This is a genomic window from Mesorhizobium sp. GW821-FHT07A06, assembly GCF_059419085.1.
Map to the genome: position 1 here is coordinate 411,348 of NZ_JBWKRC010000004.1, position 57,671 is coordinate 469,018.

Below are 57,671 nucleotides of genomic sequence, written 5' to 3' on the forward strand. Positions count from 1 at the left end.
TTTCGGCGAGCCGATGGCGCCGGACGAAACGATCACCTCGCGATCGGCGCGCAGGATTTTCTTCTCACCCCCGGGGCGGTCGACGACCTCTACACCGATGGCGCGGCCCTTCTCGACGACGATACGGGTCACCAGCACGTCGGTTCGCACGGTGAGGTTCTTGCGTGCGCGGATCGGCTTGAGATAGGCGACCGAAGCGGATGAACGCCGGGCGTCCTTCTGCGTCAGTTGGTAATAGCCGACGCCTTGCTGGCTGGCGCCGTTGAAATCCGGATTGAAGGGAATACCCATCTCCTGGCCGGCGCGGAAATAGGCCTCGCAGATCGGCAGCGGCGAGATCGGATTCGATACGCCCAGCGGCCCCTGATCGCCATGGAAATCGTTGGCGTAGCGCTGGTTGTTCTCTGCGCGTTTGAAGTAGGGCAGCACATCACGATAGCCCCAGCCGGCGAGGCCCTCTTCCTTCTCCCAGGCGTCGTAGTCGCGGGCGTTGCCGCGCGTGTAGATCTGGGCGTTGATGGAGGAGCCGCCGCCGACCACCTTGGCCTGCGTGTACCAGAAGACGCGGTCCTTCATGTTCTTCTGCGGCACGGTCGACCAGCCCCAGGACGCGATGCCCTTGGTCATCTTGGCGAAGCCCGCCGGCATATGGATGTAGGGATGCCAGTCCTTGCCGCCGGCTTCGAGCAGCAGCACCGAATTCGCCGGATCCTCGCTCAGCCGGTTGGCCAGAACGCAGCCGGCCGGGCCGGCGCCTACGATGATGTAATCGGTCATGTCGCTTCCACTTACAATCGCGGCACGGAGAGCGCGCCGTCGACATTGATGATCGAGCCGGTCGAAAAGCCGAGCTTGCCGGCGGCAAGCGTCGCCACCACCGCGCCGATGTCGGTTGCTTCGCCCCAGCGCTTGGCCGGCACCAGCCCGGCCTCGATCAAGGCATCGTATTTGGCGGTCACGCCTGCCGTCATGTCGGTGCGGATGATGCCCGGCCGCAGCTCGAACACGCCGATGTTCTCCGGGGCAAGCCTGAGCGCCAGGTTCTTCACCCACATGGAAAGGCCGGCCTTGGAGATGCAGTAGTCGGAGCGTTCCGGCGAAGCCATGTCAGCGCTGACCGAGGTGATGGTGATGATCGATCTTTTGTGATCGCCCGGTGCGGCCAGCATCGCCTTGGCGACCGCCTGGCTGAGAAACACGGTGCCGCGCAGATTGATGCCGAGCGTACGGTCGAAATTCTCCGGTTTCAGCTCCAGCAGGTCGCCGCGTACCACGGCACCGACGCCGGCATTGTTGACAAGGCAATCTATGCGGCCGAAGGCGCGCATGGCGGCATCGACCAACACAGGGTGATCGTTGAGGTTTGCGATGTCGCATTTGATGTAGGCGAACTTCCCACCACGCCCGGCGATGTCGGCGGCAAGCCTGTCCGGCGCTTGTTCAGCGAGGTCAGCGACCAGAATGTCGAAACCTGAATCCGCCAGCGCCTCGACGCAGGCTAGCCCGATGCCGCGCGCACCGCCCGTGACGATGGCCGACGGGCGGGTCATGCCACGAGGTCCGACTTGCGGATATGGTCGGCCACGCGCAGCGCCTGAGCTGCGATCGACAGCGCCGGGTTCACGGCAGCCGAGTTGGGCAGGAAACTGGCGTCGACGACGAACAGGTTCTGGTGGTCGAACGACCGGCAGAACGGATCGAGCGGTGAAGTCGCCGGATCGTCGCCCATCTTGACCGTGCCGCACTGGTGCGAGGGGGTGCGTTTGTCGAAGGGGCGCGAGAGCACGATGGGATAACCGCAGGCGCGGAAGTTTTCGCGCATCACCCTGGTCAGGCCGTCAAGCGACTGCATGTTGGAGCGCCGCCATTGCATGACGATGTCGTTGCCGTCGACCATGATGCGGCTTTCGGGATCCGGCAGGTCCTCGCACATCAGGTACCAGTCGACAGCGTGGCCGGCCATGTAATCGAGCGCGAATCTCGGCATCGTCTTCACATTGGCCTTCAGCATGTTGCCGTCGATCTTGCCGAGCAACTGGACATTGCCCAGTGGTTTGCCGCCCTTGCCGTCCGAGAGATAGTAGTCGTTCAGCATCAGCGTCTTCTGGTAGACGGCATCGTTTCTGCGGCGCGGGTCGATGGCCAGCATGGCGCTGGAATTGTGGTTCATGAAATTGCGGCCGATCTGGTCGGAGCGGTTGGCAAGGCCCTTGCCGCTGTTGGCTGACGGCGAACGCAGCAGGATGACGGCGGAATTGACCGCGCCGGCGGACAGGATGACCAGTTTTGGCGTGACTTTCTTCGCCTCGCCATTCTGCCGGTAATGAATGGCGGCGATGTTTTTAGCATCGGGCGCCGCTTCAAGATATTCGACATAGCAGCCGGTCTCGAGCCGGATGTTGCTGTCCTTCAACGCTGCCGCGAGCGGTGCCGTCTGGGCGTCCATCTTGCCCTGACCGGTGTTTGGGAAAGCGTCCCAGCCGGTTCTGCCTTCTTTCAGCCAGGTGTCGATGTCGACGCCGAGCGGCAGCGAGGCCGGATGCAGGCCCAGCCCCTTGAGTTCGGCGCGGGCGCGGGCGATCGGCGCTTCGTCGGGCACCGGCTTGTAGGCGTAGGGGATCGAGTGGAACGGCTCGGTCGGGTCTTCCCCCAGCGTGCCGCGCACGCGAAAGAGCTGCTCTGCCTTCGAATACCAGGGCTCGAACTCGTCATAGGAAAACGGCCATGCCGGAGAGACTCCGCCGAAATGCTCCATGGCGGAGAAATCTTCCTTGCGGTAGCGGATCAGCACCGCCCCGTAGAATTTCGAATTGCCGCCGACATAATAGTAATTGCCAGGATTGAAGGCGGCTCCGCCGGCTTCGCGCCACATCTCCTTCGGCCGGTAGTGGCCGTCGACGAAGATGGAGCGCGTGTCGCGCGCATGCGGCGTTGCGGGCAGGGGCTCGCCGCGCTCCAGCATCAGGATCGAGGCGCCGCTGCCGGCCAGACCGGAGGCGATCGTGGCGCCGCCGATGCCGGAGCCGATGATGACGATGTCTGGATTTGTCATGGCCTAAATCGCGTCCCGACGCGCTTTAGGTTTTTGTTTTGATGCATGTCGTTGCCCCAAAACCGGATCCACTTTTGGGCGACATACATCAGCGTATGCGGTTCTCGGTCGCCGGATCGAAGAACACCGCCTTGGTCAGGTTGAAGGCAAGTGGCGTGTTGGTGCCCGGCTGGATGTTGGCGTCGGCGCGCAGCCGCGCCACCACGCCCTTGCCGCCGAGATTGGTGACGGCGAAGGTGTCGGAGCCGGCCGGTTCGACGACTTCGATGTGCAGGTCGGCGGTGGCGATGTTGGAGGCATTGCGCTCGGCGCCTTCCGGATCGGTCAGCGCTTCCGGCCGCACGCCGAAGATGATCGGCTTGCCCTGGAATGCCGAGAGACCGGCCGGCGCATTGGCCATCGGCAGCGTGATCGGCTCGCGCGCCTCGCGCTGCAGCACGACGGACAGCGCATTCCCCGAGGTGGCGATGGTCGCCGGGATCAGGTTCATGGCCGGCGAACCCATGAAGTCGGCAACGAACAGGTTGCTCGGGTTGTTGTAGATTTCGGCCGGCGTGCCGAATTGCTGCACCTCGCCGTCGCGCATCACGGCGATCTTGGTGGCCAGCGTCATCGCCTCGATCTGGTCGTGGGTGACGTAGACGATGGTTGTGCCTGTCGTGGCGTGGAGGCGCTTGATCTCGATGCGCATGTCGACGCGCAGCTTGGCGTCGAGGTTGGACAGCGGCTCGTCGAACAGGAACAGTTTGGGGTCGCGCACCAGCGCCCGGCCCATGGCGACGCGCTGGCGCTGGCCGCCCGAAAGCTGGCTTGGCTTGCGCTGCAGGAGATGGCCGATCTGCAGCACCTTGGCCACCTTGTCGATCGCCTTCTGGCGCTCGTCGGCGGGCACGCCGCGCATTTCCATGCCGAAGGAGATGTTCCCGGCCACCGTCATGTTCGGGTAGAGCGCATAGCTCTGGAACACCATGGCGATGTCGCGCTTGGACGGGTGCAGATCGTTGATGGCGCGGCCGTCGACACGGATCTCGCCCTCCGTGATCTGCTCCAGGCCGGCGATGGTGTTGAGCAAAGTGGACTTGCCGCAGCCTGACGGGCCGACCAGCACCAGGAAGCCGCCCTTTTCGAGTTCGACATTGATGCCCTTCAGGATCTCAACATTCCCGAAGCGCTTCTTCAGCCCATCAATTTCCAGAAAAGCCATGATCGTTCCTTCTGAATGTGGTCAGCCTTTGACCGCGCCCGCCATCAGCCCGCGCACGAAATAGCGGCCGGCGACGACATAGACGATCAGGGTGGGCAGAGCCGCGATCATCGCGGCCGCCATGTTGACGTTGTATTCGACGACGCCGGTCGAGGTGTTGACGACGTTGTTGAGCGCCACCGTCATCGGCATCGCGTCGCCGGTGCCGGCGTAGGCGGAAGCGAACAGGAAGTCGTTCCAGATGTTGGTGAACTGGTAGATGACGGTGACGACGAAGATCGGCATCGAGTTCGGCAGCATGATGCGGCGGAAGATCTGGAAGAAGGAGGCGCCGTCGACCTGTGCGGCCTTGATCAATTCGGTCGGGAAGGCCTCATAATAGTTGCGGAAGAACAAAGTGGTGAAGCCGATGCCGTAGACGACATGGACGAAGACCAGGTTGACCGTCGGATTGCCGAGGCCGAAGCTGGTGCCGACCGAGTTCTGCAGCGAGACGCCGAAGCGGCCGAGGCTGCCCAGGATCGTCGCCATCGGCAGCAGCACCGACTGGAACGGGATGAAGCAGGCGAACAGCATCAGCCCGAACACCAGTGTCGCGCCGCGAAAACGCCATTTGGTCAGCACGTAGCCATTGAGCGCCCCGAGCATGGTCGAGATCAGCACGGCCGGAACCACCATCTTGATGGAGTTCCAGAAATAACCCTTGATGCCGGCGCAGGTGAGGCCGACGCAGGTCTCGCCCCAGGCCTTCAGCCACGGATCGAAGGTCGGGGCCTTGGGCAGCGCCAGCATGTTGCCGTTCTGGATCTCGTCCATGGTCTTGAATGAGGTGACCAGCATGACGAACAGCGGCATCAGGTAGAACAGCGCAAACAGCGCCAGCAGCCCGTAGATGACGACACGGTTGAGGGTCTTGGTGCTCATGCCGCTGGAGGCCTGGCGGGCAGGGGTGGCGACAGCGCTCATCGCGGCTTCTCCCGCAGTTCCGAATAGAGATAGGGCACGATGATGGCGACGATGGTCATCAGCATGATCACGGCACTGGCCGAGCCGACAGCCATTTCGTTGCGCTTGAAAGTGTACTCGTACATGAAATTGGACGGCAGCCAGGCCGAGCCGCCGGGGCCGCCTGAGGTCAGCGCAACGACAAGGTCATAGGACTTGATGGCAAGGTGGGCGAGCACGATGAAGGCCGACAGGAAGATTGGCCTGAGCAGCGGAATGACGATGCGGCGGTAGAGCTGGAAGGTGGTGGCGCCGTCGATCTGCGCCGCCTTCATGATCTCGCCGTCAATGCCGCGCAGGCCGGCCAGGAACATCGCCATGATGAAGCCGGAGGCCTGCCAGACACCGGCGATGACCACCGTGTAGATGACGAAATCCTTGTTCTTGATCCAGTCGAAGTGGAAGCTCGTCCAGCCCCATTGATGCAAGGTCTGCTCGAGGCCGAGTCCTGGATCGAGGAACCATTTCCAGGCGACGCCGGTGACGATGAAGGACAGCGCCATGGGATAGAGGTAGATCGGCCGCAGCACGCCTTCGCCGCGAATCTTCTGGTCGAGCAGGATGGCCAGGAACAGGCCGAGCGCCAGGCAGATCAGGATGTAGAGAAAGCCGAAAATGCCCATGTTGGTGATCGACGTATACCAGCTCGACGGCGGGTCGGTGTCGAAGGTCCAGCCCCACAGCCGCTGATAGGCGCGCGAGCCGGTGATGACATAGGACGGGAAGGTCTTGGAATTGGTGAAGGACAAATAGATCGTCCACAGGATGAAGCCGTAGACGAAGACGATCGTTATGGCGAAGCTTGGCGCCAGCACGATCTTCGGCAGGGCGTCCTGCAGGCGCGAGCGCACAGTGGCGCGGGGCCGTGCATGCTCCGGCGTCAGCTTGATCTGGCTTGTTGCTAGCGTGCTCATGAGCTCCTCCCGTTTTCGGATCGTCCCTGCGCTGCTGGCAGGCGGCAAGGCGGCCCGTGCGGACGGGTCCTTGGTCGGCATGGTGTCGAGCCGGCCAATCGTGGGATGAAACCTTCCCCGCCGAAGCGGGGAAGGTGTTTTCGCGGCCGGCGCTTACTTGGCGTCGTCGATCGCCTTGACCAGCTCGGTCACGGCTTCGTCCGAGGTCTTGATCTGGCCATGGACGAACTTCGAAACGACGTCCTTGTAGGCATTGGCGACCGCCGGAGGCGCGCCATAGCCCTGGGCCAGCGAGCCGAACAGCGTGCCGCCATCATTGGCTGCCTTCAGGTCGGCGATGCCCTTCTTGCCGCAAGCGTCGAAGTCGGTGTCGGGAACGTCGGTACGGGCCGGAACCGAACCCTTGACGACGTTGAAGGCCGACTGGAAGCTCTTCGACAAGGTGGCGGTGGCCAGTGCGACCTGGGCGGCCTTGCGGTCGTCCGGAACGTTGAACATGCCGAACATGTCGGAGTTGTAGATCACGGAGCCGTCAGTGCCCGGAAAGCGATAGCACAGGAAGTCCGTGCCCGGGGTCTTTTTGGCGGCGTGGAACTCGCCCTTGGCCCAGTCGCCCATGACCTGCACCAGCGCATCGCCCTTGATCACCATGGCGGTGGCAAGGTTCCAGTCGCGGCCCGAGAAGTTCGGGTCGACGTAGGTGACGAGCTTGGCCAGGTTGTCGAACGACTTCTTCATCGTGTCGGACTTGAGCGAAGCGTCGTCGAGGTCGTTGAAGGCCTTCTTGTAGAACTCGGGTCCGCCGGTCGACAGCACGACCGAGTCGAACATGGTGGCTTCCTGCCAGTTCTGGCCGCCGAGAGCGAGCGGGATCACGCCCGCCGCCTTGGCCTTGTCGAGCAGGGCAACGAAGTCGTCGAAGGTCTTCGGCTCGGTGCCGCCGATCTTGTCCATGACAGCCTTGTTGATCCACAGCCAGTTGACCGAGTGGACGTTGACCGGGGCCGCGACCCACTTGCCTTCATAGACGGAGAACTTCTGCAGGGCGGCCGGAACCGACTTGTCCCAGCCTTCCTTCTTCGCCGTCTCGGTCAGGTCGCCCATGACGCCGGCCGCCGCATAGTCGAGCACGGTGTAGCCGAGCATCTGGGAGGCGGTCGGATAGTTGCCGGCAGCGACCATCGCCTTCAGCGCGGTCATGGCGGCGTCGCCGCCACCGCCGGCCACAGGCACGTCCTTCCAGGCATAGCCTTCCTTGGCGAGATCGCCCTTCAAGACGTTGAGGGCAGCCGCTTCGCCGCCCGACGTCCACCAATGCAGCATCTGCACTTCCTTGACGTCCGCGGCATGCGCCGAGAACGCAAAGCTCGTCGCGAGAGCCGTTCCGATAAGCAGTTTGCGCAACATGTACTTCCTCCCTTGTTGCATTGCACGACCGGTGGAAGCCCACCGGGTTCTTCCAAACTCAGCCGACCCACCATCCTGTGCGCTGGCCGCGATGAAACTGGATTGTCTTTTCCTCGGTATAGTCCTCGACGGCGCGTTTGCCGAGTTCGCGTCCGAGACCGGACTGCTTGTAGCCTCCGAAAGGCAGCTCGGGATAACCTTCCATGAATGTGTTCACCCAAACCGTCCCCGAACGCACCCCACGCGCCACCGACATGCACGTGTCGATGCTGGCGCTCCACACGCCTGCAGACAGACCATAGGGCGTGTTGTTGGCGATGTGCAACGCCTTTTCAATCGTTTCAAAAGTCAGCACGGAGAGCACCGGGCCGAACACTTCCTCGCGCGCGATGGCCATGTCCTCGGTGACGCCACGGATGATGGTCGGGTCGAGATATTGGCCGGCATTGGAGACCAGCTGCCGGCCGCCGTTGTAAACATTGCCGCCGCCGCTTGCAGCCGCCGTAACGTAACCGGTCACCTTGGCCAGATGGTCGGACGAGATCATCGCGCCGACCTTGGTTCGATCGTCCAGTGGATCTCCCACCGTTACTCTCGACGTAAGTGCCTTTACGGCGGCAAGAAAGTCGTCGGCGATCGCCTCGTGCACGATCAGCCGGCTGCCGGCGTTGCAGCACTCGCCGGCATTGAAGAAGCCACCGAACACCGCCGCGTCGGCGGCAGCTTCGAGATCGGCATCGGGGAAGACGATCTGGCCGTTCTTGCCGCCGAGCTCCATCGAGACCTTCTTGAGCGACTGCGCGGCGGACGCCATCGTCATCTTGCCGACGCGGGTCGAGCCGGTGAACGACACCATCTCGACCAGCGGATGGCTGACCATCGGCGCGCCGACATCGCCGCCCAGGCCGGCAAGGATGTTGACGACGCCGGCGGGCAAGCCGGCCTCAAGCAGGATATCGCCGAGCACGAAAGTCGAGGCCGAGGTCATCTCGCTCGGCTTGACCACGGCCGTGCAGCCGGCGGCAAGCGCGAAGGGCAGTTTCTGGCTGACGATCAGGAACGGGAAATTCCACGGCGTGATGATCGAGACGACGCCGATCGGTTCGCGCACGACCACGCCCAGCATGGCGTCGCCGAGATTGGCGTAGCTCTCGCCGTGCAGCGTGCGGGCGAGCGAGGCGGCATAGCGCCAGATGTCGACGGCGCCGCCGATCTCGCCGCGCGCCTGGGCGATCGGCTTGCCCGATTCCAGCGCATCGAGCCGGGCGATGTCTTCCAGCCGCGTCTCGATCAGGTCGGCCGCCTTGAACAGGATCGCTGCGCGTTCGGAGGCCTTCATGCGCGGCCACGGGCCGGTCTCGAACGCCCTGTGCGCGGCCTGCATCGCCGCTTCCACCTCGGCCTCGCCGGCCTGCGCATAGCGCGAAACGGTGAAGCCATGGCCGGGGCTCTTGCGTTCCAGCGTGCGGCCATCCCCGGCGTCGACATGCTTGCCGTCAATCAGCAGCCGATAGTTTCTTGGCGCCGCTGACGCTTCGGCGGGCATGGCGATGTTGAGGGGGGCGTTCATCAGGATTTTTTCTCTAGCTTCTTGAAAATGCTGGTTTCTGCTTGGTCTTGAAAGCGCTTACACCAGCCTTGAGGTCGCCGGAGAGCGCGATGAAACCGCTGGCCAGCGCTTCCGTTGCCGCCGCACTTTCCTCGCCTTCGGCCACAGCGATCATCAACTTGGCGGCTTCGGTCGCCAACGGCCCGCGCTCGGCGATCGTCTGCGCCCAGGCGCTGGCCTGGGCCAGCCCGTTGCCGGTTTCAACCACCCTGTCGACCACGCCAAGGGCCAGCGCTTCGGGGGCGAGAAGTATCTCGCCACCCAAGGCCAAGCGGCGCACGGTCTGGGCGCCGAAGCGGCGCACGGCGCGCTGCGTGCCGGACCAGCCGGGCACGACGCCGATCGAGGTTTCGGGGAAACCCAGTTTCACATGCGCCTCGGCGACGCGGAAATCGCAGGCGGCGGCAAGCTCCAGCCCCCCGCCCAGCGCATGGCCCGACAGCACGGCAATCGTCGGTTGCCGCAGCCTTGCCAGCCGGTCGAACACCCGGTGGCCGTAGCGCACCCATTGCACCTGGAAGTCGGCCGCGTTCATCTGCGCCCACGCCTCGACATCGCCGCCGGAGCAAAAGCCCTTGCCTTCGCCGCGCAACAGCACGACGCGCACGCCTTCAGCCGCCTCGGCCGTTTCGAGCGCCGTTTCCAGCGCCCGCAGCATCGGAATATCCAGCGCGTTGAACTTTTCCGGCCGCCGCAAGGTGACGATGCCGATGGCGCCGTCCCGCTCGAAGGTGACAAGGAGCTCAGCCATGCACGCCTCCGAGCGAAGCGCCGCCATCGAGCGACAGGCCGATAGGCCGATCCTGATAGAGCGCGGCCGGAGTTACCTTGAGGTCGTTGGCGACGCCAAGCGGTGTTTCGGACTGCGCCAGTACATCGCGCTCGAGATCGATGCCGGGCGCCAGTTCCGTCACCATCAGCCCGTCAGGCGTCAGCTTCATCACGCAGCGCTCCGTGACATAGGTGATGTCCTGGCCCTGGGCGACCGCGCGCCTGCCCGAAAACGAGATGTGCTCGACCTCGTTGACGATCTTCTTGACCTTGCCCTCCTGGTCTATGCGGATGCCGCCATCGGCCAATGAGAGTTTCGCGCCGGCATTGAAGAAGCCGGAGAAAACGATCTTCCTGGCCCGCGCGGTGATGTCGACAAAGCCGCCGGCGCCGGCGGTGACATGCGGCCGGGCCGACAGTTTCGAGACGTTGACCGAGCCGTGGCGGTCGATCTGCAGGAAGGAGAGCAGCGAGGCGTCGAAGCCACCGGCCTGGAAATAGATGAACTGGTGCGGCGAGGGCATGATCGCCTCGGCGTTGGAGGCACAGCCGAACTTGAAGTCGAGCAGCGGCACGCCGCCGACCGCGCCCTGTTCGATCACCCAGGTGACCTTGCCGTGCTGGCCTTCTTCCAGAAGGATGCGCGGCACATTGGCCGAGATACCGAAGCCGATGTTGACGGCCATGCCATCGCGCAATTCCATGGCGACGCGGCGGGCGATCACCTTCTGGACGTTCATCTCGGCGTTGCGAAAGGTCGACAGCGGCCGGAAGATCTCGCCCGAAATCGCCGGGTCGTAAGGCGTCAGCGTCGTCTGCAACTGGTCGGGCGCCACCACGATATGGTCGACCAGCACGCCGGGCACGCGCACGTCATGCGGCTTCAGCGTGCCGTTCTCCACCACGCGCTTGACCTGCGCGATGACGACGCCGCCATTGTTGCGGGCGGCGAGCGCCTGCTCCAGGCCGCCAAGATAGGCGCCTTCATGCTCATAGGTGAGGTTGCCGCGCTCATCGGCCGTGGTGGCGCGGATGATCGACACCTGCGGCACGATCGAGCGGAAATAGAGCCATTCCTCGCCGTCGAATTGCTGCACCGAAACGATCGGCTCGCTTGCCGCCGCGTTCATGGCGCAACCCTGATGGCGCGGATCGGCAAATGTGTCGAGACCGACCTTGGTCAGCACGCCCGGCCGCTTGGCGGCGGCTTCGCGGTGCATGTCGAACAGGATGCCGGAGGGCACATTGTAGGCGGCGACCGAATTGTCGCCGATCATCTTCCAGATCTGCGGCGGCTCGGCGGAGGAGGGGCCGGATGGATAGGAGCCGCACAGGGTGCGCTTAAGCAAGCCGGGCTTGGCAAGGTGATCGATGCCCTTGATGCCATACATGTCGCCGGCGGCGATCGGGTGCAGCGTGGTGATGTTCTTCGGGTGACCTTCCGCGTCGAAACGTTCCCCGATGGCGGCCAGCACCGCGTCCGGACAGCCAAGGCCGCTCGACGACGACACGGAAACAACAATGCCGTCCTTGATCAGGCTGGCTGCGTGCGTTGCGGAAACGACCTTGCTCACTTCATGCTCCCGAGTTTCGGGTCGATCTTGACGGCCTTGCCGGAGCTAGCCGATTGCAGTGCCGCCTCGGCCGAGGCCAGCGACCAGATACCGTCCTCGCCGGTGGCGGAGGGCTGGCCGTCGCCGCGGATCGCGGCATGGAACCGACGCACGGACCTGACGTAGAGATCCTCGCGGTCGAAGCTCAATTGCTCCTCACCCTTGGCCGTGCGCAACAGCACCGAGCCGTCCGGCTTCTGGGTCATGACATTGCCGGCGATCAGCGAGCCTTCCGAACCATGCACCTCAAAGCCGGTACCTGCGAAGCGGGTGGTGAAGCCTTCATGCGACTGGGCGATGAGGCCCGATTTGAAGCGCCAGATGCACATGGCGCCGTCCTCCAGCCCGCTGCCGGCCATGCCGGCGGCTTGCGTGAAGGCCGAGACCTCGACCGGATCGTCGCCGAGCACGAAGCGCAGCGTGTCGGCATCGTGCACGGTGATGTCGAGCACCACGCCGCCGCCCGCTTGGGGCTTGGTGATGCGCCAGCCTTGCAGGTTTTCCGGCAGATAGACGGAATGGAAAACGCGTGCGGCGATCGGTTTGCCGATGCGGCCGGCGGCGATCGCTTCACGCATGGCGCGATGCGCACCGGCGTTGCGCAAATGATGGTTGGTGCCGAGCACGATGCCGGCAGCGCTGGCGGCCGCGACCATCTTGCGTGCGTCGGCGCTGGTCAGCGCCAGCGGCTTCTCGCACAACACATGCTTTCCAGCCTTGATGGCGGCAAGCGCCTGCTCGAGATGCAACTCGTTGGTGGTCGAGATGTAGACGGCGTCGATGCCGGATCCAAGCAAGGCATCGAGGCTCGACACGGCGGCCGGAATGCCATTTTCCCGCGCGTAGCCCGTGGCGCGTTCCGGGCTGGAACTCATCACCGTCGCGATCTCGCCACCCTCTTGCGCACGAATGGCATCGATCATGAATTGCCTGGCGATCGTGCTGGCGCCGATCAGTCCCCACCTGACGCTCATGCCGCGCCCCCCGTTCCTGCAGGCCTGTTTCGTGTGCGGCGATCCGGGCCGCAACTTTCCCTGACCACGAGATTGACCGCGCCGATATGGTCTTCGGCACGCGTGGTGCGCGACTGGATCATCTTGAGCATGACGTGTGCGGCGCGTTCGCCGAGACCGGCTGTGTCAACCGCGACGCTGGTGAGCGCCGGCATGTAGTGTTCGGCCTCGACCACGTCGTCAAAGCCGACGACAGCGAAATCCGGTCCCGGCTCAAGCCGGCGCTTGCGCAATGCCAGCATCACGCCGAAGGCGACGGCATCGTTGAAGCAAAGCGCCGATGTCGGCGGCTCGGCCATTGCGAGTGCGGTTTCCAGGCAGGCAATGCCACCCTTGCGGCTGGTCTCGCCCTCGATGACGAGCACGTCGCGAGCGGCGATGCCCAGCGTCTCGCAGGCTTCGCGAAAGCCGCCCAGCCGTTCCTGATAGACCACAAGGTCCGATGTGCCGCCGAAGAAGGCCAGCCGGCGATGGCCTTTGCCGATAAGATGAGCAGCGGCAAGATAGGCGCCGCGATGATTGTCGGGCGCGATCACCGGGATGCGGCTTTCAGGCAGGCGGCGCATGGCGAAGACAACCGGCACGCCAGCCATTTCCAGCCGCCGGAAAGCGCCTGGCGTGGTGCCGCGCGCCGGAGACACGATGAGGCCGGCGACGCCTTGCTCCATCAGCGACTTCAGTACCTCTTCCTGGCGCACCGGATTCTCCGCCGTGTTGGCGATGAAGGGCACGATGCCGGCGGACTGGAAGACGCGCTCCATGCCAACCGCCAGTTCGGCGAAGAACGGATTGGTGAGATCGTTGATGACCATGCCGATGACGTTGGAATGGGCCTTGCGCAGATTGGCGGCGCCGCGATTGTAGACATAGCCGACATCCTCGATCGCCTTGCGCACCTTGACCGCCGTCTCGGGCCGGATGAGCCCGCTGCCCTGGAGCACGAGCGACACCGTCGATTTGGACACGCCTGCCTCGCGGGCAATGTCGAAGATCGTCGCCTTGGCCCGGCTGGCCATCCCGATAGCTCCTCCCGGTTTCGGTCCCAAATTATTGGAACGTTCTAATCACTGCTCCAATCGAGAGTCAATCGAGATTTTTCTCTCACCTGGAGAATCGATAATCTGGTGTCACAGGCCATGTCTTGTAACGAGTACCGTGCTGCGATGCAGCATTTCCAAGAAGGCCGCTCCCGAATCTTAAAGGTTCTTGATTTATTGGAACGTTCCATTTATAGGCGCGGTAAAGGGAGAGCTCGATGGATATTTCCTTGCCTGGTGAGGGTGGCCATAGCAGCCGCTACGCGCTTGTCGGACAGCCGGTGCGGCCGGTAATCGGCGCGCGGTTTTCGCGCGTCGCCTATGCCGCCGCGCATGTCGTTGCCGATCCCCTCACAATGACCGATCCATGGTCGCGGCCCGTGGTCGACTGGGACAGGACGATGGCGTTCCGCCACCATCTGTGGCGGCTCGGCTTCCGCATCGCCGAGGCGATGGATACTTCTCAGCGCGGCATGGGTTTCGACTGGCCAAGCGCACGGGACTTGATCCGCAGGTCGATCGCCGAATCCCGCACCGTCGATGGCGCGGATCTTGCCTCGGGCGCGGGGACCGACCATCTGGCGCCGGCGTCGGCCAGGACACTTGACGATGTGATCGCCGCCTATGAGGAGCAGTTCGCTTTCATCGAAGGAGAAGGCGGCAAGGCGATCATGATGGCCAGCCGCGCATTGGCGGCGGTGGCGAAGGGAGCGGACGACTACGCCGCCGTCTACGACCGGATTCTCAGCCAAGCTTCCGGCAAGGTCATCCTGCACTGGCTTGGTGACATGTTCGACCCGGCCTTGAAGGGCTATTGGGGCAGCGACGATTTCGAGACCGCGCTCGATACGGTGGTCGCCATCATCGAACGTCACGCAAACAAGGTCGAAGGCATAAAGATATCGCTGCTCGATGCCGGCAAGGAGGTTGCGCTGCGCGATCGGCTGCCGCACGGCGTCGTGATGTTCACCGGCGACGATTTCAACTATCCCGAATTGATCGCCGGAGACGGCCGTGGGCATTCGCATGCCTTGCTCGGCATTTTCGACGCCATCGCGCCGGTCGCCAATGCCGCCCTGGCAAGGCTCGCCGAGGGCGACCGGGCCGGCTATGACGCGCTTATGACGCCGACGGTGCCGCTGTCACGAAAGATCTTTGAGGCGCCGACCGAATATTACAAGGCCGGCATCGTCTTCATGGCCTGGCTGAACGGCCACCAGGATCATTTCACGATGGTCGGCGGCATGCAGTCGGCACGCGGCATCCGCCACTATGCGGAGGTCTTCCGCCTTGCCGACCAGGCAGGCCTGCTGGCCGATCCCGACCTTGCCATAGCGCGGATGAAGAGCCTGTGCGCCGTCGCGGGCGTCTGAGCCGAATGAAATTTGGCTAGAAGTATCCCCCGCTCGGGAGATTTGCGATATTGATCTCAGCCCGTATTGAGGGGAGCGCGGATCAGTGGACCAGTAGCCGATGGCGGACAAAGTGGCCCTCATAACCGGGGTAACCGGCCAGGACGGGGCCTATCTCGCGCGGTTGCTGTTGCGGAAGGGCTATATCGTCCATGGCGTCAAGCGCCGTTCGTCCTCGTTCAACACCGAGCGTATCGACGATATCTATGTCGACCCGCATGAACGCGATATCAGCTTTTTCCTGCACCATGGCGATCTTACCGACGCCACGAACCTGATCCGGCTGGTGCAAGAGACGCGGCCCAGCGAAATCTACAATCTGGGCGCCCAGAGCCATGTCCAGGTCAGTTTCGAGACACCTGAATACACGGCCAATGCCGATGCCCTGGGAACGCTCAGGCTGCTTGAGGCAATCCGCATCCTGCGCCTGGAAAAGACCGTGCGCTTCTACCAGGCCTCGACTTCGGAACTTTACGGCAAGACCCTCAAGGTGCCGCAGCGCGAGACGACGCCCTTCCGTCCCTGCTCACCCTATGCGGCCGCCAAGCTCTATGCCTACTGGGCGACGGTAAACTATCGCGAGGCCTACGGCATGTTCGCGGCCAACGGCATCCTGTTCAACCATGAGAGCCCGGTTCGCGGCGAAACCTTCGTGACCCGCAAGATCACGCGAGCAGTTGCCTCGATCCACCATGGCCGCCAGGAAACGCTCTATCTCGGCAACATCGATGTCAGGCGCGACTGGGGTCATGCACGCGACTATGTCGAGGGCATTTGGCGTATCCTGCAGCACGACGAGGCCGACGATTTCGTGCTGGCGACCGGCGAGGCGCACTCAGTGCGCGAATTCGCCGAACTGGCCTTTGCCGAGACCGGAAGGACCATTCTCTGGCAGGGGCACGGTGTGGACGAGATTGGCATCGACGCAGGCTCAGGCGCCGTTCTGGTGCGTATCGATCCGCGCTATTTCAGGCCGGCGGAAGTCGACCTGCTTGTCGGCGACCCGTCCAAGGCCAGGACCAGGCTCGGCTGGTCGCATGTGACCGGGTTCAAGGACCTGGTGGCGGAGATGGTGCGGTCGGATCTGGCACGCGCCGACAACAGGCCCAGTGGCCGTTCCTGACGGAGGCAATGCGATGAACGAGACCTTCGATCTCAAAGGCAAGCGGGTTTTCGTGGCCGGACATCGTGGCATGGTCGGGTCCGCCGTCCTGCGCAGGCTGGCGGTCGAAGACTGCGAGATCCTGACCGCGACGCGCCCCGAACTCGATCTCCTGGATCAGGCCGGTGTGCGACGCTGGATGGCCGACCGTCGGCCGGATGCCGTGGTGATGGCCGCGGCCAAGGTCGGCGGCATCCTTGCGAATGACCGGTTTCCGGCCGATTTCCTCTATGACAATGTCGCGGTGCAGACCAATCTCATCGAGGGCGCCTTCCGCAGCGAAGTGGGCAAATTGCTGTTCCTCGGTTCATCCTGCATCTACCCAAAACTGGCGCCGCAGCCGATCCCCGAGGACGCCTTGCTGACCGGCCCGCTCGAACCCACCAATGAATGGTATGCGATCGCCAAGATCGCCGGGTTGAAACTCTGCCAAGCCTACCGGCGTCAATACGGTGTCAACTACATCTCGGCGATGCCAACCAATCTCTATGGTCCAGGGGACAATTTCCACCTTGAATCCAGTCACGTCATACCTGCGTTGATGCGCAAGGCACATGAAGCGAAGCAGGCCGGTCACAAGACCCTGCAGGTGTGGGGATCGGGCACGCCGATGCGTGAGTTCCTGCATGTCGACGATGCCGCCGATGCCCTGGTCTCCCTCCTGAAAACCTACAGCGGGGAAAGCCATGTCAATGTCGGCTCGGGTCAGGACATCACCATCGCCGAATTGGCCAGGACGGTCGCCTCGATCGTCGGCGGCGACGTGGAGATTACGTTCGATGCGACCAAGCCGGATGGTACACCGCGCAAGTTGCTGGACGTTTCGCGGCTGTTTGCCATGGGATGGCGCCCCCGGTACTCGCTGCACAGCGGGCTGGAGCAGACATATGCATGGTTCCTCCGGCATATCGAAGCCGGCCAGGTCCGGCTGACAGCACCCGAAAGTTGATGCCGCTTGAGCGATTTCTCGATGAAGACATTGGCTGCGACCAGGGCGGATGGCCTTGGAGGGCGCCTGCTTGCCATGGTCAATGCAAAATGTCTCGCCGACAAAATGGGATGCCGTTTCGGCTTCACCTGGAACCGCCGGTCCATCGACGACATGCAATTCCATATTGTCGATTCCGTCGACAAGGTTTTTGCCGCCGATTTCATCGAAAGACACTGGCTTGGCGAGAAGATCGACACGGCCCGGTTCGGCGTCCTCGATGGAACCCGGTTCACCCGGTCCAGCCTGGCGGCCGACGCCCGTCAAAACGGCCTCCAGGGGTGGATCTGCGATGATTTCCGCATCCTGAGATCGTTCCGGCAGGACTGGTTCAGGGCTATGCTGCCCGCCAACAGGTCGGCCCGCTCGAGGCATCGGACGTTTGGCACGTTTGGCTTTTCCGAATCCGTGAGAGCAACGATCGCCGCCGCCGGCAAGCCTCGGTTTTCCCGGCCGATGGCCGCGCTGCATCTGCGCAGCGGCGACATCATCCACGGGAATTATCGCTCGGAGCTGGAGTTTTGCGACAAGGTCATTCCCGCGCCGCTAGCCAAGGCGATCGTATCGAAACTGGCGTCAAAAGGCCTGGCGACGCTGGTAATCGGCCAGGACCGGACAACGCTCGACTATCTGAAATCGGCGGCCGGGGCCTTTCTCGCCGACGATTTCGGCGCGAGCCAGTTTGAAGACGAGACACTCAAGGCGTTTTTCGAAATGGCATTGATGGCTCGGTGTCGACAGATCCATGCGGGAAGCAGCGTGTTCGCGACAATCTCGTCGGTGATGGGCGGCATCCGGGTCATCAGGCCAAAAGCCTTGTTCGGCAATCGCGGGACAGCCGAGGTCATCCTGGACGAATTGAAGGCTCGGCAATCCGATTACCATCCGCTGGAGGCCGCCTTTGGTTATCAGTCGGCCTTCGTGCTGACGGAACACAGGACCAGCCCGGCGCAGGCGAGGGAGATTCTCGAAAAGGCGGCCGCGCTCGATCCACAAAACCCCGCCTATGCGTTAAAGATGGCGGCCGGCTATTTTCGAGAACGGAATTATCAAGGCGGCGAGGCGGTTCTGAAAGCGTTCATGCTCAAGGAAGTTGACGCCCGCGCCGAAAATCCGATGCGGATTCTGCGGGTTCTGACCCGCCCCTCGGCGCGTGGCCACATCATGGCAGGAGACTTTGAACTCTACTTTGCCGCCGCCAAGGCCGGACACCCCTACGCCGCGGCATGCTCGGCCCAGATCCTTCACACGGCCCTGGGCAGAACCGAGGCCGCCTTGACGATGGCCACGCTGTCCCTCAAGGCGGAACCCGCCAATCGGCTTTTTCGGGAAATCGAATTGGCGATCCGGGCAAGCGCGACGGCAAGTGACAGCTCGTCCTCGCGGCAGCTGGCCGGCGGTTGACGCGGTCGAACCTCGCGGTGGATTGGAACAGACATATGCATGGTTTCTCCTCCACATTGAAAAGGGCGATGTCCGACTCGGTGCCGCGTGACGGAGGATCGATGCTGATTGTCGTCAACAGGGAAGATGGGCTGGGCGGCCGACTGCTGGCGATGGCCAATGCGAAATCCCTCGCCGACAGGCTCGGCTACCGTTTCGGCTTCACCTGGAGCAGCCGGGATATCATCGACCAGCAATCGCATACCGTCGACGTGGTCGGGAAGATCTTCTCCGCGGACTTCATCGACAAGCACTGGCTGGGCGAGACGATCAAGGTTGCCGACTTCGGTGTCCTTGGCGGCGCGGCCTTCGCACCGTCGGACCTTGAAGCAGCTGCAAGAGAGGGGAGGCAGCGCGGCTGGATCTGTGACGACTTCGATGTTCTGGATTTCTTCCGTGGCCAGGGTGTTCAACCGGATCGGTCCGAAGCGCTGCGGGCCTTCGGGTTCGCGCCGGGCGTGCGGCGGGCCCTGGATGCCGCCGGCAAATGCCGCTTTCCCGGCCCGATGGCCGCCTTGCATCTTCGCAGTGGCGACATCGTCCATGGCCACCATCGCAGAAGGCTGGTTTTCGCCGACAAGGTCATCCCTTCGACCCTGGCCAAGGCTGTTGTGTCGGAGCTCTCGTCGAAGGGCCTGACGACGCTCCTTGTCGGCCAGGATCGCGCGACGCTCGACTATGTCAGCGCGCAAACCGGGGCACTGCGGACCGACGATTTCGGCGCCGCCGACTTCAAGGGAGAGGAGGCGCTCAGCGCATTCTTCGAGATGGCGCTGATGGCAAGGTGCCAGCGGATCCATGCCGGCAACAGCATCTACGCGGTGGTTGCGTCCGTCATGGGCGAGGTCCCGTGCCTGGACATAAGCACGCTGTTCAGCAAACCGCGCGCGGCGGAAATCATCATGCAGGAATTGCAGGCGCATCAAGCCGACTATCATCCCCTTGAAGCCGCCTTTGGCTACCAATGGTCGTTCCTGTCGCTGGAAGACAAGATCGACCCGGCGCGGGCGAGGGAGTTGCTGGAAAAAGCCCAGGTGCTGGATCCGGAAAACGACGCCTATGACCTGAAGCTGGCGGCGGCGCATTTTCGCGAAGGCAACTATCCGGCCGGCGAGGCCATGCTGAAATCGCTGATGATCAGCCAATCCCGGCGGCGCTCCAAAATTCCGTTGCCGATGATGGACATCCTGACCGACCGGATTGGCGGCTTCCTGACGATGGCCAGGGATTTCGAGGTGTTTTTCGCGGCGGCAAGGGCCGGCTATCCCTACGCCATGGCGTGCTCGGCCTATGTCCTGCTCGAAGTGCTGGAGGACAGAAAGTCGGCGGTGGAGATGGCGGCAAGGTTGGTGAAGATCGAGCCTGGGAATGCGATCTTCAGAAGAATCAGGCGGCGGGTCGAGCTTGGCAAGAAGCCGAAATCCGGTCGGCTGGCGAAGGCACGGTGGCGGCTCGGCCGCCTGAAGACGTTCTGGATCTGACGCCTCACGGTGTGACTGCCGCGCGCCGCATCGGAGACCCGATCTGCGACAGGCGATGGAGTGCACCACCCGCTGGCCCACTGGCGTGATCTGGTGTCCGCGATCAAGCCCGCCAAGCTCATTGCGATGTACCCGCCATCAGGGGCCCTCAGCCTTCGCTGACGCCACATCCGGCAGCAATCTTTTCGCGTCAGGCTCGAGGTAGTCCAGTGACAGATCTATCGAATTCCAGTGCATGGAGTCGGAGAACAACCCAAAGATGTCACCGCTGGTGAATTGCGGAGGGCGGGACGTCGCCGCGAAGAGCGACTCGTCGTATTCGGACGCGATGTCGGCGGGGCTATAGCCCATCAGCTCCAGCACGGTGGGAACGATCTGGAAATGGCTCGCCTTGTCGCGATTGGCCGCGGCGCCGGCCGCGAAACGCGCCTTCAGCGCCGGATCGGCGGTATAGGCCATCAGTGGAACAAGACCCACACGCGGATCAGGATCATAGATGGTGCAGTGGGTTGCTTGGCCGATTTTTATCGCCTGTCCGTGGTCGGACGTATAGATCATCGCGGTCTTCGAAAGATCGGCGCTCTCGAACAGCTTTTTCATGAACCGGTCGACCGACCAGCGGACCGCATTGCGGTACGACGCCAAGCGTGTCACGACCGTGTCCTTGCCGGCCGACGTGACTGTCGGTCCGTAGACGGCCTCCGATGCGGGATAGGACCAGTCATAGGGAAAATGCGCGCCGTTCTTATTGGCGTAAATGAAGACTGGCTGGCTGCCGGCCAACTCGCCGCGTAGGATGTCGATCAACCGGAAATCGGCGCGGTCCATCTGCACGTCGTCCATGAAATAGGTCTTGTCGATGTCGCGCTTTTCCCGCGCCGTCATGAAGTTCGTGCTCCCCAGGAGGACGACTGCCTTGGCGGTCGACTGCGCATCGATATATACCGTCCGGTATCCGGCCTTCTTCGCGTACTGCCAGATCGTCGGGTTGGTATTGACGGAATTGGCGAGATCGCGGCGCGACGCCGTGAGGCGCAGTATGGCGTTCGAATAAATACTGCAGTCGCCGCCAGACACGGCGGGACCGAAATCGACGAATCTGTCGGCGAGGGCGGCGATGTTTGGTGTGTACGAATTGCGAGGCGAGAGGTCGACGAAATCGGCGCGAACGCTTTCGTCGATCATCATGATGATGTTGCGAGGCCTGACCTGTGCCGTGGCGTTCCATGTGACAGCGCGGCGCTCCGGGGCGCCTTGGGTCAGGATCCGCTCCGCGGCCATTGCGGACAGAGCCAGCGGAGCAAACTGCTTCGGCAGGCCGGAGGAACCGCCTCCGTCCTTGGCATAAACCACGGCCGCAATAATCAGGATCGGCAGCAATGGAAGCCACACCATGCGCCCTATCCATCTCGAGAGCCAGGCGCCTGTCACTCCCGGCGGAATTGAAAGCGACGTCACGCCAAGGGCCATGATCGCGAGGGCAGGCCAGATCAGCCGATCATAGAAACCGGCGGCCTCGCCGACGGAATTACGGCTGGCCCAAAGCGAAAGAATATCGAAGACCGACAGATCGGCGTGACTTGCCTGGAAATAGACCCAGGCTGCCCCGCTCGACAGTGCAAGCGGCACGGCCCATAACAGGCGTGTCACGAGCCGGGGCTGGAACGACGCAGACAACAACGCCACCATGGCCAGTCCCCAGATTGCGAGGAATGGAGCCAGGGTGGTGAAGCGCCCGTTGGCGAACAGATTTCCGACGCGATCCCAGAAGTCGAAATTGGTGATTGCCACGAAAATGGCGATCATGGTCAATTTGACACATATGGCTATAACGCCCCAGCGATTGCGATGATGGGCCGGAGCCTGATCAATGCGTTCACCCTCGCCAGGCATGACGACCCCCCGTATTTTGTAGAGTTTTGGCGACAAGGCCGCGGTGATCTTTGCGTTGAACGTGCACCGGTCTCGGAGACGATTCCGAACTGCGGAGAACCCACTCGACCGCCCCTGGACGACCGCCGTTCAGACAGCGTTCCAAGAAGCTGCCGCCGCGCATCGGGCCTTTGTTCGGTGACCGGCGGTCAGCGAAGCGTTTGCTGGTACAGCTTGGTTCGTGCGTCGACCAGCGACGGAGCCATTGGCCAAACGCTCGCATGCGCCGCGGTTCTTCGAACCCCAGCCGCGATATTCCTCGCCACGTTGAACCGATCTCCTGACGTAGCATCTGCGTTTCAAGAGCGCTGCCATTGCGCTTGATCAGTTGGCGAGGTTGGTCTCCCGTTGTGCTCGGTGCTCCACCAGTCAATCATCGTCTGCAGCCACCTGCCATGCATATGCGGTTGTCCGGCGGCCACGCTATGGCGGGTGGGCCTTGAGCAGCCTAACCAACCTGATGCCTCATGGGCCTTCAGTTCCATCAATATGTGCTGATCTGAAAACCGTAGCTTCATTCATATGAAGGAGGCCGGTGTGCGATTCCCCGACTGCTACAAGCGTCGACCGCCGGTACGTCCGGGAAGGCGAATCAGCGCACATTCGCGCCGATGGAAGAGCTTCGACAACTCGCGCGTGACGAAGCCGCCGGCCAGGCCGTTGAACCCGTATCGATCTATCTGAATGTCGTGAGCCACATGGCGCGCGGCATGGCGATAAGGTCCACGGTCACCACCACGTTGATTTTCAGAAAAACGCGGCCGAGTTTGGCCCGGGGTTCCGTGCCAAGCGGCACAAAGCCTTCTAAGTATCTGAAAGGATGGTGGGCGTGACAGGGATTGAACCTGTGACCCCTGCAATGTCAATGCAGTGCTCTCCCGCTGAGCTACACGCCCATCCGAAGCCGCGCATACACCACTTTTGGTCCGGCGCGTCAATAGCAGGAAAAAGGAAAGAAGGCGTCGTCTCGCCGCAGCGGCGATGCCCTTGTGGAAAGCGGCTCAGGCCGCCTGCAGCATCTTCTCGACCTCATTGACGAGATCGCGCAGGTGGAAGGGCTTCGACAGCACCTTGGCGTCTTTCGGCGCCTTGGAATCCGGGTTCAGCGCAACGGCGGCGAAACCGGTGATGAACATGACCTTGAGGTCGGGATCGATCTCGGTGGCGCGTCGTGCCAACTCGATGCCGTCCATCTCCGGCATGACGATGTCGGTCAACAGCAGCGAGAACGGTTCTTCGCGCAGCCGCTCATAGGCGCTGGCGCCGTTGTCGAAATCGCTGACCTGGTAGCCGGCGCGTTCCAGCGCCTTGACGAGGAACCGACGCATATCGTCGTCGTCTTCCGCCAGAAGAATGCGTGCCATGATATCCCGTCCGAATCACCCGCCCGAGACTGCCGCCCGGGCAGCCCGTTAACCATCCTGTATATGAGGAGGTGACGGTAAACATCAAGTGAACGTGGCGAAGCATTATCAGCATTCGGCAAGGCGATGCGGATGGCGAAAAGCTGGACATGCGGCCAGCAAGGTGGCACTTTCATGCGATGATGCATTGGTGTTTTCGGGTTCGTGCAAATTGAAGACGGCAGCCGAGGATTTTTCGGTCGTTCAACCCTTCGAAATCCGATCGGGCGCAGAGCAGCGCGTTCCCTTCCTGTTCAACTCACCGCATAGCGGCCGCTACTATCCCGAGCGTTTCCTTGCCATGGCGAGGCTCGACCGCAACGCCATCCGGCGCTCGGAGGATTGCTACGTCGATGAGCTGTTCGGCGGCGCCGTGGCGCTGGGCGCACCGCTGCTGGCGGCGAATTTCCCGCGCGCCTATCTCGACGTCAATCGCGAGCCATGGGAACTCGACCCGCGCATGTTCGCCGAACCGGTGCCATCCTTCTGCAACATCCGCTCGGCGCGGGTAGCGGGCGGGCTTGGCACGGTGCCGAAGCTGGTCGGCGAGGGGCTCGACATCTATTCCGGCCGCTTGCCGCTGGCAGAAGCCGTTGCCCGCATCGAGGCCGTCTACAAACCCTATCACGAAACGCTGAAGCGGCTTTTGACCAGGACCCATGCCCGCTTCGGCTTTGCCGTGCTGATCGACTGCCACTCGATGCCGGCGAGCATCCGCGTCGGCGACAGCGGACTGCGGCCCGATTTCATCATCGGCGACCGTTTCGGCATTTCGGCCACCGCTGCCCTGACCGAGACCGCGATCGGCCTGCTGACCGCCATGGGCTATACCGTCGCCCACAACAAGCCTTATGCGGGCGGCTTCATCACCGAGCACTATGGTCGCCCGGCGCGCCATCTGCATGCGCTGCAGATCGAGGTCAATCGCGGGCTCTACATGAATGAGCGGACGTTTGAGAAGGCCGCCGGTTTCGACGCGCTGGCCGATGACCTGACGCGATTTTCAGCGGATCTGATGGCAATGCCGGACCATCATTTCATCGACCTGCCGCTGGCCGCTGAGTGAAATCGGGTCATGCGTGTCGTTGTCCCGAAGCAGACACTCACCGCCAGGCACCCTTGAGCGACGTGCCATTGAAACCGCAGCGTAAAAAAAGACCGCATCGTTTGCACGATACGGTCGAAGTCTAGGGAGGAAACGCCCAAGGAGGGCATGGACAGGAAAACCTGTCCGAGGCCGAGGGTATTGTGCGGTGCACAAATGTCAAGCGACCTTCAGGCTTTTTTAATTCAGAGTGATGTGGAAACTGCGTTTCGATGGCGCTGATGTGACATTCTGGCAACGTCTGTCGCGGCGAATAAATCGATAAACAGGCTTGTTTTGGCGGGAAAGTGTCGGCAGAGCCCGGTTGGGCACTCTGCAATGCGGGAGAATCAGTTGGACGTCAGCATCGATTTCATGCGCCGCATCGCGCAGGCGGCAGCGGCGGAAACCCTGCCGCGCTTTCGCGCCCAGGGTGCCGTGGCCAACAAGGAAAAAGGCAGTTTCGACCCGGTCACGGAAGCCGATCGCGAGACCGAACGCGCCATCAGGGCGCTGATATCGGCGCAGTATCCCGACCATGGCATTCTCGGCGAGGAGCACGGGAGCGAGAACATCTCCAGCCGGCATGTCTGGGTGATCGACCCGATCGACGGCACGCGGGCCTTCATCTCCGGCCTGCCGGTGTGGGGGACGCTGGTCGGGCTGACGGTCGACGGCGACGCGGTTGCCGGCATGATGGCGCAGCCCTTCACCGGCGAACTGTTCTACGCCAACGCCTCCGGCTCGCACTATGAAGGGCCGGGCGGACCGCGCCAACTTTCCACCCGCAAGACGACAAAACTCGACGAGGCAACGCTGTTCACCACCACGCCGGCGCTGTTCAAGGGCGAGGCGCGCACGCGCTACGACGCGTTCGAGAAGCAGGTCCAGCTCGCCCGCTACGGCGCCGATTGCTATGCCTTCGCCATGATCGCCTCGGGAAGCGTCGACATCGTCGCCGACCCCGGCCTGAAGCCCTACGACATCGTGGCGCTGATCCCGATCATCGAGAAGGCGGGTGGTGTCGTCACCACTTTCGACGGCGGACCGGCGGAAAAGGGTGGCGATGTGCTGGCTGCGGCGACACCGGAGCTTCACGCGGCCGCCATGGCTGCCCTGCGCGGCTGATCGGCTTCAGCGCGATCTGATCGAGCGCTGGAATTCCGCCGGCGTACGGCCATAAACCTGCTTGAACGAGGCGCTGAAATGGCTGTGGCTGGAAAAGCCGAGGTCCATGCCCAGCGTGGTCAGATTGTCGTAGCGGCCGAGCAGGTCGAGCCCGCGCGCCAGGCGCAGGCGCAGATGATAGCGATAGAGCGGCATGGCCTCGACCTGCTGGAACACCTGGGTCAGATAGACCGGCGACACGCCAACCTCGGCGGCAATCCCGGCCAGCGTCCAGCGGCGTGACAGGTCCGACGACAGCACAAGCTTGGCCCGGTCGACCAGCTTCTGCCGACCGGGGCTGGCACCCGCCACATGCGAGGTGCGCTCGCCGAGCGAGCGCCGCACAAGGGTCAGGGCAAGCGTCTCGGCTTCCAGCGTTTCGGCGATATTGCGGCTCAGGCTGTGGCGCAGCATTGCCACCAGCGCCTGAGCGCGCGGGTCGATGCGCCGGCGCTGGCGCCGAAACGCCAGGCGGTCGCCAGCGCGCAACTGCTCCTTCCGCGCCAGTTCGCGCAACTGGCCTTCCTCCATGACGAGGTCGAGGCAGGCATCGCCGCCCTCGACGGGGTGGCTGACCTGATAGGGCTCGGCCTCATTGAAGAACAGCAGCTGGTTGGCTTCCGCGACAGCGTCGTTGCGGCCGACATGGCGCACGAAGACGCCGCGATAGGGAAACACCAAATGCGTGGCCGCCGTGCATTCCTCATCGCTCCTGTGACGGCATTCGCCGCCGCAGACGACGTCCCGCACCTTGACTATGCCGGTATCTAGAAGCGGCTGAACCGCGAATTGCGACATGGCCGTTGCGCTTTCCTCTCGCCGAAAAATCACTCCGGCATCGCGGTGGCATTTTACGCGAACGGCCTGTCTATTCCTGTCAGGAGACTTCTGGAAAACGCGCCTCAGTCCCGCAATCGGCGCTTGAATTCCGAATAGACCTGGCCGCGTGACAGGCCGATGTCCTTGAGTTGTTCGTCGCTCATTTCGAGCAAGGCAAGGCGGCTTCGGCGTTTCTCCATCTGACGGCCAAGCCATCTGGCCCCCGCGACGCATTGGGCGAGCACGGTCGGCCGGAGGGTTTCGGTGCGGATTGCCGGCGCCGGGCCTCGGCCAGCCAGGCGTTGCGCCGCTGCATGATCGGGGCGCATGGCTCAATCCTCGCTCACGCCAGACGCCGAGGCGCCGGCTTCGTTCAGCGCCTTCGCGCATTCCTCGCAGCAGACCTCGACGGTCTTGCCGCCGACCTTGACGCGGATCGCGTTGGCGTCCAGCTGGCAATCGCAGGCGGCGCAGGTTTTCTCGGTCATGATCTCATCTCCATGGCGTTCAATTCAACGCATGCAAATGAGCATTCCCAGGTGGGCCGGGCTGTCAGAATCTTTAGCACTTTGCGTGCTGCTCGGCTGGCCGAAGCCCCGTTCCTGACAACGGTGTGTCAGCTATGCCCGCCCGTGGAGCACAGCGCCATGGGTCAGGCCGTCGGGTCGTCGGAGCCGGGAATGAAGGCGTCGAAGGCGGCCAGGAATTGCTCGCGGTAGAGGTCGACTTCCTGCAGGATTTCATGCTTGGAACCGTCGATCATCAGCAAGGAACCGAGCCGCAGACTTCTGGCATAGGTTTCGACCGCCTTGGTCGAGACGACCTGGTCGGCACCGGCGGCGATGATCAGCAACGGCACCTGGATCCGGGCCATGAAGTCGGGGTCGCTGATCGCTTCCGATGCCTTCGCCGCTGCCTGCAGCCAGCGGATCGTCGGGCCGCCAAGCGCCAATTGCGGATGCTCCTCATAGATGCGCGTGTTGCGGCGATAGCGCAGCGGATCCGTCGTGACCTTGTTGGCCTCGAAAGGCAGTGTTTGTCTCGGCCGTGGACCCCACGCGGCGTAGAGCCGGCCGAGCCCCAATGCACAGAAAAACGAACAGACACGGCGGACCGTCCTGATCGAGACCGGCAGGTCGGGCAAGGTCAGGAAGGGCGCGATCAGCACCATGCGGCGCACACGGTTCACCATGGATGGCGCGGCAAGCAGCGTGATCACGGCACCCGCCGAATGGGCCAGGATATAGTACGGCCCGCGGCAGTCGGGCAGCACGATCTCCTCGAAGAACTGCTCGAGATCCGCGGTATAATCGCGGAAGGACCTGACATAGCCGCGCTGGCGGTCGCGGATCAGCCGGTCGGAATCGCCCTGGCCGCGCCAGTCAAGCGTGGCGACGCCGAAGCCTCGGGCGGCAAGGTCGCGGATGGTCTCGAAATATTTCTCGATGCACTCGTTGCGGCCGGACAGCAGCACCACCGTGCCGCGCATCGGCCGCGCCACCGCCGCGAACAGGCCATAGCGGATCCTCTTGCGATCGCGCGTGACGAAGAAGCCGCCGGTGGCGTTTTCCGGTAGCGGATTGCCCTCGGTTTCGTGGAAAAGCGGCGTCTCGTGGAGAAGGTCCGTCATTCGGCGCTTTGTGCTCGGCGTCTCACCAGCCCGTCGCGGCTGGCCTCGTCAAGGTGATAGACGCCAATGCGTCAAAAGCAAAGGAATTCCGGGCGAGGGAAGATCGGCAACGGGAAAGCCGGAAGCCGCTTGAGAGCGCACTTCCGGCCCCTGTCGATCCGGGAGGAAGGGACGTTAACACCCGGTTCGGCCTCGTTGCGGCACCTTTGCAAAATCCAGCACCGCCAATCCTTGATCTTGAGGTCACTCTAGCGGCACCCGTCTGAACGCGCGCCGAAGGTCCGGTTCATCTGCCGTTCATCAGGGGGCAGGCGGCGTGGTTTTTTGCCATCCGGCGAAACTTGAAATGCATTCGGGCGCTCCCCAAATGTGGAATGCGGTCGCCAATGTCGGGGCCGCTGGTCCTCCCGAAACGCCGCTCAAGGGTTTCGCACCGACCATACGCAAACCATGTTGCTCAACAGGAGAACACCTCATGCGTCACGTTGATTTTTCCCCGCTTTACCGTTCGACCGTCGGCTTCGACCGTCTCTTCACCATGCTGGATTCGCTTGCGCAGCCGGATGGCGCGCAGACCTATCCGCCCTACAACATCGAGCGTACCGGTGAGGATTCCTATCGGATCTCGATGGCGGTCGCCGGCTTCTCGGACGAAGAGATCTCGATCGAAGCCCACCGCAACGTGCTGACCGTCAAGGGTGAGCGCAAGGATGAGGGCACCGGCGAAGGCTCCGAGCTGCTCTATCGCGGCATTGCCTCCAGGGCCTTCGAGCGCCGCTTCCAGCTTGCCGACCACGTTGAAGTCGTCGGCGCCGCGCTGAAGAACGGCCTGCTCTTCGTCGATCTCAAGCGCAACATTCCCGAGGAACTGAAGCCGCGCAAGATCGCGATCACCTCGGCTCCGGCCAAGGCCAAGCAGATCGAGGCCAAGACCGCTGCCTAACGTTTAAGTCTCCTCCCGAGACGGAAGCGGCGCCGAAAGGCGCCGCTTTTTTGTTATCCGCAAGGTCGCCTATCCAGCGATCAGCTGGCCAAAGCGGTCGACCTCCTCGGCTGACGTCGCAAAGCTGGTGACGAAGCGATAGAGCAACTCGTCCTCGCCGATATGGCCGTCAAATCCATGCGGCTTGTGCCAGTCGTAAAAGGCGGCACCGGCGGCCTGCAGCCTGTCGGCCTCGGCTTTCTTGATCACCGCGAACACCTCGTTGGCCTGCGGCAGCCAGGCCAGCTTCGCATGGGCCGAATCCTCGATCGCCGCCCCGAGGCGTGCGGCCATGGCGTTGGCGTGGCGTGCCGTATCGAGCCACTGGTCGTCCCTAAAATAGGCTTCGAACTGCGCCGCGACGAAGCGCGACTTGGAAAACAGCTGGGCGGCGCGCTTGCGCAGGAAGGCCAACTCCCTGGCGCGGTCGAGGTCGAACAGCACGATCGCCTCGGCGCACCAGCAGCCATTCTTGGTGCCGCCGAAGGACAGGATGTCGACACCGCGTTTCCAGGTCATTTCGGCCGGCGTCGTGTCGAGCGCGACCAGCGCATTGGCAAAGCGGGCGCCATCCATGTGCAAGGGCACGGAATGCTGTTTGGCGATGGCCGAAATCGTCTCGATCTCGTTCAGGCCATAGATGGTGCCAACCTCGGTCGACTGGGTGATCGAAACCGCCATTGGCCGTCCCCAATGGACGATTTCGGGCGCGAAGCGGCCAATGGTTCGCTCCAGATTGTGCGGGTCGATCTTGCCGAGCGCGCCGTCGACGGCATGCAGCCGCGCGCCGCCGGAAAAATATTCCGGCGCACCGCACTCGTCTTCGATGACGTGCGATTCGCGGTGGGCGAAGGAAATGCCGCCGGGCTTGTTGAAGGTGGTCAACGACAGCGAATTGGCGGCGGTGCCAGTCGCCACGAAGAAGACCGCGACCTCGCGTTCGAAAATTTCGTTGAAGCGCTGGTAGACTGCCTGGTCGAGCGCGCTGTCGCCATAGGCGGTGGCGAAGCCGGCGGACGCGGCCGACAGGCCGGCAACGATATTGGGATGGGCGCCTGCCCAATTGTCGGAAGCGAAGAACATGCATCTGCCTGTGTTGGGGAAATCGACGCGGAGTTGACCGGTTTCATGTTCCAACCGCAAGAGCCAGATGCTGGAAAACCGTTAAAGCCAGCCGTGGCGCAGGCGGGAAACGGCGACTGAAGCTTACGTTTTCTCTCAACTTCACGTAATTTTATGTCGCGGAAGCCTCAAGTTTTTTGTGAATCGGTCTTGTGTGCGCCAGGGAATTCTGCCATAAAAATTTAGGACAGTAGTGCTGTCTTATTTTGTCGCACAAAACAGGCTGGATTGGCGTAACATATTGGCCTCTCCGGCTGTTGCCGCGAGCGACAGGTGGACGGCCAGACGCTGGCCTGTACGATACCAGATGCGAACCATGCGGAAAGCCGCCTGGTTCGGCAAGGATTTCGCAAGACGTGCCGCAAGGATCAGGGTGAGCCAAGCGCTTGCCGAGGCAAATTAGCGACCGACGAATGGCCAGCGCCTGAAGGGCTGGAATGGAGGACAGGACAATGACGGATATGACGCTCTCTGCGACGAACGGCCAGGCCGCGCAGACGAAAGCGGCTGCCGTCAAAAATACGCCTCGAACCGACATCGGCCGAACCGGTTTTGCCGCTCGGGGCCTCTACGATCCGCGCAACGAGCATGACGCCTGCGGCGTCGGCTTCATCGTCAACATGAAGGGCGTGAAGTCGCATCAGATCGTCAAGGACGGGCTTGCCGTGCTCGAAAACCTGACGCATCGCGGCGCTGTCGGCGCCGACCCGCTGGTCGGCGATGGCGCTGGTGTGCTGGTGCAGCTTCCCGACCAGTTCTTCCGCGAGGAAATGGCGGCCAACGGCATCGAACTGCCGCCGGCTGGCCAGTATGGCGTCGGGCACTGGTTCATGCCGCAGGACGCGGCGCTGCGCGCCCATATCGAGGACATCATCGCCGAATCGGCGCAGTCCGAGGGGCTGCCGCTGCTCGGATTCCGCGACGTGCCCGTCGACAATTCGTCGCTGTCGAAGGCGCCCGACATCGCGGCATCCGAGCCGTTCCATCGCCAGGTGTTCATCGGCCGCACGGCGGACATTCCCGATGATGAGGAGTACGAGGCCCGGCTCTACCTGCTGCGAAAGGTCATTTCGGGCCGCATCTATGCCGAGAACGACAACAAGGATATCGGCGCCTATTGCGTGTCGCTGTCGGCGCGCACCATCGTCTACAAGGGCATGTTCCTGGCCTATCAGGTCGGCGCCTATTACAAGGATCTCAAGGACCCTCGGTTCGAGACGGCGCTGATCCTGGTGCATCAGCGTTTCTCGACCAACACCTTCCCGTCGTGGAAGCTGGCGCATCCCTACCGCATGGTCGCGCACAATGGCGAGATCAACACGGTGCGCGGCAACAACAACTGGATGGCTGCGCGCCAGGCGTCCGTCGATTCCGAGCTGTTCGGCAACAACATCTCGAAGCTGTGGCCGATCTCCTATGATGGCCAGTCCGACACGGCGTGCTTCGACAATGCGCTCGAGTTCCTGTTCCAGGGCGGCTACAGCCTCAGCCACGCCATGATGATGCTGATCCCGGAAGCCTGGGCCGGCAACAAGCTCATGGATGCCGACCGCAAGGCTTTCTATGAATACCATGCGGCGCTGATGGAGCCGTGGGACGGGCCGGCCGCGGTTGCTTTCACCGATGGCCGCCAGATCGGCGCCACGCTCGACCGCAACGGACTGCGTCCGGCACGCTACATCGTCACCGACGATGACCGCGTCATCATGGCTTCGGAGGCCGGCGTGCTGCCGGTGCCGGAGGAGAAGATCGTCCAGAAGTGGCGGCTGCAGCCCGGCCGCATGCTCTTGATCGACCTTGCCAAGGGCCGCATCGTGCCTGACGAGGAGATCAAGTCGGAGATCGCCACCAAGCACCCCTACAAGACCTGGCTCGCCAACACGCAGCTCATCCTGGAAGATCTGAAGCCGGTCGAGCCACGCGCGCTGCGCAAGGATGTCAGCCTGCTCGATCGCCAGCAGGCATTCGGCTACACCCAGGAAGACACCAAGCTGTTGATGTCGCCGATGGCGACCACCGGCCAGGAAGCCGTCGGCTCGATGGGCACCGACACGCCGATCTCGGCGATGTCGGACAAGTCGAAGCTGCTCTACACCTATTTCAAGCAGAATTTCGCCCAGGTCACCAATCCGCCCATCGATCCGATCCGCGAGGAGCTGGTGATGAGCTTGGTGTCCTTCATCGGGCCGCGGCCGAACATTTTCGATCTTGTGGGTAGTTCGCGCCGCAAGCGGCTCGAAGTTCGCCAGCCCATCCTGACCAATGGCGATCTCGAAAAGATCCGCTCCATCGGCCACACAGAGGACCGTTTCGACACCAAGACGATCGACATCACCTATGGCTCGAACGAGGGCGCCGCAGGCATGCAGGGCGCCATCGACCGGCTCTGCGAACGCGCGGAGGCGGCGGTTGCCGGCGGCTACAACATCATCATCCTGTCCGACCGCCAGGTCGGGCCGGACCGGATCGCGATTCCCGCCCTGCTGGCGACGGCCGCTGTGCATCATCACCTGATCCGCAAGGGGCTGCGCACCTCCGTGGGCCTGGTCGTGGAATCCGGCGAGCCGCGCGAAGTGCATCATTTCTGCTGTCTCGCCGGCTACGGCGCCGAAGCGATCAACCCTTACCTTGCCTTCGACACGCTGCTCGACATGCACAAGCGCGGCGAACTGCCGGAAGAGGTCGACGCCTACGAGGTCGTGTCGCGCTACATCAAGTCGATCGGCAAGGGCATCCTCAAGGTGATGTCCAAGATGGGCATCTCGACCTATCAGTCCTACTGCGGCGCGCAGATTTTCGACGCCATCGGGCTGAAGACCGATTTCGTCGAGAAGTATTTCACCGGCACCGCGACGCTGATCGAAGGCGTCGGGCTGGATGAGGTCGCGGGCGAGACGGTCAGCCGCCATACGGATGGTTTCGGCAGCGATCCGGTGTTGCGCAACAGCCTGGACGTCGGTGGCGAATACCTCTTCCGCATGCGCGGCGAGGCGCATATGTGGTCGCCCGACGCGGTCGCCACCTTGCAGCACGCCGTGCGTCAGGGCTCGTGGGAGACGTTCAAGGACTATTCCGCGCAGATCGACAGCGAGACGGCCCGCGCGCAGACCATCCGTGGCCTGTTCAAGATCAGGCTGGCGGACGACACCGGGCGCAAGAAGGTCGCGCTCGACGACGTCATGCCGGCGACCGACATCGTCAAGCGTTTCTCGACCGGGGCGATGTCGTTCGGTTCGATCTCGCGCGAGGCGCACACCACGCTGGCGCGCGCCATGAACCAGATCGGCGGCAAGTCGAACACCGGCGAGGGCGGCGAAGAGGCCGACCGTTATCTGCCGCTGCCTGGCGGCGGCAAGAACCCGGAACGCTCGGCGATCAAGCAGGTCGCCTCGGGCCGCTTCGGCGTGACGGCCGAATACCTCGTCAATTCCGATGTCATGCAAATCAAGGTCGCGCAGGGCGCCAAGCCCGGCGAGGGCGGCCAGTTGCCCGGCCACAAGGTCGACGCGACCATTGCCAAGGTCCGGCACTCGACGCCCGGCGTCGGCCTGATCTCGCCGCCGCCGCATCACGACATCTATTCGATCGAGGATCTGGCGCAGCTGATCTACGATCTGAAGAACGTCAACCCGGCGGCCGATGTGTCGGTCAAGCTGGTCTCGGAAGTCGGTGTCGGCACGGTCGCGGCGGGTGTCGCCAAGGCGCGCGCCGACCACATCACCATCTCGGGCTATGATGGCGGCACGGGTGCCTCGCCGCTGACCTCGCTCAAGCATGCCGGCTCCCCGTGGGAAATGGGCCTGGCCGAAACGCACCAGACTCTTGTGCTCAACGGCTTGCGCAGCAGGGTCGCGCTGCAGGTCGATGGTGGGTTGCGCACCGGGCGCGACGTCATCATCGGCGCGCTGCTCGGCGCCGACGAGTTCGGCTTCTCGACCGCTCCGCTGATCGCGGCCGGCTGCATCATGATGCGCAAGTGCCATCTCAACACCTGCCCGGTTGGCGTCGCCACCCAGGACCCGGTGCTGCGCAAGCGCTTCAAGGGCACGCCCGAGCATGTCATCAACTTCTTCTTCTACGTGGCGGAAGAGGTGAGGGCGCTGCTGGCCGAAATGGGCTTCACCCATATCGACCAGATCATCGGCGACGCCGACCTTCTAGAGAAGCGCGACGTGATCCGGCACTGGAAGGCGCAGGGCCTCGACTTCTCCAGGATGTTCTACAAGCCCGATGTGCCGCATGAAGCGGCGCACTGGACCGAACGCCAGAAGCATCCGATCGACGACGTGCTCGACCGCAAGCTGATCGAACTGGCCAGGCCCGCGCTGGAGGCCAAGCAGCCGGTCAAGATCGAGGTCGACATCCGCAATGTCGACCGTTCGACGGGCGCCATGCTGTCGGGCGAAGTGGCCAAGCGCTTCAAGCACAAGGGGCTTCGCGAGGACACGATCCAGGTCAAGCTGACCGGCACCGCCGGCCAGTCCTTCGGCGCCTTCCTGGCGCGCGGCATCTCGTTCGAACTCGTCGGCGCCGGCAACGACTATGTCGGCAAGGGCCTGTCGGGCGGACGCCTCGTCATCCGGCCACCGGAAGAGGCCAGGATCGTCGCGGCCGACTCCATCATCGTCGGCAATACGGTGCTCTATGGCGCGACCGAGGGCGAAGCCTATTTCGCCGGCGTCGCCGGCGAGCGTTTCGCGGTGCGCAATTCGGGCGTCGCTGCCGTCGTCGAAGGCGTCGGCGACCATGGCTGCGAATACATGACCGGCGGTGTCGTGGTCGTCATCGGCAAGACCGGCCGCAACTTCGCCGCCGGCATGTCGGGCGGTGTCGCCTATGTGCTGGACGAGGCGGGTGATTTCGCCGAGCGCTGCAACATGGCGATGGTCGAGCTGGAGCCGGTTCCGGAAGAAGACGATTTGATGGAAAAGCTGCTGCACCATGGCGGCGACCTCGACCACAAGGGCCGTGTCGACGTCTCGGGCGACATGACCAGCCATGACGAGGAGCGGCTCTACCAGCTGATCTCGAACCACGTGCACTACACGGGTTCGGTGCGCGGCCGCGAGATCCTTGATGACTGGACGACGTTCCGGCCGAAATTCCGCAAGATCATGCCGGTCGAATATCGCCGCGCGCTGATCGAGATGGAGCGCATGCGCATGGGCGTCGCGGCCGAATAAACCTATGAGAACTGCCGGGGAGCCCAGGCTTCCCGGCCCACCTTCATCGACAGTTTGACCTCCGGGACAAGGTTGCCATGGCTGCCTCAAGAGGTTAACCGGTGCGGCGAGAACCGCACCATCTGGACAGCAGGAACTGGACTATGGGCAAGGTAACAGGCTTTCTCGAAATCGACCGGCAGGTGCACAAGTACCAGCCGGCCTCCGACCGCATCCGGCATTTCCGCGAGTTCACGCTGCCGATGTCGGACAAGGAAGTCGAGAAACAGGCCGCGCGCTGCATGGATTGCGGCATTCCGTTCTGCCACGGGCCGACAGGCTGCCCTATCCACAACCAGATCCCGGACTGGAACGACCTCGTCTACAACAGGGACTGGGACAACGCGATCCGCAACCTGCACTCGACCAACAATTTCCCGGAGTTCACCGGCCGCATCTGTCCCGCGCCCTGCGAGGAAGCCTGCACGCTGAACCTCGAGGACATTCCGGTCGCCATCAAGACGGTGGAACAGGCGATCGCCGACAAGGCCTATGAGACCGGTCATATCAGGCCCTATCCGCCGGAGAAGAAGACCGGCAAGCGGGTCGCCATCATCGGCTCCGGCCCGGCCGGCATGGCGGCTGCCCAGCAGCTCGGCCGTGCAGGGCACGACGTCCATGTCTATGAGCGCGAGAGTCGCCCGGGCGGGCTGATGCGCTACGGCATTCCCGACTTCAAGATCGAGAAGCACTATATCGACCGGCGCATCGAGCAGATGCAGGGCGAGGGCGTGACCTTCCATTGCGGCGTCAATGTCGGCGTCGACAAGCCCGTCGCCGAACTGCTGGCCGAACATGATGCGGTGCTCTATTGCGGCGGCTCGGAAACGCCGCGCGCGGCCAATATTCCGGGAGACGATCTCGGCGGCGTGCATGACGCCATGCCCTATCTGGTGCAGCAGAACCGCCGCGTCGGCGGCGAGCCGATCCAGTCGGTGGCGTGGCCGTCGCATCCGATCATCGCCGGCGGACAGCATGTCGTCGTCGTCGGTGGCGGCGATACCGCGTCCGACTGCGTCGGCACCGCCTTTCGCCAGGGCGCGGTGCGGGTCACCCAGCTCGACATCCGCCCGCAGCCGCCGGAGAAGGAAGACAAGCTCGCGGTCTGGCCCTACTGGGCGACCAAGATGCGCACCTCGTCCTCGCAGGCCGAGGGTGCGGAGCGCGAGTTCCAGGTGGCGACACTCGAATTCATCGGCGAGGAAGGCCAGTTGACCGGCGTCAAATGCTGCGAGGTCGACGAGAAGCGCAAGCCGATCGCCGGCACCGAATTCGTCATCCGCGCCGATCTCGCCTTCATCGCCATCGGTTTCGCCGGCCCGGCGATGGCCGGCGTGGCGAAGGAACTGGAAGGTGAGATGAAAATCACCACCGACAGCCGCCGCTCCCGGAATGTCGAGGCCAATGACCGTGACTACCGGACCAGCGTCGACCGGCTCTATGCGGCGGGCGACGTCCGCCGTGGCCAGTCGCTGGTCGTCTGGGCGATCCGCGAAGGCCGCCAGGCGGCGCGCTCGATCGACGAGGCTCTGATGGGGTCGACCGTATTGCCGCGCTGACCGTTTGGACACGTAGAAGTGAGTGTCGAAACGGTCTCGGAAGTTCCGCGTGATTAAGGGGTAATCGCCGTCGTCGTGTCGGTCGCTGCGGCCGCCGCCGGCGGCTCGGCCTTGGGCGGCCAGGAAAAATCGTCGGCGCGTCCAGGCGACGCCTCGGAAGCCTTGCCCTCGACCACCAGTCGTTCCCCGGGAAGAGCCGGATTGGCTTTTGCCGGCGGCGCGGCGCCGAGCAATTCGGTGCCGCCGTCGAGCGCGGGGTCGCTGAGCAGCATGGGTGCGGTGCGGTCGATCACGATGGGCGCCGAGGCAGGCGCCGGGGCCTCGACGGGCGCACCCGCTGGTGCCGTCGCCGGGGCCATGCTGCCGGGCGCGGCCAGGCCGAGGATCTTCATCAGCGGCTTTTCGGTGTAGAAGGCGAGCTTGCGCTTGCCGGCCTTGGAGACGTTGATGCCGTCATCGGCGCGCAGCCGCACGGGCTGCCCGTTCATGTCGGGGCCGGTGGTGATGAAGGCGCCGTTCTCGTCGACGAACCCATCCCAGACATCGACGAATTCGCCGCCGTGGCTTTCGGCGGCCTGGTGATAGATGTCGTTGAAGGCCAACATGTCGGAGGTCATCTTCGGTACCCGGAAGGCCGGCATGCCGACCCACAGGAAGGGTACCTTGGCGGTGGCGATAGCCTTGCCGAGTGCGTCGGTCCGGCGCTCATATTCCTTGGTCCAGTTCTCGGACCGGGGTTGCTCGCGCACGTCCCCCACCTTCATCTGCTGGCGATCGTTGGAGCCCAGCATGACGACCACCGCGGCCGGCTTCTCGGTCTCGATCAGCGATTTGATCTGTTCGGGCCAGTTGTAGAAGTCATCGCGAACGAAGCCAGACGAGCCATTGCTGCGCACGACGATCCTGACCCCGGGATTGTCGGCGAAGGCGGTGTCCAGGCCTTCGGCAAGGCCGGACGCCATGAAGTCGCCGACCACGAGCACGGTGCGGGCGTCCGGCGTCTTTTCGACCACGGGAGTTTCAGGTTGGGCCGGAGGGCGCGGGGCCCGCGGTTTCTTGGGCTTGGGTTTTGGTTTTGCCGTTTCGATATCGAGCGGTGGCTCGACGCGCTCGCTGCGGCGCGGGAAAAGCAGATCGCGCAACGACCACCCACGGTTCTGCTGCGGCTGTTCCTGCGCCATGGCAGGCGCATGGAAGGCAGCGGCGGCGCCGACCGCCAGCAGGACGATCGCCAGAAAAAGGATCGGCGTGCGACGAACAAGGATCGCGATACGCGCGGCCGAAACCAATCACTCCTCCATCCCCTTGCGCCCTGAGACCGCAAACCGGAGCCGGTTTTGCGGCCGGGCGCAAGTTCAAATTGCCATGGCGCCGGATGCATGCGCCAAAAATGCGCGCGGCGCCGTGGCTGGCTCTATTTTTGCCTGAGCCATTTGAGCACTTCCATGCTCGGATAGCCGTCCTGGGTCAAGCCGACCTTTGCCTGATAGGCCATGATGGCGGTTTTCGAGCCGTCACCGATCTTGCCGTCGAACTTGCCGTCGTAAAGCCCGTGCTGCGAAAGCCGCTTCTGCAACTCCTGCCTTTCCTCGAAGGAGAGCTTGGTGAAGGGCCGCTTCCAGTCCTGGACAAGGCCGTTGCCACCGGCGATCTCGTCGGCCAGAAGGCCAACGGCAAGGGCATATTTGTCGGCGTTGTTGTAGGCCTTGATGACCGAGAAGTTCCTGATCATCAGGAAAGCCGGGCCGCCACGGCCGTCCGGCACCTTCAGCGTCGCCTTGTCGGTGAGGTTCTTGAACGGCTTGCCGCTGGCCCTGACGACGCCGAGCGCCTGCCATTGCGCCAGCGTCTTCGAGCCGCCCGGCAGTTTGCCGGCCGGTATCGAGACTTCGTAGCCCCAAGTCTTGCCTGCCTGCCAGCCATTCTTCTTCAACAGATTGGCTGACGTCGCCAGCGCATCGGGGATGGAATTCCAGATGTCGCGCTTGCCATTGCCGTCCATGTCGACGGCATAATGCTGGTAGCTGGTGGGGATGAACTGGGTCTGGCCCATGGCGCCGGCCCAGGAGCCCATCAGGTGGCTTTCGTCGATGTCGCCGGTCTGCAGGATCTTCAGGGCCGCGACCAGCTGGGTGCGGGCATATTTGGACCGCTTCGGGTCGCCATACCCCAAAGTCGCCAGCGAACGAATGACATTGCGCATGATGTCGTCGCGTTTGAGGATCTCACCATAGTTCGATTCCATCGACCAGATGGCGAGCAGGATGTAACGGTCGACGCCGAACCTCGCCTCGATTTTGTCCAGCCAAGGTTTCCACTTTTTCGCCATCTGCTGTCCGACGGCGACGGACTGGTCGTGGACGCGGTTGTCGAAATAATCCCAGGCGGGCGCGGTGAATTCAGGCTGGGTGCGCGCTTTCTCCAGCACCACGGGATCGGGCTCCTTGATGTCCCGGAAAGCCTGGTCGTAGACCGCGCCGGAAACGCCGCCCGCGACAGCGGTGGCGCGGAAGCCGGCGACCCATTGCCGGAAACCGGCGTCGGCGAAAGCCGGACCGGTGGGCATCAGCAGGGCGAGCGAGAGGCTGGCCGCCGTCATGACGCTGGTCAAACGTTTTGCGGCATTGCGAACGGACATGTTTTCCTCCTTCTCTGTCTCAGGAAAGACCATTCATCGCCGAACCGGGTTAGGAATTAGTTTACCATAGGCGTCGCCTGGAACGAAAAGACACCTTGATGCTTTAACCGGTGGAAGTTTTCCTCACTCGCTCCAGTAATCTTCAATTCCGGCGCGAAAATGTCGCCAGACGGGGATTGCGGAGCCGGCCAGCAAGCGGATAATTGAAAGCATGAAGAGAGTTCGCAAGGCAGTTTTCCCGGTCGCCGGTCTCGGCACGCGGTTCCTCCCGGCCACCAAGGCTGTTCCCAAGGAGATGCTGACCGTCGTTGACCGGCCGGTCATACAGTATGTGGTGGACGAGGCGCGAGAAGCGGGCATCGAGCATTTCATCTTCGTGACCGGCCGCAACAAGGCGGTCATCGAGGACCATTTCGATATCCAGTTCGAGCTCTATGACACGCTGGCCCAGCGCGGCAAGGACGAGCAGCTGGCCCGCCTGCAGCGGCTGCAACCGGCGCCGGGGCAGACCAGCTTCACCCGCCAGCAGGTGCCGATGGGGCTCGGCCACGCCGTCTGGTGCGCGCGCGAACTGGTCGGCGACGAGCCGTTCGCGCTTTTGTTGCCCGACATGATCATGCAGTCGGAAAAGAGCTGCATGAAGTCGATGGTCGAGCTCTACGAGGAAACCGGCAACAACATCATCGCCGTGCAGGAATGCGACCCGGCGGAGACCCACAAATACGGCATCGTCGGCCGTGGCGAGGATACGCATCACGGCTTCCGCATCACCGAGATGGTGGAGAAGCCGAAGACCGGCACAGCACCCTCCAACCTCTACATCAACGGCCGCTACATCCTGCAGCCCGAGATCTTCAAGATCCTGGAAGGCCAGGAAAAGGGGGCCGGCAACGAGATCCAGCTCACCGACGCGATGCTGAAGCTGGAGAAGCAGCAGGCCTTCTACGGCTACCACTATCGGGGCCGCACCTTCGACTGCGGCTCGCCGGAAGGCTTTGTCGAGGCCAATGTCGCCTTCGCGCTGTGGCGCAGCGACATGAACGAGAACATGGCCGGCGTCATCCGCACGCTGCTCGACGAGATGAAGCCGTCGGAGCGCCGCGGGGCCGCATTCTAGACCTCTGGTTTTCGTCATCCACGGGCGGAGCAGGAGCGAAGCTCCGTCGCGGAGACCCGGGATGAGGAAGATCAGGCGTCCTCAGCGCTGCACTTTGAGGCCGAGATAGACGCTGTTGGCGGTGTAGTCGCGGCCTGGCAGGTTGCTGGTCAGCTTCTCGGTTCTAACCCGGCTGGTGAGACCGGCATAGCGGTTCAGCCACCAGGTCAGCCCGGCCTCGGCGCTCAAGATCCTGTCATGGCCATCGATGCCGACATAGTCTCGCCAGTCGAGGCCCAGAGCCGCATTTGCGGTGAGGTTGGCACGGATCAGCCGTTCCCCCGTCAGACGGCCGGAATAGAGGATATCGCCGCTTTCGCCCGCGGTGGTCGTGGTTTCGACGGTGGTCTTGCCGGTCAGGCCGATCGTGGTTCCGCGCTGCGGCGACCATTTGAGGTCGGCATTGACGGTGGCGCCCGAAATCGCTTCCAGGCTCTTATCATCGATCGCTTCCCTCAGCCAGCCGGCCGAGAATTCACCCGACAGCTTCTCACCCATGTCGAGTTGCAGGCCGGCGCGCGCGCCAAGCCGCGTCGAGGAGCGCTCGAAGCCTTCATTGTCGATGCGCTGATCGTAGACCCGGCGGCCGACCTCGATTTCGGTGAACGGAGTGAGGGCCGGAGAGATTTCGTAACCGGTGCGCAAGGTCGCCGTATAGAGCGTATTGTCCTGATCCTTCTGCGACAGCGAGGTGCCGTCCGAAAGCTCGGCGTCGCCATAGAAGTCGTGCGAGACCGCGCCGGTCAATTTGTACTGCATCTTGCCGGCGGCCTTTTCGACGCCGAGACTGCCGTCGATCGTCTGCCGGAGCGGCTGGGTACTGACGCCGGCGATGGCGTTGGGTGATGACGCCGTTTCCGGCACGGCTTCATAGCCGAGCTTGGCGATGGCGCGCAGTTCATTGTCGAGATCGACATTGAGTTGGCCTTCAATGCGGCCCTGCGCGTCGTGGACCGGGTAGCCCGACACGGTCTCGCGGAACAGGCCATAGCCGTCGATGGTGGCGGAGTTCTCGCGCCAGTCGGAAATGGCGGAAAAGCGCAACGCCGTCTCCGACAGCAGCGCCGATGTGCCGGCACTGCTCGAATCGCCGTTCGTGGTGGCGGTCAGGCCCTGTTCGATCGACGGCCGGATGACGAAGGATCCCCATTTGACGCCGGTGGCGGCGAACGGATCGTCCTCGGCCTTCTTGTTCTGGCCTTCGATGGCGGCGGTGCGCTCGGCGCCAGGATCGAGTTTCTGCCTGTCGGCGCTGTCCACGGTCAGGGTACGGCGGTTGGCCGCTTCCCGATCGGTCGCGGCGTTGTCGGCATCGTCCGTCGCGGCGGCGGTGGTGTCCCTGGTCGCGGCCGTGGTGTTCTTTTTCTTTTTGGATTTGCCGGTCGTTCTGGCGTCCGTCTTGGCCTTGTCCTGATCCGCGCCAGTCTGCCCGGCGGTCGATGGACGACGCCGAGGCTTGGGTGGCGTCGGAGTGTCGGTCGAGGCGTCGTCGGTCGCCTGCGGATCGAAAATGCTGCCGGTGGCCGTGTTCGTGTCGGCATCGTCGGGGACGGCGCCGGCGCTGGCCGGCAAATAGGTGCGTGGCGGCGCATCGTCCTGCGCGGCCGGCGCCTGCTGGCCCTGGGCGGCAAGGGCGAGTTGCCTTGCCTTGCGTTGCTGGTCGGTCAGGATCGCCGATTCCGAAACCTCGCCGCGCAGCTCCGTTTCCTGAGCATGAAGCAGGCCCGGACGCATCAGCGCAAAGATGCTGGTCGCCAGCAACAAGGCGCATACCGCCTTGCCCTGTCGTCCTCTTGATTTTTCTAGCTGGGCCCCGGACATCGCCACCACTGCTTGCGCGGCGCTATGCGCGCCATACTTACCGAACCGTAAATGGGGATGGTTAACGGAGGGTTGAGGCGGCGGGCCGTTCGGCCGGTCAAGCCGGGATCGCGCGGCGCGGGAAGTCCCCGCCCGAGGCATTGGTGCCATTTCCGTTGGACAGGCGGACGGCAAAGCGCTAATCGCATCATCCATGCGTGCGAGACCTCTCGATAAGAAGCCCCTGGACAGGCAAGCGTCGATTGATTCGGCCCTGAGAACGGTGGCGACCGAGCAGGCGGGGATCGCCGCCCTTGCCGAAGCGCTCGAGAATGGACTGGCCGCGCCTTTCGCGCAGGCTGTCGACATGATCTCGAAGATCGAAGGCCGGCTGATCGTGACCGGCGTCGGCAAAAGCGGCCATATCGGCTCGAAGATCGCGGCCACGCTGGCCTCGACCGGCACACCGGCCTTCTTCGTCCATCCCGTCGAGGCCAACCATGGCGATCTCGGCATGATCGCCAGGGACGACGCCATCATCGCCATCTCATGGTCGGGCGAGAGCAAGGAGATGATGGGCATCGTCGCCTATTCCAGGCGCTTCTCCATCCCCCTCATCGCCGTCACATCCGGAGAGACATCGGCGCTGGCGCGCGCGGCCGACGTCGTGCTGCTTTTGCCGCGCACGCCGGAAGCCTGCCCGCACGGCCTGGCGCCGACGACGTCGACGCTGCTGCAACTGGTCGTCGGCGACGCTCTGGCGATCGCGCTGCTCGAGGCGCGCGGCTTCACGCCGGACCATTTCCGCACCTTCCACCCCGGCGGCCAGCTCGGCGCCAACCTGACCATGGTCTCCGAGATCATGCGGGTCGGCGACCAGATGCCGCTGGCCGTGCTCGGCACCAAGATGCCGGAAGCGGTGATGACGCTGTCGCAGAAGAAGGTCGGCTGCGTCCTGATCGTCGACACCAATGGCGAATTGGCCGGGATCATCACCGACGGCGACGTGGCGCGCAACCTGCACCGCAACCTCGCCGACGTCATCGTCGACGAGGTGATGACCCGCACCCCCAAGACGGTTGATCCGCAGACGCTTGCGGGCACCGCGATCGCGCTGCTCAACGAGCACAATATCGGCGCGCTGGTGGTGACCAAAAACAACATGCCGCTCGGCGTGGTGCATTTCCACGACCTGCTGCGCATCGGCGCTGCCTAGGCATGTCGAGGTGAGGCCGGTCTGCAAACGGCGGCCTCCTGCTTCCTCGTTCTACTGCGTCATAGTAGACCTGTGCTCACATACAAAAAGTACGCTCCGCTCCGGTTCTCGAAGCCACCGTTTTCGACTCGGCCTGACCTGAATCTCAACACACCTAGCGAGGTGGGTCTGCTGTGAAAAAATCAGACCCGCTCCACCGTGAGTTCCAGGTCGGTATCGGCTGCCCCAGTGACACGCACCTGCGTGCCGGCCGGGAGGTCGGGGCCGGAGACACGCCATAGCGTGTCGCCGAGCTTGATGCGGCCACGGCCGTCCCGGATCGGTTCGGCAAGCGTTGCCATCCTGCCGACCAGTTGGGCGCCGCGCCGGTTGAGCAGCGGCTGGTCCGTGGGGTCGTGGCGCCGGCTGACCCATCGCTTGCCGACATAGGCCGAGAGCAGCGACAGCGCCAGGAAAGTGAGGACCTGAACCTGCCAGGTCCAGATCGCCGCATCCCAGATCAGCAGCGATATTGCGGCGATGATCAGGGCAGCAATGCCGATCCAGAGCATGAAGATGCCCGGCGCGATGATTTCCATGACCAGCAGGACGAAGCCCAGAACCATCCAGGTCCAGGGTCCGAGTTCGGAGATGACGCGATCGAACATAAGAGGGACCTCCTATGGACTCAGTTTTCGTTCGGCCGCACGACGGGCGGGCGGGCCGCCTGGCGTTGGGCGCCGGTCGTGCCCTCGCTGCGGAAGACTTCCTTGGCGATCTCGCCAATGCCGCCAAGCGTGCCGATCAGCGACGAGGCTTCCAGTGGCATCAGCACGACCTTGCTGTTGGTGGCCGAACCGATCCTGGTCAGCGCCTCGGTGTATTTCTGGGCGACGAAATAGTTCAGCGCCTGCACATCGCCCTTGGAAATGGCTTCAGACACCACCTGGGTGGCGCGGGCTTCGGCCTCGGCCGAACGTTCTCGCGCCTCGGCGTCGCGGAAGGCGGCTTCCTTGCGGCCTTCGGCTTCGAGGATCTGCGACTGCTTGAGGCCCTCGGCGGCCAGGATCTGCGCGCGCTTGTTACGCTCGGCGGTCATCTGGCGGCCCATCGATTCGATGAGGTTTGCCGGCGGGTTGATGTCCTTGATCTCGACGCGTGTGATCTTGATGCCCCATGGATGCGCCGCCTCGTCGACGACACGCAGCAGGCGCTCGTTGATGGCGTCGCGGTTCGACAAGAGCTCATCGAGGTCCATCGAGCCCATGACGGTGCGGATATTGGTCATCGTCAGGTTGAGGATGGCGTTCTGCAGGCCGGCAACCTGATAGGCGGCCTGAGCCGCATTGAGGATCTGGTAGAAGGCAATGCCGTCGACACCGACGATGGCGTTGTCGCGGGTGATGATCTCCTGGCTCGGAACGTCGAGAACCTGCTCCATCATGTTCATCTTGGCGCCAATGCGGTCGACGAACGGCGTGATGATGTTGAGGCCGGGGCTCAGTGTCTTGGTATAACGCCCAAAGCGTTCGACGGTATAGTTATAGCCTTGCGGAATTGTCTTGATGCCTTTGAACAGCACCAGCACGACGAGCGCGACAAGAACAATGACCGCAATATCGAAACCACTGAAATCCATTTGGCTCTCCCTCAGAAGCGGGCCGCGAGAGCCATTCCCGCGCAGCCGACTTCACCAAAGACTTAAGTGTGTTTCAGGTGCGTTACAATCAGGTGATGAGGGATTGTTTGCGGAGCGCAATCAACGGTTGAAGGCGAACAGCTCTGCATCCGCGTCGGTCATTCCTTTGATCGAAGCGGAAACAATTTCGGAAGCGATGCGCGAGAAAGTGATGCCATTGCCGCCATAACCCATGACCGCATGGATGCGCGGATGCCTGGGGATGGCGCCGATATAGGGCAGGCCGGTGGTGGTTGTGCCGAAGGACCCGGTCCAGGCGAATTCGGGCCTGACGTCGAGTTGCGGAAATACAAGGCCAAGCTTTTCGGCGATGCGTGCGGCCTTGTCGGCGATCAGTTCATCGCGCCGCGTCTCGTCGACAAAATCCTCGTCCTCGCCGCCGCAGATGACGCGACCGTCGGCGGTCGCCCTGACGTAGAGATAGGGGTCCGACGCTTCCCAGATGAACGCCGCGCCCGGCCAGAGCTTTCGCGGTTGCGGGCGGGTTGCGATCGCCCAGGTCGAGATGATCTGGTGTGCGGCCGCCGGCACGATGTCGACCAGTTCATAGCCGGTGGCCAGAACAACGTGCCGTGCGGTGATGGTCGGGCCGTCCTTTGTGGCCACGACCACCTCGTCGGTACTGTCCTTGATCGCCGTCGCTTCGACGGGAGCGTAAAGCCGTGCCTTTCGCGCCAGCGCCGTGAGCAGCAGCCCGGCCGTCAGCTTGCGCGGGTCGAGCGCGATATTGTCATGGCTGAGGATGGCGCCATCGCGGTCGATGCCGAATGTCTCCGCCAGAGGCCGCGGTGTGAGATAGGACGCGGCAATGCCCGCCTGCCGCCGCGCTTCGGCTTCATCGCGAAGTTCCGAGGGGCCGAGCATCGTGCCGGCCAGATAGAGCGACTGGCTGCGGCGCGGGCGGCAGTCGATTGCGAGATCCTCGATACGGCCAGCCAGGTTGGAAACCGCGAGCCGCGAGCGCCGCCAGGCCTGCTCGGCGCGGGCTCTGCCGATCATCTTCGAGAGCATTGAAAGCGGCTGGTCGATTTCGAACTGGACGAGCGCGGTGGTCGCGGCGGTCGAACCCTTGAGCGGTCCACGCCGGTCGATGCAGATCACGGAGCGACCATCCGCCGTCAGCGCCTCGGCCATCATGGCGCCGCTGATGCCCATGCCGATGATCAGGACGTCGGTCTTGACGTCCCGGGTCAGCGCCGACGTCGGCACCGCAGGCGCGCGATAGGCGGACCAGACGGGCCGGCCAGTTCTGAGGTCGAGTTTGCGGGGCATCGAATTCTCCGGAAGGTGCGGCTCAACGCTCCGGAGTGGCCGTTGTTCCGGTGTCAGACCCAGCCGGACAGTTCGCGCCGCACCATCGCCTCGATCACCGCCATGCCCTCGGCGCTGTCGTTGAGGCAAGGGATATGGGCAAAATTCTTGCCGCCGGCGTGATGAAACGTCTCGGCCGCCTCGCGGCCGATCTCGTCCAGCGTCTCGATGCAGTCGACGGAAAAGCCGGGATTGACGACGGCGATCGATTTCACCCCGTCCTTGCCGAGTTTCTCCACGGTCTTGTCGGTGTAGGGCTGTAGCCATTCCTGGGCGCCGAAACGTGACTGGAAGGTGGTGATCAGTTTCTTGTCATCCCAACCCAGCCGTTCACGCAACAGACGCGTCGTCTTCTGGCAGTGGCAGTAATAGGGATCACCCTTCTCGAAATAGGGTTTCGGAATGCCGTGATAGGAGGTGATGACCACTTCCGGCTCGAAATCCAGCGTTGCGAGGTTCTGCTCGATCGAACGCGCCAGCGCCTCGATGTAGACAGGCTCGTCATAGTAAGGCGGCACACTGCGGATGGCCGGTGCGCGGCGCATCTTCATCAGGGCGCGAAACAGCTGGTCGTTGGCGGTCGCGGTGGTGGTCGCCGAATACTGGGGATAGAGCGGGAACGCGAGAATGCGGTCGCAGCCTTGCGCGACCAGCCTCTCGGCGATGCTTGCCGTGGAAGGATTGCCGTAGCGCATTGCCCAGTCGACGACGACATTGGGCAGGTCGCACAACGCCTCGGCCAGCTTTTCGCCCTGGGCGCGCGTGTAGGTGCGCAGCGGTGACTCGTTCTTCTCCTGGTTCCAGATCCGGGCGTAGTTGGCACCGGACTTCTTCGGCCGCGTGGTGAGCACGAGCCCATAGAGGATCGGATACCAGATCGCCCTGTTGAGCTCGATGACGCGTGGATCGGACAGGAATTCCCGGAGATAGCGCCACATCGGCTTGAAGTCGGTGCCGTCAGGCGTGCCGAGATTGACCAGCATGACGCCGATCTTGCCAGTCTTGACCGGTGGATGCCCGGCCGGCTGCGGGCCGAGGGCCTTCGCGGCTTTGGGATCGACAGGCGTGGATAGCGTCATAAGGGTTCTCCGGACACGGCGTGAAACTAGCGATGGCGCGCCGGTTTTCAATGCAGCGTCTGGCCGCACCTTAGCAGAGAATGAAAAACCCGCCCGGTGTCCCGGAAGGGTTTGCGGTGAAGAACCCTGAAGCGATGTTACTTCGGCGGGATGGTCAGCGTCGCGCCGGGGGTCAGCCGGTGCGGCCTTTGACCCTTGTTGGCGTCATAGATGAGTTTCCACCTGGTGGCGTCGCCATAGGCCTTCTTTGCCAGATCCCAGTAGGTGTCGCCGGTGACGATGACATGGCTGCCTGTTGCCGGTGCGGCTTCAGCCGGTTTCGCCGGTTCGGCAGGCTTCGCGGGTTCTGCAGCGGCAGGTACCGCAGGAGCAGCTTCGGCCGGTTTTGCCGGTTCGGCTGGTGCAGGGGCTGGAGCAGCGGGTGCCGGCGGGGGAGGCGCTGCCTCTGTCGAGATTGCCGGTGGCGTGTTGGCGATGTCGCCCGAGTTGGCAGGAAGTTCAGGCATGGCGGGTGCGGCATCGGCGGGCTTTGCCGGTTCTGCCGGTTTCGCGGCCTCGGCCGGTGCTGTCTCCGCCGGCTTTGCGGGTTCGGCTGGCTTGACCGGGTCGGCGGCGGGCGCCGCCGCGACAGTCGCGGCGATTTCGGTGATGCGGCCGTCGAGCTTGGGCGTGTAAGGCCGGTGGGCACCGAGGTAGTCGGCAACGACCTGTTCGAGGCCGGGGCCGTAGTCGTAGGCGTTCTTGGCCTTGTCGGCGAAGACCTTGTAGCCGTCGCCGCCCTGGCGCACGTAATTGTTGGTGGCGACGAGGTAGTCCTTGTCGGGATTGATCGGCGCCCAGGCGCCGTTCTCCATGACCTCGACGGACTTGACGCGGCCCGCATTGGGCGCGACCGACCTGTCGAAGGAATATTTGAGACCCGCCACCTGCGGGAAGCGGCCGGCGCCGTCCTCGATCTGGCTAAGACCGCTTTCGAGGCCGGCGACCAGGTCCTTGCCGGAAATCTGGAAGGTGGCCAGTGTGTTCTGGAAAGGCAGCACGGTCAGCACCTCACCCATGGTGACGGTGCCCTTGTCGATCGAGGCGCGCAGGCCGCCGCCATTGGAGATGACGATCTCGACGCCCTGTCCCTTGACGCGGTCGAGTATGGCGTCGGAGACGAGGTTGCCCATCGCGCATTCCTTGGCGCGGCAATTCTCGCGGCTGCCGTCGATGACGTCGGTGGTCTCGGCCACTTCCTTGTTCTTCAGGGCCTCGATCGGCGCGCCAAGTTCCTTGATGCGGGCGAGCACGGCCGGATCGGGCGTGATCGACTTGTCGAGATAGATGGGGTCGCCGCTCGCCGACTTGACGACGCCATTGTCGTCGAACACCACCTTGAACTCGCCGAGATATTTCGAATAGGACGCCGCCTGCACCACCGGCACCTTGTAGCCGTCCGGGTTGTCGACCATCGTCGGGTAGGGGCCTAGCGCTTTCGGATCGGTGTTGGACAAAAGCGTATGGCTGTGGCCGCCGACAACCACGTCGATGCCCGGGATCTTGGCGATGACATCGCGCTCCCTGTTGTAACCGATATGGGTCACCGCGATGATCTTGTTGACGCCTTGCGCCTTCAGCTTCTCGACTTCCGCCGTGATCGACTTCACGTCGTCCGCGATGGCGATGTTCGGGCCGGGGGAAGCGAGCTCGGGCGTGTCGTTGGTGACGGCACCGACAATGCCGATCTTCTGTCCGCCGACCTCGACGACGATCGACGGCTTGATCTTGCCCGCCGCGCCGGACTTGTCGTTGGGCACGACATTGGCACTGACGATCGGGAACTTCGCCTTGTCCAGGTAAGGCACCAGCGCGCTCTCGCCGTCGTCGAATTCGTGGTTGCCGAGCGTCACCGCGTCGGGTTTCAACTGATTGAGGAATTCCTCTTCCACGGCGCCCTTGTAGGTGGTGTAGAACAGCGATCCCTGGAAACTGTCGCCCGCATTGAGCAGCAGCACGTTCTGCCCTTCGAGCTTCTTGCGTTCCTGGGCGATCGCCGTGATCAACCGGCCGGCGCCGCCGATACACTCGCCCTTGGTCTCCTCGTCGGCCGAACAGGTCGACTCGTATTTGTTGTTGCCTTCGATGCGGCTGTGCCAGTCATTGAAATGCAGAATGTTCAATGTGTAGTCGGCAAAAGATGCGCCGGACGACAGGCCAAGCGCCGATGCGGACAGGGCCAGAATGGCGGCAATCTTCTTCATTCTCGTCTCCCGGTAGGCTGATCAGAGGCGTTTAACGCGCTTGCTTGACTGGGAAATAACAGCCAGCGTTTTGACCATGTTCCCATCGCGTTCCGGCTGACGCAAGCAGAAATGCCGTCGGTATTTTCTGGCGAAAAACCGGGGGTATTTTCTGACGAAAAACCGGGGGTATTTTCTGACGAAAAACCCGGGGTATTTTCTGGCGAAAAACCTGGCGCGCAAAAAAGAACGGCGGCCAATGGCCGCCGTCCCCGATGAGTCCCGATGTTCGCCGGTCAGGCGCGTCGCGTGAGCACGAAGTTTTGGCCGGATGAACTGGTGCAGTTCAACTGGCTGGTGGACACCAGCAGGCAGTTGAAGCTGACCGGCGTCTGACGGATCAGCGACGTGCCGTTGATCTCGACCGATGTGGCGCCGGTCATCGTGTAGCTGCCATCGGCCAGCTTCTGGCCGGTGTCGGTGGCGACGGTCGTGAATTTCCCGCCTGTCAGCGTCGACAGGCCGGTGCCCTTGGCATCGATCCACGAACCCTCGACGCCTTTCGGCGCGGCTGCCATCGGCGGTGCGTCGGGACCGCTTGTGGTGCAGGCAGCGAGCATCACGGCAAAGGAACCCGCCACGCCCATCGAAAGAATTTTGCGCGCAATAGTCATCTGAAATCCTCTCCAAACGCACCGGCCCGAAAATCGGATTCGATTTTGGAAGGCATGATGCGAACGTCCAAAGTGCTGGAACGGGCATGCGTCCCGCAAGACGCACGCTGCCCCAGGCCGCATCTCTTCAATCGCCCGATTTCCGGGCGATTGCAAGGCAATGGCGCAGGGTGCGCGCGACGCTATCGGACGAGGATGTTGCGGAATTGCCACGGATCGGTGCGGTCGAGGTCCTCGGGGAAGAGCCCCGGGCGTCTGTCGAGCGGCGTCCAGTCGGTGTAATGACCTTCGACCGGTCCGAGATAGGGCGACTGCACTTCCAGACAGCGCCGGTAGTCCATCTCGTCCGCCTCGACGATGCCGGCGTCCGGATTTTCCAGGGCCCAGACCATGCCAGCCAGAACCGCTGAGGTGACCTGCATGCCAGTGGCGTTCTGATAGGGCGCCAGCTTGCGCGCCTCGGCGAGCGAGAGGTGCGAGCCGAACCAATAGGCATTCTTGTCGTGGCCGTAGAGCAGGACGCCGAGTTCGTCGACGCCATCGACCAGTTCGTTCTCGTCAAGCACATGGTGTACCGGCTGAGGCTTGCCGGCGGCACCGAACATCTCGTCCAGCGACAGCATCGCGTCGTTGCAGGGATGGTAGGCGTAATGGCAGGTCGGCCGGTATTGCACCTTGCCCTTCTTGGAGCGCACGGTGAAGAAATCGGCGATCGAGATCGCCTCGTTGTGCGTCACCAGGAGGCCGTATTGCGGGCCCGGCGTCGGGCACCAGGAGCGCACGCGCGTGTTGGCGCCGGGCTGCTCCAGGTAGATCGCGGCCTTGGAGCCGTGCTTGTGCTTCTTGGCGTTCTTCGGCATCCATTTCTCATGCGTGCCCCAGCCGAGTTCGGCCGGCTGCAAGCCTTCGGAGATGAAGCCCTCGACCGACCAGGTGTTCCAGAACACATCCATCGGCTTTGGTTTCTTGGCGCGCTGGGTGTCGCGTTCGGCGATATGGATGCCCTTGACGCCGGCCTTCTTCATCAGCTTCGCCCAGCCCTCGCGGTCTTCCTGTGCGGGCTCGGAAAACTCAAGGCCAAGATCGGTGGCGAGGTTCACCAGCGCCTGCTTGACGAACCACGAGACCATGCCGGGATTGGCGCCGCAGGTGGAAACCGCGGTAGCGCCGCCCGGTTTGTCGTGCTTTTCCTTGATCAGGGATTCGCGCAGCGCATAGTTGGTGCGGCTGGCATTGTCGGCGTTGGCGTCGAAATAGAATCCAAGCCACGGCTCGACGACGGTGTCGATGTAGAGCACGCCGAGCTTGCGGCAGAGCCGCATCAGGTCGACCGAGCCGGTATCGACCGACAAATTGACGCAAAAGCCCTGGCCGCCGCCATTGGTCAGCAGCGGCGTCAGAAGCTTCTTGTAGTTCTTCTCGGTCACCGCTTCCTGGACGAAGGCGATGCCGCGCTCGTCGAGCAGCTTGCGGTCGGTGTCGCGCGGATCAAGGACCGTCATGCGCGACTTGTCGAACTTGAAATGGCGCTCGATGAGAGGCAGCGTTCCCCGTCCGATCGAGCCGAAGCCGATCATCACCACAGGGCCGGTGATCTCGCCGTAGACGGGCCAGTTTTCATTCGCCATTTTATCGAGCACTCCTTCAACCATGTACAAAAGCCGGGCAGACATCTGCAAAAAACCGGGCATTTTTGCCAACGGCCTGCGCTACATCACAGATCATTGTCATAAACCAGCGAAAAGCGCCAACCTGTGGCTAGCCGTCCTTGGCCATGTGGTTAAGGACGGCGACAAGCCGGTCGCGGTCCGATGTCAGGCCTTTGTAGTCGAGTTGGTCGAGATCGAGCGCTTCGAGCTGGGCGGCAAAGGACAGTGCGAGCGCTGCGCGCTCCGGGTGCCGCTCCAGCACCGCGAGCGGGTCCAGGTGGATGCGGATGGTGAACAGGATGTCGCGCGAGGCGGGCAGTTTACGCAGCGTCTGGCGCTCGACGCGGATGAAGGCGTGCGCCTTGACGTCACCATCGGGGAAGCGCGTCGGCCGGTTGGTGGCACGGTCGATGCGCTCGACATTGGACAGCGGATGGTAAAGCGCATTGTCGGCCTGGATCGACCAGTTGAAGCGCTCGACCGCCTGGCCCTGCAGGCCGTCGAACATGCGGTTGATGAGTTCGGCGGGGCGCGTGCCCGGGCCGAAGCCGGGCACCGGCTCGTGAATCTGTTGCAGCGGCTTGCCGAATTTTTCGAGCAGCGACCAGGACGAGGGAAAGCACAGCGAGCCGGCCGCGAGCCGCCAGCCGCTGTCGTCGCGGCGCATCAGGATCAGGTCTTCCTGGACCAGCAGCGAGGCCGCGACCAGCGGGGCGCCGACCAGACCCGAAGGCAAGGCAGGGTGGTCCGCGGCGCCGACCACCTCGTTGCCTGCATCGGTGCGGCGATGGGTGCGCGAAAATTGCTCCGGCAGATAGGCGCCGAGCAGGTCGAGCACTTCCTGCTGGGCGTCTCGCGTGCCGTCCTCCTCGACGAAAACCCGTTCGGGAATTTCGGCATAAAGCCGGCGCTTCTCGGCGAGATAGGGCAGGAGATGACCGTCGACCTCGATCCAGTTCGCGGGGTCGAGCGGCTTCAACCCGATGTTGAACAGCTTCGACGAACCGTCATAGGGGGTATGGGTGGGCAGGGCTTCGACCAAGCTCATGCTTCCTTGAAGGCGTCGAGACCGGCGGCGGTCATTCTCGCCAGGAATTCGGTGACATCGTGGTCCGCGGCGCCTGCCTTGGCGAACGGGTCCGCGGCCAGCCTGGAATCGAGGATCTCGCGCGAGCATTGCGCGACGATGATGCCGCCGGTCCTCGGCTTCTTCGGCCCGGAGGCAATGAAGACGCCCTCTGCATAGCAGGCCTTCAGCCATTCGACATGCGCAGCCTGAAGGCGGTCGATCTCTGTCAGAGGCACCTTGTAGTTCAGCGAAACGACGAACATGGCGTTCTCCCGGTCACACCAGTGTTGCGGGGATCAAGCCGCGCAGCGAATTGCCGACAAAGAGAGCCTTGGCCGACTTCAGGTCGTCACAGGTGTAGATTGCTTCCGCCGCCCGGCCTTCATCCAGAAGCGCGGCGCGCAATACGCCAGGCAGCAGGCCACAGTCCAGCCGGGGCGTGGCCAGCACGCCGTCGCCGAAATCGGCGAAGACATTGGTGATGGTGCCTTCACAGATTTCGCCGCGCTCATTGGCCAGGATCACCTCGTCGGCCTGGGTGACGAGATATTCGGAACGGGCATGGGTGTAGAGCTGGCGCCGGCTTGTCTTGTGGCGCAGCAGCGTGTTGCTCGAATCGAGCCTCGTCCGCGCCAGCCGCAGCACCCAGACCTTGTCGGCTGCGAGCGGTTCGTAGGGTTGCGCCGAGGCGGTTGCTTCGCCGTTGCGCGCCAAGGCGAGCCGCGCGCGCATGGCGGTGCGGGCACCGTCGACCGCGTTGGCCAGCGCGGCGCCAACCTTTTGCGGATCGCAGGCGAAGCCGAGCTCCGCCGCAGAGCCATAGAGGCGCGCAAGGTGGCGGTCGAAGCGCAGGAAGCCCGTCCCGGGCTGCCAGCGCATGGTCTCGATCAGCTCGAAATCGGCGGTGTCCCCGTCGCGAAGCGGGCCTTGAGCAGACACTCCTGATACTCCTCCTGCGCCGTCGAATCGAAGACGATGCCGCCGCCGACATTGTAGACGGCCTCGCCACCGGCAAAGAGCGAGATGGTGCGGATCGCCACGGAAAAGCGCATCGTGCCGCCGGGCGCGATCCAGCCGATGGCGCCGCAATAGACGTCGCGCGGCGTGCCTTCCAGATCGTGCAGGATCTCCATTGCGCGGATCTTCGGCGCCCCGGTGATCGAGCCGCAGGGAAACAAAGCCGCGAAGACCTGGCGGATGGTGAGGCCCGGCAGCAGCTTGGCCCTGACGTCGCTCACCATCTGGTGGACGGTCGGGTAGCTCTCGATGCGGAAAAGTTCGGGCACCTCCAGCGTGCCGACCTCGCTGATCAGCGAGATGTCGTTGCGCAGGAGGTCGACGATCATCCGGTTCTCGGCCTGGTTCTTCTCGTCATGGCGCAGGAAGGTCTTCTGCCGCTCGTCCTCGTCCCTGGTGGCTCCGCGCGGGGCCGTGCCCTTCATCGGATGCGTCTCGATCATCCCGGCGGCATTGATCTCGAAGAACAGTTCGGGCGAGCGCGACAGCACGATGGGATCGCCAAGCGCCACCAGCGCGCCATACTTCACCGGCTGGCGCTCGGTCAGCGCGTCAAAGGCGGCGAGCGGGTCGCCCGACCATTGCGCCCGCACCGGGAAGGTCAAATTGCCCTGGTAGCAATCGCCTTGCCTGATGTGTTGATGCAGTCGCGAGAAACGCTTCTCGTAATCCTCGAACGACCAGGCCGCCCTTGCATCGAAGATCGGGCCGTTGGTCGCAGCTGCGTTGCGTGGCGGCACGGCGTCCTCGGCCGGAGCGTCGAAGACGCCGAGGCAGATCAGCGGTGCGCGGCGCCGGCCCGGCAGCAAGGGAACGAGCTTCGGTTCGAGCAGGTAACCCGCCTCATAGGAGAAATAGCCGGCCAGCCATTTGCCGGCGTCGTGCGCGGCCTGCGCTGCTTCCAGCGCCGGCAGGAAATCACGCGCCTCATGCGCCACGATGATGTCGGCCGGCCGGTCGAAAACGAGCTGGCGCGCGCTTTCGTCGTTGCGGAAAATGGCGGCGGGCAGGGACATGGGAACCGGGATCGATGAAGCCGTCGATCGCTCTATATGGGGGGCGGGCCGCGTGCAATCGAGGGAACGGCACCTTGCCCCTCAAAGCCGACCTCTTGGCGGCCTTGTCCGCCAAAAATAAATCGGCGGGGCTGTGGCCCCGCCTATTTGATGATCCGCCTGTGCGGGTTCAGGTGTTGCTGGCGGTCCCGGCTGTCGGAAATTGCTTGGCGAATTCCTTCTCGTCGCCGGCGGCGAGCAGCTTGGCTTGCTCGATCCAGCGTTCGCGCGCGATGCGGCCGTCGAAGTTCATTACGTCCTCGATCCGCTTGATGTCGGCTGCCGTCCAGGCGGCGATCTGGGCGAAGGTGGTGACGCCCTGCGCCTTGAGCAGCTTCTCGTTGACCGGGCCGATACCGATCAGCCGGCGCAGATTGTCGGGCTTGGCCGCTGCTGGCTTGGCCGCCGCTGGCTTGGCCGCCGCTGGCTTGGCTGCCGGCGGTGCGGCCTTCTTGGCGGCTGCCGGCTTGGGCGCGGCCGAACTCTTTGTGGCCGAAGCCGTGGAGGCCGCAGGTTTGCTCGCGGCGGGTTTGGCGGCGGCTTTCGCCGGCGCGGCAGGTTTGGCAGGCGCAGCCTTGGCCGCGGGCGGAGCGGATTTGGCGGCGGCCGGCGTCGACAGCAGGGCTGCCGGGGGTTGGCTGGCGGCCTTTGCTCCGCCACCCGCGGAAGCCTGCGCGTCGCGCAACTGGCGTTCAAGGTCGGCGCGGGTCTTGCCGCATGCATTCAGTTCGCCGGTCAGCCGGTCGCTGTCGGCACGCAGCCGGTCGCGCTCGCCGCGGGTTCGGTCGAGGTCGCCGCGAAGGCTGTCGAGTTCACCGCGCAGGCGACCCCAGATGAACCAGCCAACCAACACGCCTACCAGGAACGCCAGGACCACGTAGAAAAAAGTGCCCATTGTCTCTCTCCAGTCAGATCCGTCTGCCGTGGGTCATGACCTTCGGCGATGGACTACTCGGTGATGTTTCCGCGGGTTCGCAGAACAGCCGGCTTCGGTTCGAGCTGTTGGCAATCGGCTTTGCTTGCCCATGGCCAACGGCCGTTGTCGCGTTCGCCTGAGCGTCACGGCCGGCTGAGATTTCCCTCGCCGATCCGCATGCGCTCCGGCTGAGCTTGGAGCGAAGGCTATCATAGAGCTTACGGAAAGCTATGGGAAAAACTTCTGCCTAGAGTTCTTCAAGAACAAATATTTAGCGCAAGAATACTGCGATCCCAACATGCATTCCGGCTAAACTGTTTTGCCCATGCGAGACGCGTCTCAACTGTCGAGGGATTCCAGTTCGTCGATCAGGCCGCTGATCACGCCAAGCCCGATCTGCCAGAAGGCGGGATCGGTGGCGTCGAGGCCGAAGGGCGCCAGAAGCTGCGAATGATGCTTTGTGCCGCCGGCGCGCAGCATCTCGAAATACTTGTCCTGGAAGCCGCGCTCGGCGTTCTGGTAGACCGCGTAGAGCGAGTTCACCAGGCAGTCCCCGAAAGCATACGCATAGACGTAGAAAGGCGAATGGATGAAGTGCGGGATGTAGGTCCAGAAGACCTCGTAGCCTTCGCGCAGCTTGATCGCGGGCCCCAGGCTTTCGGCCTGCACTTCCAGCCAGAACTGGCCGAGCCTGTCTGACGTCAGTTCGCCGTTGCGGCGTTCCGCATGCACCTTGCGCTCGAATTCGTAGAAGGCGATCTGGCGCACCACCGTGTTGATCATGTCTTCGACCTTCTGGGCGAGCATGGCCTTGCGCTCACGCCTGTCGGTGGTCCGCTCGAGCAGCGAGCGGAAGGTCAGCATCTCGCCGAACACGGAAGCGGTCTCGGCCAGCGTCAGCGGCGTCGAGGCCATCAGCGCGCCCTGGCCGGCCGCCAGCACCTGATGCACGCCGTGGCCGAGCTCATGCGCCAGCGTCATCACATCGCGCGGCTTGCCCATGTAGTTGAGCAGCACATAGGGGTGCGCCGACGGCACGGTCGGATGGGCAAAGGCGCCAGGCGACTTGCCGGGCCTTACCGGGGCGTCGATCCAGTTGCGGTCGAAGAAGGTGCGCGCGATCTCGGCCATCTCGGGCGAGAAGCGCTGATAGGCGGAGA

At 63.4% G+C, this 57,671-nt stretch carries 48 protein-coding genes and 1 tRNA gene (2 of these 49 cut by a window edge); 12 read left to right on the forward strand and 37 right to left on the reverse strand.

What is annotated here, in order from left to right:
• From AC07SZ_RS16275 to AC07SZ_RS16330, 12 genes are all read right to left on the reverse strand, one after another.
• Positions 1-777: the 5' end (the start) of a GMC family oxidoreductase gene (locus AC07SZ_RS16275; protein ID WP_494915051.1), read on the reverse strand. The gene continues 852 nt to the left of window position 1, outside the view; 777 of the gene's 1,629 nt are visible here — the first part of the coding sequence; it begins with the start codon at positions 775-777; its stop codon lies off the left edge, out of view.
• Positions 778-788: 11 nt separating this feature from the next.
• Positions 789-1,550 carry a 3-ketoacyl-ACP reductase gene (locus tag AC07SZ_RS16280; protein ID WP_494915053.1) on the reverse strand — a complete coding sequence of 254 codons (762 nt, stop codon included), beginning with the start codon at positions 1,548-1,550 and terminating at the stop codon, positions 789-791.
• Positions 1,547-3,052 (reverse strand): FAD-dependent oxidoreductase, encoded by a 1,506-nt coding sequence (locus AC07SZ_RS16285; protein WP_494915054.1) that lies wholly within the window; start codon positions 3,050-3,052, stop codon positions 1,547-1,549. Before AC07SZ_RS16285 ends, AC07SZ_RS16280 begins: the two co-directional genes overlap by 4 nt.
• 88 nt (positions 3,053-3,140) lie before the next feature.
• Positions 3,141-4,256 (reverse strand): ABC transporter ATP-binding protein, encoded by a 1,116-nt coding sequence (locus AC07SZ_RS16290; RefSeq protein ID WP_056577580.1) that lies wholly within the window; start codon positions 4,254-4,256, stop codon positions 3,141-3,143.
• Between the two features lie 21 nt (positions 4,257-4,277).
• Complete coding sequence (locus AC07SZ_RS16295) at positions 4,278-5,222, reverse strand: carbohydrate ABC transporter permease (protein ID WP_056577577.1); 945 nt, start codon at positions 5,220-5,222, stop codon at positions 4,278-4,280.
• Positions 5,219-6,175 (reverse strand): carbohydrate ABC transporter permease, encoded by a 957-nt coding sequence (locus tag AC07SZ_RS16300; protein ID WP_056577574.1) that lies wholly within the window; start codon positions 6,173-6,175, stop codon positions 5,219-5,221. The genes AC07SZ_RS16295 and AC07SZ_RS16300 overlap by 4 nt, the downstream gene beginning before the upstream one ends.
• A gap of 153 nt (positions 6,176-6,328) precedes the next feature.
• On the reverse strand, positions 6,329-7,582 hold the full coding sequence (locus AC07SZ_RS16305; RefSeq protein ID WP_056577572.1) for an ABC transporter substrate-binding protein: 1,254 nt from the start codon (positions 7,580-7,582) through the stop codon (positions 6,329-6,331).
• 58 nt (positions 7,583-7,640) lie between these two features.
• Positions 7,641-9,152, reverse strand: a complete 1,512-nt coding sequence (locus tag AC07SZ_RS16310; protein WP_494915058.1) for an aldehyde dehydrogenase family protein — start codon at positions 9,150-9,152, stop codon at positions 7,641-7,643.
• 13 nt (positions 9,153-9,165) lie between these two features.
• Positions 9,166-9,942, reverse strand: coding sequence for an enoyl-CoA hydratase/isomerase family protein (locus AC07SZ_RS16315; protein ID WP_494915060.1), 777 nt, complete (start codon positions 9,940-9,942; stop codon positions 9,166-9,168).
• Positions 9,935-11,536 carry an acyl CoA:acetate/3-ketoacid CoA transferase gene (locus tag AC07SZ_RS16320; RefSeq protein ID WP_494915062.1) on the reverse strand — a complete coding sequence of 534 codons (1,602 nt, stop codon included), beginning with the start codon at positions 11,534-11,536 and terminating at the stop codon, positions 9,935-9,937. Before AC07SZ_RS16320 ends, AC07SZ_RS16315 begins: the two co-directional genes overlap by 8 nt.
• A complete protein-coding gene (locus AC07SZ_RS16325; protein ID WP_056577563.1) occupies positions 11,533-12,549 on the reverse strand; it encodes a Gfo/Idh/MocA family protein in 1,017 nt (338 codons plus the stop codon). Before AC07SZ_RS16325 ends, AC07SZ_RS16320 begins: the two co-directional genes overlap by 4 nt.
• A complete protein-coding gene (locus tag AC07SZ_RS16330; RefSeq protein ID WP_056577560.1) occupies positions 12,546-13,604 on the reverse strand; it encodes a LacI family DNA-binding transcriptional regulator in 1,059 nt (352 codons plus the stop codon). The genes AC07SZ_RS16325 and AC07SZ_RS16330 overlap by 4 nt, the downstream gene beginning before the upstream one ends.
• A gap of 239 nt (positions 13,605-13,843) precedes the next feature.
• Between AC07SZ_RS16330 and AC07SZ_RS16335 the strand changes: the two genes are divergently transcribed.
• The 5 genes from AC07SZ_RS16335 (at position 13,844) to AC07SZ_RS16355 (ending at position 20,111) form a co-directional block, all read left to right on the forward strand.
• Entirely contained in the window at positions 13,844-14,998 is a 1,155-nt protein-coding gene (locus AC07SZ_RS16335) for a dihydrodipicolinate synthase family protein (RefSeq protein WP_494915064.1), read from the forward strand.
• Positions 14,999-15,098: 100 nt separating this feature from the next.
• Complete coding sequence (gmd, locus tag AC07SZ_RS16340) at positions 15,099-16,160, forward strand: GDP-mannose 4,6-dehydratase (RefSeq protein ID WP_494915065.1); 1,062 nt, start codon at positions 15,099-15,101, stop codon at positions 16,158-16,160.
• Positions 16,161-16,173: 13 nt separating this feature from the next.
• Complete coding sequence (gene fcl / locus AC07SZ_RS16345; RefSeq protein WP_494915066.1) at positions 16,174-17,148, forward strand: GDP-L-fucose synthase; 975 nt, start codon at positions 16,174-16,176, stop codon at positions 17,146-17,148.
• Between the two features lie 495 nt (positions 17,149-17,643).
• Entirely contained in the window at positions 17,644-18,591 is a 948-nt protein-coding gene (locus AC07SZ_RS16350) for a hypothetical protein (RefSeq protein ID WP_494915068.1), read from the forward strand.
• A gap of 68 nt (positions 18,592-18,659) precedes the next feature.
• Complete coding sequence (locus AC07SZ_RS16355; RefSeq protein WP_494915069.1) at positions 18,660-20,111, forward strand: tetratricopeptide repeat protein; 1,452 nt, start codon at positions 18,660-18,662, stop codon at positions 20,109-20,111.
• Positions 20,112-20,249: 138 nt separating this feature from the next.
• Here AC07SZ_RS16355 and AC07SZ_RS16360 read toward each other — a convergent pair whose 3' ends face one another.
• The 3 genes from AC07SZ_RS16360 to cpdR all read right to left on the reverse strand — a co-directional run bounded on the left by AC07SZ_RS16360 (position 20,250) and on the right by cpdR (position 23,407).
• The gene (locus AC07SZ_RS16360) at positions 20,250-22,004 is read right to left on the reverse strand and encodes a sulfatase-like hydrolase/transferase (protein WP_494915070.1); all 1,755 of its coding nucleotides are present in this window, start codon (positions 22,002-22,004) and stop codon (positions 20,250-20,252) included.
• 860 nt (positions 22,005-22,864) lie between these two features.
• Positions 22,865-22,939, reverse strand: a tRNA-Val gene (locus AC07SZ_RS16365).
• 105 nt (positions 22,940-23,044) lie between these two features.
• Positions 23,045-23,407: a cell cycle two-component system response regulator CpdR gene (gene cpdR / locus AC07SZ_RS16370; protein ID WP_006199474.1), complete on the reverse strand. Its 363-nt coding sequence runs from the start codon at positions 23,405-23,407 to the stop codon at positions 23,045-23,047.
• Between the two features lie 163 nt (positions 23,408-23,570).
• On the opposite strand from cpdR, the gene AC07SZ_RS16375 reads away from it, so the two are divergent.
• Positions 23,571-24,512: an N-formylglutamate amidohydrolase gene (locus AC07SZ_RS16375; RefSeq protein WP_494915072.1), complete on the forward strand. Its 942-nt coding sequence runs from the start codon at positions 23,571-23,573 to the stop codon at positions 24,510-24,512.
• A 372-nt stretch (positions 24,513-24,884) separates the two neighbouring features.
• On the forward strand, positions 24,885-25,658 hold the full coding sequence (gene hisN / locus AC07SZ_RS16380) for a histidinol-phosphatase (RefSeq protein WP_483126085.1): 774 nt from the start codon (positions 24,885-24,887) through the stop codon (positions 25,656-25,658).
• 6 nt (positions 25,659-25,664) lie between these two features.
• Here the strand turns inward: hisN and AC07SZ_RS16385 are convergent, their stop codons facing one another.
• The 4 genes from AC07SZ_RS16385 to AC07SZ_RS16400 form a co-directional block, all read right to left on the reverse strand.
• On the reverse strand, positions 25,665-26,495 hold the full coding sequence (locus tag AC07SZ_RS16385; RefSeq protein WP_494915074.1) for a helix-turn-helix transcriptional regulator: 831 nt from the start codon (positions 26,493-26,495) through the stop codon (positions 25,665-25,667).
• A gap of 104 nt (positions 26,496-26,599) precedes the next feature.
• Positions 26,600-26,845, reverse strand: coding sequence for a DUF1127 domain-containing protein (locus AC07SZ_RS16390; protein WP_494915076.1), 246 nt, complete (start codon positions 26,843-26,845; stop codon positions 26,600-26,602).
• A gap of 3 nt (positions 26,846-26,848) precedes the next feature.
• Positions 26,849-27,004 (reverse strand): hypothetical protein, encoded by a 156-nt coding sequence (locus AC07SZ_RS16395; RefSeq protein WP_494915078.1) that lies wholly within the window; start codon positions 27,002-27,004, stop codon positions 26,849-26,851.
• Positions 27,005-27,168: 164 nt separating this feature from the next.
• Complete coding sequence (locus AC07SZ_RS16400; protein WP_494915080.1) at positions 27,169-28,146, reverse strand: alpha/beta fold hydrolase; 978 nt, start codon at positions 28,144-28,146, stop codon at positions 27,169-27,171.
• A 475-nt stretch (positions 28,147-28,621) separates the two neighbouring features.
• On the opposite strand from AC07SZ_RS16400, the gene AC07SZ_RS16405 reads away from it, so the two are divergent.
• Positions 28,622-29,089, forward strand: a complete 468-nt coding sequence (locus AC07SZ_RS16405; protein WP_013893124.1) for an Hsp20 family protein — start codon at positions 28,622-28,624, stop codon at positions 29,087-29,089.
• 69 nt (positions 29,090-29,158) lie between these two features.
• Here the strand turns inward: AC07SZ_RS16405 and AC07SZ_RS16410 are convergent, their stop codons facing one another.
• Positions 29,159-30,211, reverse strand: a complete 1,053-nt coding sequence (locus tag AC07SZ_RS16410) for a threonine aldolase family protein (RefSeq protein ID WP_056577523.1) — start codon at positions 30,209-30,211, stop codon at positions 29,159-29,161.
• Positions 30,212-30,702: 491 nt separating this feature from the next.
• Between AC07SZ_RS16410 and gltB the strand changes: the two genes are divergently transcribed.
• Both gltB and AC07SZ_RS16420 read left to right on the forward strand, forming a co-directional pair.
• Positions 30,703-35,433, forward strand: coding sequence for a glutamate synthase large subunit (gene gltB / locus AC07SZ_RS16415; protein WP_494915082.1), 4,731 nt, complete (start codon positions 30,703-30,705; stop codon positions 35,431-35,433).
• 143 nt (positions 35,434-35,576) lie between these two features.
• On the forward strand, positions 35,577-37,031 hold the full coding sequence (locus AC07SZ_RS16420; protein ID WP_056577516.1) for a glutamate synthase subunit beta: 1,455 nt from the start codon (positions 35,577-35,579) through the stop codon (positions 37,029-37,031).
• 53 nt (positions 37,032-37,084) lie between these two features.
• Here the strand turns inward: AC07SZ_RS16420 and AC07SZ_RS16425 are convergent, their stop codons facing one another.
• Together AC07SZ_RS16425 and AC07SZ_RS16430 are read right to left on the reverse strand one after the other, a co-directional pair.
• Positions 37,085-38,320 (reverse strand): SGNH/GDSL hydrolase family protein, encoded by a 1,236-nt coding sequence (locus AC07SZ_RS16425; protein WP_494915084.1) that lies wholly within the window; start codon positions 38,318-38,320, stop codon positions 37,085-37,087.
• Positions 38,321-38,445: 125 nt separating this feature from the next.
• Positions 38,446-39,669: a lytic murein transglycosylase gene (locus AC07SZ_RS16430; protein WP_494915086.1), complete on the reverse strand. Its 1,224-nt coding sequence runs from the start codon at positions 39,667-39,669 to the stop codon at positions 38,446-38,448.
• A 211-nt stretch (positions 39,670-39,880) separates the two neighbouring features.
• Between AC07SZ_RS16430 and galU the strand changes: the two genes are divergently transcribed.
• On the forward strand, positions 39,881-40,786 hold the full coding sequence (gene galU / locus AC07SZ_RS16435) for a UTP--glucose-1-phosphate uridylyltransferase GalU (protein ID WP_056577509.1): 906 nt from the start codon (positions 39,881-39,883) through the stop codon (positions 40,784-40,786).
• An 81-nt stretch (positions 40,787-40,867) separates the two neighbouring features.
• Here the strand turns inward: galU and AC07SZ_RS16440 are convergent, their stop codons facing one another.
• Positions 40,868-42,646 carry an outer membrane beta-barrel protein gene (locus AC07SZ_RS16440; RefSeq protein ID WP_494915088.1) on the reverse strand — a complete coding sequence of 593 codons (1,779 nt, stop codon included), beginning with the start codon at positions 42,644-42,646 and terminating at the stop codon, positions 40,868-40,870.
• A gap of 193 nt (positions 42,647-42,839) precedes the next feature.
• Here AC07SZ_RS16440 and AC07SZ_RS16445 point away from each other — a divergent pair, with 193 nt between their 5' ends.
• On the forward strand, positions 42,840-43,841 hold the full coding sequence (locus tag AC07SZ_RS16445; RefSeq protein WP_056577502.1) for a KpsF/GutQ family sugar-phosphate isomerase: 1,002 nt from the start codon (positions 42,840-42,842) through the stop codon (positions 43,839-43,841).
• Between the two features lie 182 nt (positions 43,842-44,023).
• On the opposite strand, the gene AC07SZ_RS16450 is transcribed toward AC07SZ_RS16445, so the two are convergent.
• The 14 genes from AC07SZ_RS16450 to AC07SZ_RS16515 form a co-directional block, all read right to left on the reverse strand.
• Positions 44,024-44,488 (reverse strand): NfeD family protein, encoded by a 465-nt coding sequence (locus AC07SZ_RS16450; protein ID WP_494915090.1) that lies wholly within the window; start codon positions 44,486-44,488, stop codon positions 44,024-44,026.
• Positions 44,489-44,508: 20 nt separating this feature from the next.
• On the reverse strand, positions 44,509-45,459 hold the full coding sequence (locus AC07SZ_RS16455) for an SPFH domain-containing protein (RefSeq protein ID WP_056577496.1): 951 nt from the start codon (positions 45,457-45,459) through the stop codon (positions 44,509-44,511).
• 120 nt (positions 45,460-45,579) lie between these two features.
• Positions 45,580-46,791, reverse strand: a complete 1,212-nt coding sequence (locus AC07SZ_RS16460; RefSeq protein WP_494915092.1) for an NAD(P)/FAD-dependent oxidoreductase — start codon at positions 46,789-46,791, stop codon at positions 45,580-45,582.
• Positions 46,792-46,844: 53 nt separating this feature from the next.
• Complete coding sequence (gene hemH, locus AC07SZ_RS16465; RefSeq protein WP_056577489.1) at positions 46,845-47,909, reverse strand: ferrochelatase; 1,065 nt, start codon at positions 47,907-47,909, stop codon at positions 46,845-46,847.
• Positions 47,910-48,046: 137 nt separating this feature from the next.
• A complete protein-coding gene (locus AC07SZ_RS16470) occupies positions 48,047-50,152 on the reverse strand; it encodes a 5'-nucleotidase C-terminal domain-containing protein (protein WP_494915094.1) in 2,106 nt (701 codons plus the stop codon).
• The gene (locus tag AC07SZ_RS16475) at positions 50,149-50,391 is read right to left on the reverse strand and encodes a hypothetical protein (RefSeq protein ID WP_494915095.1); all 243 of its coding nucleotides are present in this window, start codon (positions 50,389-50,391) and stop codon (positions 50,149-50,151) included. Before AC07SZ_RS16475 ends, AC07SZ_RS16470 begins: the two co-directional genes overlap by 4 nt.
• Before the next feature lie 36 nt (positions 50,392-50,427).
• Positions 50,428-50,805 (reverse strand): outer membrane lipoprotein Omp10, encoded by a 378-nt coding sequence (gene omp10, locus AC07SZ_RS16480; RefSeq protein ID WP_056577483.1) that lies wholly within the window; start codon positions 50,803-50,805, stop codon positions 50,428-50,430.
• 182 nt (positions 50,806-50,987) lie between these two features.
• Positions 50,988-52,433 carry a homospermidine synthase gene (locus AC07SZ_RS16485; protein WP_494915096.1) on the reverse strand — a complete coding sequence of 482 codons (1,446 nt, stop codon included), beginning with the start codon at positions 52,431-52,433 and terminating at the stop codon, positions 50,988-50,990.
• A gap of 130 nt (positions 52,434-52,563) precedes the next feature.
• Complete coding sequence (locus AC07SZ_RS16490) at positions 52,564-53,502, reverse strand: heme-dependent oxidative N-demethylase family protein (protein WP_172372218.1); 939 nt, start codon at positions 53,500-53,502, stop codon at positions 52,564-52,566.
• Positions 53,499-53,786 carry a YciI family protein gene (locus AC07SZ_RS16495; protein ID WP_494915097.1) on the reverse strand — a complete coding sequence of 96 codons (288 nt, stop codon included), beginning with the start codon at positions 53,784-53,786 and terminating at the stop codon, positions 53,499-53,501. The genes AC07SZ_RS16490 and AC07SZ_RS16495 overlap by 4 nt, the downstream gene beginning before the upstream one ends.
• Positions 53,787-53,799: 13 nt before the next feature.
• The gene (locus tag AC07SZ_RS16500) at positions 53,800-54,462 is read right to left on the reverse strand and encodes an aminotransferase class IV family protein (RefSeq protein ID WP_056577473.1); all 663 of its coding nucleotides are present in this window, start codon (positions 54,460-54,462) and stop codon (positions 53,800-53,802) included.
• A complete protein-coding gene (locus tag AC07SZ_RS16505) occupies positions 54,411-55,556 on the reverse strand; it encodes an aminodeoxychorismate synthase component I (protein ID WP_172372224.1) in 1,146 nt (381 codons plus the stop codon). The genes AC07SZ_RS16500 and AC07SZ_RS16505 overlap by 52 nt, the downstream gene beginning before the upstream one ends.
• Before the next feature lie 169 nt (positions 55,557-55,725).
• The gene (locus AC07SZ_RS16510) at positions 55,726-56,490 is read right to left on the reverse strand and encodes a helix-hairpin-helix domain-containing protein (RefSeq protein WP_494915099.1); all 765 of its coding nucleotides are present in this window, start codon (positions 56,488-56,490) and stop codon (positions 55,726-55,728) included.
• Between the two features lie 360 nt (positions 56,491-56,850).
• Positions 56,851-57,671, reverse strand: the 3' portion of a protein-coding gene (locus AC07SZ_RS16515) for a M3 family oligoendopeptidase (RefSeq protein ID WP_056577928.1). The gene runs 1,018 nt beyond the window's last position; only the last 821 of its 1,839 coding nucleotides appear in the window; its start codon lies off the right edge, out of view — the gene reads right to left on this strand; the stop codon is at positions 56,851-56,853.

What these genes read in the sequence shown, in the direction of transcription:
- AC07SZ_RS16510 (WP_494915099.1), bottom strand. Translation starts at nt 56,490, where the DNA reads ATGGGCACTTTTTTCTACGTGGTCCTGGCGTTCCTGGTAGGCGTGTTG.
- AC07SZ_RS16350 (WP_494915068.1), top strand. Translation starts at nt 17,644, where the DNA reads ATGGCCGCGCTGCATCTGCGCAGCGGCGACATCATCCACGGGAATTAT.
- AC07SZ_RS16495 (WP_494915097.1), bottom strand. Translation starts at nt 53,786, where the DNA reads ATGTTCGTCGTTTCGCTGAACTACAAGGTGCCTCTGACAGAGATCGAC.
- AC07SZ_RS16430 (WP_494915086.1), bottom strand. Translation starts at nt 39,669, where the DNA reads ATGTCCGTTCGCAATGCCGCAAAACGTTTGACCAGCGTCATGACGGCG.
- galU (WP_056577509.1), top strand. Translation starts at nt 39,881, where the DNA reads ATGAAGAGAGTTCGCAAGGCAGTTTTCCCGGTCGCCGGTCTCGGCACG.
- AC07SZ_RS16445 (WP_056577502.1), top strand. Translation starts at nt 42,840, where the DNA reads ATGCGTGCGAGACCTCTCGATAAGAAGCCCCTGGACAGGCAAGCGTCG.
- AC07SZ_RS16285 (WP_494915054.1), bottom strand. Translation starts at nt 3,052, where the DNA reads ATGACAAATCCAGACATCGTCATCATCGGCTCCGGCATCGGCGGCGCC.
- gltB (WP_494915082.1), top strand. Translation starts at nt 30,703, where the DNA reads ATGACGGATATGACGCTCTCTGCGACGAACGGCCAGGCCGCGCAGACG.
- AC07SZ_RS16290 (WP_056577580.1), bottom strand. Translation starts at nt 4,256, where the DNA reads ATGGCTTTTCTGGAAATTGATGGGCTGAAGAAGCGCTTCGGGAATGTT.
- AC07SZ_RS16455 (WP_056577496.1), bottom strand. Translation starts at nt 45,459, where the DNA reads ATGGATTTCAGTGGTTTCGATATTGCGGTCATTGTTCTTGTCGCGCTC.
- AC07SZ_RS16330 (WP_056577560.1), bottom strand. Translation starts at nt 13,604, where the DNA reads ATGGCCAGCCGGGCCAAGGCGACGATCTTCGACATTGCCCGCGAGGCA.
- AC07SZ_RS16355 (WP_494915069.1), top strand. Translation starts at nt 18,660, where the DNA reads ATGTCCGACTCGGTGCCGCGTGACGGAGGATCGATGCTGATTGTCGTC.
- AC07SZ_RS16505 (WP_172372224.1), bottom strand. Translation starts at nt 55,556, where the DNA reads ATGTCCCTGCCCGCCGCCATTTTCCGCAACGACGAAAGCGCGCGCCAG.
- AC07SZ_RS16280 (WP_494915053.1), bottom strand. Translation starts at nt 1,550, where the DNA reads ATGACCCGCCCGTCGGCCATCGTCACGGGCGGTGCGCGCGGCATCGGG.
- AC07SZ_RS16460 (WP_494915092.1), bottom strand. Translation starts at nt 46,791, where the DNA reads ATGCCCCGCAAACTCGACCTCAGAACTGGCCGGCCCGTCTGGTCCGCC.
- AC07SZ_RS16310 (WP_494915058.1), bottom strand. Translation starts at nt 9,152, where the DNA reads ATGAACGCCCCCCTCAACATCGCCATGCCCGCCGAAGCGTCAGCGGCG.
- fcl (WP_494915066.1), top strand. Translation starts at nt 16,174, where the DNA reads ATGAACGAGACCTTCGATCTCAAAGGCAAGCGGGTTTTCGTGGCCGGA.
- AC07SZ_RS16335 (WP_494915064.1), top strand. Translation starts at nt 13,844, where the DNA reads ATGGATATTTCCTTGCCTGGTGAGGGTGGCCATAGCAGCCGCTACGCG.
- hemH (WP_056577489.1), bottom strand. Translation starts at nt 47,909, where the DNA reads ATGACGCTATCCACGCCTGTCGATCCCAAAGCCGCGAAGGCCCTCGGC.
- AC07SZ_RS16485 (WP_494915096.1), bottom strand. Translation starts at nt 52,433, where the DNA reads ATGGCGAATGAAAACTGGCCCGTCTACGGCGAGATCACCGGCCCTGTG.
- AC07SZ_RS16395 (WP_494915078.1), bottom strand. Translation starts at nt 27,004, where the DNA reads ATGACCGAGAAAACCTGCGCCGCCTGCGATTGCCAGCTGGACGCCAAC.
- AC07SZ_RS16390 (WP_494915076.1), bottom strand. Translation starts at nt 26,845, where the DNA reads ATGCGCCCCGATCATGCAGCGGCGCAACGCCTGGCTGGCCGAGGCCCG.
- AC07SZ_RS16440 (WP_494915088.1), bottom strand. Translation starts at nt 42,646, where the DNA reads ATGTCCGGGGCCCAGCTAGAAAAATCAAGAGGACGACAGGGCAAGGCG.
- AC07SZ_RS16470 (WP_494915094.1), bottom strand. Translation starts at nt 50,152, where the DNA reads ATGAAGAAGATTGCCGCCATTCTGGCCCTGTCCGCATCGGCGCTTGGC.
- AC07SZ_RS16490 (WP_172372218.1), bottom strand. Translation starts at nt 53,502, where the DNA reads ATGAGCTTGGTCGAAGCCCTGCCCACCCATACCCCCTATGACGGTTCG.
- AC07SZ_RS16420 (WP_056577516.1), top strand. Translation starts at nt 35,577, where the DNA reads ATGGGCAAGGTAACAGGCTTTCTCGAAATCGACCGGCAGGTGCACAAG.
- AC07SZ_RS16300 (WP_056577574.1), bottom strand. Translation starts at nt 6,175, where the DNA reads ATGAGCACGCTAGCAACAAGCCAGATCAAGCTGACGCCGGAGCATGCA.
- AC07SZ_RS16295 (WP_056577577.1), bottom strand. Translation starts at nt 5,222, where the DNA reads ATGAGCGCTGTCGCCACCCCTGCCCGCCAGGCCTCCAGCGGCATGAGC.
- AC07SZ_RS16360 (WP_494915070.1), bottom strand. Translation starts at nt 22,004, where the DNA reads ATGCCTGGCGAGGGTGAACGCATTGATCAGGCTCCGGCCCATCATCGC.
- cpdR (WP_006199474.1), bottom strand. Translation starts at nt 23,407, where the DNA reads ATGGCACGCATTCTTCTGGCGGAAGACGACGACGATATGCGTCGGTTC.
- AC07SZ_RS16325 (WP_056577563.1), bottom strand. Translation starts at nt 12,549, where the DNA reads ATGAGCGTCAGGTGGGGACTGATCGGCGCCAGCACGATCGCCAGGCAA.
- gmd (WP_494915065.1), top strand. Translation starts at nt 15,099, where the DNA reads ATGGCGGACAAAGTGGCCCTCATAACCGGGGTAACCGGCCAGGACGGG.
- AC07SZ_RS16410 (WP_056577523.1), bottom strand. Translation starts at nt 30,211, where the DNA reads ATGTTCTTCGCTTCCGACAATTGGGCAGGCGCCCATCCCAATATCGTT.
- omp10 (WP_056577483.1), bottom strand. Translation starts at nt 50,805, where the DNA reads ATGACTATTGCGCGCAAAATTCTTTCGATGGGCGTGGCGGGTTCCTTT.
- AC07SZ_RS16385 (WP_494915074.1), bottom strand. Translation starts at nt 26,495, where the DNA reads ATGTCGCAATTCGCGGTTCAGCCGCTTCTAGATACCGGCATAGTCAAG.
- AC07SZ_RS16400 (WP_494915080.1), bottom strand. Translation starts at nt 28,146, where the DNA reads ATGACGGACCTTCTCCACGAGACGCCGCTTTTCCACGAAACCGAGGGC.
- AC07SZ_RS16305 (WP_056577572.1), bottom strand. Translation starts at nt 7,582, where the DNA reads ATGTTGCGCAAACTGCTTATCGGAACGGCTCTCGCGACGAGCTTTGCG.
- AC07SZ_RS16405 (WP_013893124.1), top strand. Translation starts at nt 28,622, where the DNA reads ATGCGTCACGTTGATTTTTCCCCGCTTTACCGTTCGACCGTCGGCTTC.
- AC07SZ_RS16450 (WP_494915090.1), bottom strand. Translation starts at nt 44,488, where the DNA reads ATGTTCGATCGCGTCATCTCCGAACTCGGACCCTGGACCTGGATGGTT.
- AC07SZ_RS16315 (WP_494915060.1), bottom strand. Translation starts at nt 9,942, where the DNA reads ATGGCTGAGCTCCTTGTCACCTTCGAGCGGGACGGCGCCATCGGCATC.